We start from the raw sequence: 57,449 nt of genomic DNA on the forward strand, positions 1-57,449 counted from the left end.
TCTAAGATAATCGCTCAAGTGTTCTGTGGTTTTCCGCCATGTTCACTTGAGCTTTTTATTTTTCGAATTTTCGGGAGGCTGCCATGGAAAACAAACTGAGATTGTACGGCTTCAACAATCTGACCAAGTCTCTGAGCTTCAATATTTACGACGTGTGCTACGCGAAGACCGAACGCGCCCAAAAGGACTACGTGGCGTACATCGGCGAGCAGTACAATTCCGAACGATTGACAAATATATTGTTCCACCTGACGGAAATGATCGGCGCCACGGTTTTAAACGTCTCCAAGCAGGACTACGAGCCCCAGGGCGCCAGCGTCACCTTTCTGATCGCCGAGCCCTCCCAATTGTCCCAGACCAGCGGCGAGACAGTGGTGGCGCATCTGGATAAAAGCCATGTGACGGTGCACACCTACCCGGAATACCACCCGGACAACGCCATCGCCACCTTCCGCGTGGACATCGACGTGACGACCTGCGGCGCCATCACGCCGCTGTCAACGCTGGACTATCTGATCGGCAGCTTTGACAGCGACATCATCACCATGGACTACCGCGTCCGGGGCTTTACGCGCAACATCGACGGCAAAAAGCTGTTCATCGACCACACCATCACCTCCATCCAGGACTACATCAACAGCGAAACGTTGGAGAAATACGACACCATCGACATCAACATGTATCAGGCCAACATCTTCCATACCAAAATGCTCATTAAGGAGATCGACCTGCAGAATTACCTGTTCAACGCCGACGTTTACGAGCTGCCGCCCAAGACGCGCCTGCAGATCAACAGCCTTTTGCGCAAAGAGATGATCGAAATCTTCAGCGCCATGAACGTATACTAAGGAGAACCATTGGAAAGAACCCTGGACCAGAACAAAACACCGATTCTCGAGGCGCTGAACAACGTCAAAAACATGCGCATCGTGCCCTTTGACGTGCCCGGCCACAAGCGTGGCCGGGGCAGCCCGGAGCTGACCGCCTTCCTCGGCGAGAAATGCATGAACGTGGACGTCAACTCCATGAAGCCGCTGGACAACCTATGCCATCCCGTCTCCGTCATCCGGGACGCCGAGGCGCTGGCCGCCGAAGCCTTCGGCGCCGCGCACGCGTTTTTCATGGTGGGCGGGACCACCTCGGCCTGCCAGGCGATGGTCATGACGGCCTGCAAAAAGGGCGACAAGCTGATTCTCCCCCGCAATGTGCACATTTCCGTCATCAATGCCCTCATTATCTGCGGGGCCGTGCCCGTCTACATCAATCCCCAGATCGACAAAAGGCTCGGCATCTCCCTGGGGATGTCGGTGCGCGATGTGGAAAAGGCCCTGGCCGAGCACAGCGACGCCAAGGCCGTCCTGCTCAACAACCCCACCTACTACGGCATCTGCTCGGACCTGAAAAAAATCACCGAGCTGGCCCACGCGCGCGGGATGCAGGTCCTCGTGGACGAGGCCCACGGGACGCACTTTTATTTTGGCGGGGACATGCCCGTCTCCGCCATGGCCGCGGGCGCCGACATGGCCTCCGTCAGCATGCACAAGTCCGGAGGCTCCCTGACCCAGAGCTCCCTCCTCCTGACCGGCAAAAACGTCAACGCTCATTACGTCCGCCAGATCATCAACCTGACCCAGACCACCAGCGGATCGTACCTGCTCCTCTCCAGCCTCGACATTTCCCGCAAGAACCTGGCCCTGAACGGCCGGGAAATTTTCCGCCACGTGACGGACCTTGCCCGGTACGCCAGGGACGAGATCAACAAAATCGGCGACTACTACGCCTACTCCAAGGAGCTCAAGAACGGCGACACGATCTATGACTTCGACGCCACAAAGCTCTCCGTCAACACCCTGGGCGTGGGTCTGGCCGGCATCGAGGTCTACGATATCCTGCGGGACGAGTACGACATCCAGGTGGAGTTTGGGGACATCGGCAACTTTCTGGCGTACATCTCCGTGGGCGACACGGATAAGAACATCGAGCGCCTTGTCAGCGCCCTGTCGGATATCCGCCGGCTGTACAAAAAAGACCGCTCCGGCCTGCTGGAATACGAATATATTTCGCCCACCGTCGTCACGACGCCCCAGGAGGCGTTTTACGCCGAGAAGACGTCCGTCCCGCTTCAGGAGTGCCTGGGCGGGATCTGCGCGGAAAACGTCATGAGCTATCCGCCGGGCATCCCGATATTGTCCCCCGGCGAGCGGATCACCGGGAAGATCATCGATTACATCGAGTACGCCAAGGCCAAGGGCTGTTTTCTGACGGGGACGGAGGACCTCGCCGTCAACCGGCTCAACATCTTGAAAGGGGGTATCTAGCGTGGAACTGTGGTTTTCCGAGCGCCACACAAAAAATGTGCAGTTTTCCATCAGGACCGACAAGCAGCTTTTCTCGGCCCAGAGCCCGTTTCAGCGGGTGGACATCTTTGAATCCGTTGAGTTCGGCCGGTTTCTGACCCTGGACGGGTACATGATGCTGACGGAAAAGGACGAGTTCATCTATCACGAGATGATCGTCCATCCAGCCATGGCGGTAAACCCCGATATTGAAAATGTGCTCGTCATCGGCGCCGGAGACGGCGGTGTGGCCCGGGAGCTGACCCGCTACGCATCGGTCAAAACCATCGACGTGGTGGAAATCGACGAGATGGTCATCGACGTGTGCAAAAAATATCTCCCGCAGACGGCCCGCGGCTTCGATGATCCGCGCGTCAGCGTTCTGATCCAGGACGGACTCAAGTATATCCGAAGCGTGGAGGACAGGTACGACCTCATCATCGTCGACTCCACCGACCCCTTCGGCCCCGGGGAGGGCCTGTTTACGAAGGAGTTCTACGGCAACTGCTTCAAGGCGCTCAAAGACGACGGCATTATGGTCAACCAGCATGAGAGCCCGTTTTACGAGAACGACGCCATTGCCATGCAGCGGGCCCACAAGCGCATCGTCAAATGCTTCCCCATCAGCCGCGTCTATCAGGCGCACATTCCGACGTATCCCTCCGGCCACTGGCTGTTCGGGTTTGCCTCCAAGCGCTATCATCCCGTGGGCGACCTGGACGAGGCCAAATGGAATGGGCTGAAGCTTTCGACAAAATACTATAATACAAAGCTGCACGCCGGGGCCTTTGCCCTGCCCAACTACGTCTGGGCGCTTTTAAAAGACGTAGAATAGGCGCTCCTATGCCTCCCTCGGACGAGGTGGCACGGCGGTACGCCGTGACGGAAGGAGAGATACGCCGCAGCTGCAGATGCGCGGTATCTCCTCCCTCAGCCGTCTGCGGACGGCAGCTCCCTCGTCTGAGGGAGCCATTAATAGTGCTTCCTTCAGGGGAAGCCTTAAACTGAACACTAATGGAGAACTACCAGGAGGAAACAACATGGGAAGAGCACTTATCATCGGCTGCGGCGGCGTGGCCAGCGTTGCCATCCACAAATGCTGCCAGAACAGCGATGCTTTTGAAGAAATCATGATCGCCAGCCGCACCAAAAGCAAATGCGACGCACTGAAGGACAAGCTTTCCGGCGGCAAAACGAAGGTCCGCACCGCGCAGGTGGATGCGGACAACGTCGCGGAGCTCGTCGCGCTCATCAGCGGCTTCAAGCCCGACGTCGTTTTGAACCTGGCGCTGCCGTATCAGGACCTCACCATCATGGACGCCTGTCTTGCCACGAAGACCCACTACGTGGACACAGCCAACTACGAGCCGCTGGACACGGCGAAATTCGAGTACAAATGGCAGTGGGCGTACAAGGAGCGGTTTGAAAAGGCCGGCATCACGGCGCTTTTGGGTAGCGGCTTCGACCCCGGCGTCACCGGCGTTTTCTCCGCCTACGCCCAAAAGCACCAGTTTGACGAGATCAATTATATCGATATCCTGGACGCCAACGCCGGCGACCACGGCTATCCGTTCGCCACGAACTTCAACCCCGAGATCAACATCCGCGAGGTCACGGCCAGGGGCAGCTATTGGGAAAACGGCCGTTGGGTGGAAACGGCGCCGATGGAGATCAAACGTGTCTACAACTTCCCCGAGATCGGCCCGAAGGACATGTACCTGCTGCACCACGAGGAGCTGGAATCCCTGGCCCTCAACATTAAAGGCATCAAACGCATCCGCTTTTTCATGACGTTCGGCCAAAGCTATCTGACGCATCTGAAGTGCCTTGAGGACGTGGGCATGACCTCCATCGAGCCGATTGAGTTTGACGGCAGGATGATCGTCCCGCTCCAGTTTTTAAAGGCCGTCCTGCCCGACCCGGCCTCCCTGGGCCCCCGGACAAAGGGCAAGACAAACATCGGCTGCATCTTCACCGGCAAAAAGGACGGCAAGGACAAGACGTATTACCTGTACAACGTGTGCGACCACGAGGCCAGCTATCGGGAGGTCGGCTCCCAGGCCATCTCGTATACCACGGGCGTCCCGGCCATGATCGGCACGATGCTCGTCATGAACGGCACCTGGCGGAAGCCCGGCGTCTTCAATATCGAGCAGTTCGATCCCGACCCGTTCATGGACGGGCTGAATAAGTGGGGCCTGCCGTGGCAGGAGAGCTTCACCCCGGAGCTTGTGGACTGATGGCGGCACCCGGCTTCGATGTCAACGCCGTCCGGACCCCGTATTATATCGTCGACGAGAGTCTTGTCGTCAAAAACCTTGAAATTTTAAAAAGCGTCATGGACAGGACGGGCTGCAAAATCCTCCTGGCCCAAAAGGCCTTTTCCATGTTCGCGCTGTACCCGCTCATCGGCCGATACCTGAGCGGGGCAACGGCCAGCGGCCTGCATGAGGCGCGGCTGGGCCGGGAGGCGCTGGGGAAGGAAAATCATGTCTTTTCCGCCGCCTATCGCGACGACGAATTTGACGAAATCGTCGAGCTGTGCGATCACATCGTCTTCAATTCCTTCGCGCAGCTGGCGCGCTTTAAGGACAGGGCGCTGTCGAAGGGCAAAAAAATCGGCGTCCGCGTCAACCCCGAGTGCTCCACCCAGGGGCACGGCATCTACGATCCCTGCGCCAAGGGCTCCCGCCTGGGCGTGACGGCGGACAATTTCCGCCCGGAGCTCCTGGGCGGCGTTTCAGGCCTCCACTTTCACACCCTCTGCGAGCAGAACGCCGACGCCCTCATCGTGACGCTGGATGCCTTTGAGCGTAAATTCGGCCAATATCTCAATGGGATGGAATGGGTCAACTTCGGCGGCGGGCATCACATCACCCGGGAGGATTATAATATTGAGGCCCTGGTGAGGACCGTTAACGACTTCAAGGCCAGATACGGCGTGCAGGTCTATCTGGAGCCTGGCGAGGCCGTGGCGCTGAACGCCGGCTATCTCGTCAGCACCGTCCTGGATATCGTGGATAACGGGCTCAAAATCGCCATCCTGGACGCCTCCGCCGCCTGCCACATGCCGGACGTTCTGGAGATGCCCTACCGGCCCGCCGTGCTGGGCGCCGGATTTCCCGGCGAAAAGCGCTGTAATTACCGCCTGGGGGGGCCCACATGCCTGGCCGGTGACGTCATCGGGGACTACAGCTTCCCGGAGCCCCTGTCCGTGGGCGACAAGCTCGTTTTCTGCGACATGGCCATCTATTCCATGGTCAAAAACAACACCTTCAACGGCATGAACCTGCCCGCCATCGCGGTCAAAAAGCAGGACGGCACTGTAAGAACAATCAAATCCTTCGGTTACGAGGATTTCAAAGGGCGATTGTCATAAAATAAGGACGCTTTTAAGTATGGTGAGCAGCTTATATTGCTCGCCATCTTTTCGTTATGCTGCAGGGCGGGATGCCCATATCGCCCCATTAGCCTTGTTCGCCCCTCTTTTGTAGCCCAAAAGCAAAAAGCACCCGCTTCCAGCGTATAATACTGACGTTGTTCCGGTTGCGGTTTTTACGGCAATTATGGTAATATGACTTGACTGGGGGAGTTTTACATGCTCAAAATCAACCACCTGACAAAAACATTCGGCAATAAACGCGCCGTTGACGACCTGACGCTGCATATCACGCCCGGCGAAATTTACGGCTTTATCGGTCACAACGGTGCCGGCAAAACAACGACGATCAAATCGGTCTGCGGTATTCTGCAGTTTGACAGCGGCGAGATTTTCGTCGACGGCAAATCCGTCAGGGCCGACCCGCTGGGCTGCAAGCGGAGCCTTGCGTATATTCCCGACAATCCGGACCTGTACGAATTTCTGTCGGGCATCCGATATCTTAATTTCATCGCCGACGTCTTCGGCGTTCCGGCAAGCGTCCGGCAGGAGCGCATCCATAAATATGCCGGCATCTTCGATCTGACGGGCGACCTGGCCCAGCCGATTTCCGCCTATTCCCACGGCATGAAGCAGAAGCTGGCCATCATCTCCGCGCTCATCCACGAGCCCCGGCTCATGATCATGGACGAGCCTTTTGTGGGGCTCGACCCCGTGGCCTCCCATCAGCTCAAAAAAATCATGCGCGACATGTGCAACGCCGGCGGCGCCATCTTTTTCTCCACCCACGTGCTGGAGGTGGCCGAAAAGCTGTGCGACAAGGTCGCCATCATCAAAAACGGCAAGCTGGTCGTCTCGGGGACGATGGAGGAGGTCAAGGGCAACTCGTCGCTGGAGTCCGTCTTCCTGGAGCTGGAGGAGCAGAAATGACCCGAAAGCTGATTGCCCTCAACATCCGGGCGCTCTTTTCCAGGATGTTTATACGAAACAGAAATCAAAAAAGGAAGAACCCGGTCATCCTGGTTCTTATCGCGCTCCTCGTTATTTATATCATCGGGGCGTTCATGGGCGTGTCGGCGGTGACGTTTTTTCAGCTCAGCGGGCCGCTCTTTTCAATGGGCCTCGGCTGGTTTTATTTTTCACTTATGGGCATCGGCATTTTTGCCCTATGCTTTGTGGGCAGCATATTTGCCGCCCAGTCGCAGCTGTTTACCGCCAAGGACAACGAGCTGCTGCTCTCCCTGCCGGTGAAGCCGTCCGCCATCCTGACGGGCCGGCTGGCCTCCCTTCTCATTCTGGAATACCTGTTTGACGCGTTTGTCGCCCTGCCGGCGTTTATCGTCTGGGTCATATCCCAGCCGGTCACAGCGGCCGGGATTCTGTTTTTCTTCATCGCCGTGCTCGCGCTGCCGCTGGCCTCTCTGGCCTTCGCCAGCTTTTTTGCCTGGCTCATCGCGCTGCTGACCTCGAGATTGCGCAACAAAAACATGGTGACGATGGTGCTGACCCTCGCTTTCTTTGTGGCGTATTTCAAGATTTTTTCCAACATTACGGGCCACCTCAACCAGCTGATACAGAATGTGGGGCAGCTCTCCGAGACCGCCCGGACATCGCTTTTTCCGATATACCACCTGGGTATCGCCATCGAGCAGGGCAATCTGCTGAGCCTTTTGCTCTTCCTCCTCTGCGTCCTGGCGCCGTTCGTCATCATGATGCTCATCCTGTCGGCAAACTTTATAAAGCTCGCCACCACAAACCGCGGCGCCGCAAAGGTCAAATACAAGGAGAGAGCGCTGAAGGTCTCCGGCGTGCGCACCGCGTTTGCCAATAAGGAGCTGCGCCACTTCTGGTCGAATCCGATGTATATCCTGAACTCGGCGCTGGGCGGGGCGTTCATGCTCGTGGGCGCGGTCGCGCTCGTCATCAACCGCGGCGCGGTGCTGGATTTGCTGGATACCTTCAACAAATCGGGGCTGCCGCTCTCTGCCGCCACGCTCGTCATCACGGCGCTCTGTGTCCTTTCGTCGCTGAATTCCGCCTCCGCCCCGTCGGTGTCACTGGAGGGCAAGAGTCTGTGGATCGCCAAGAGCCTGCCCGTTCTGCCGCTGGACGTTCTGATGGCAAAGGTCCGGATGCACCTGACTGTCAGCGGCATCCCGGCCGTCGTATCAGGACTTATCTGCGCCATTGCCTTGCAGGTCAATCCGCTGGAATTCTTCCTGATCCTTGTGGTGCCGGCCCTGCTGACGCTCCTGGTCGCCCTGTTCGGCGTGGTGATCAATCTCCAGTTCCCAAGGTTCGACTGGCTCAACGAGCTGCAGCCGATCAAGCAGGGCGTCAGCGTGCTGATCACCATGTTCGGCTCCATGGCGTTCATGGCGGCGCTGATTCTCCTGTATGTCTTTGTCTTTTCCGGCGTCCTGACCATCGAGCTGTATCTGACCGCCTGCGCCGCGCTGTTCGCGGTCTTATCGGGCGTGCTGTACGGCTACCTCAAAAATGGCGGCAGCCGCCGCTTCGAAGCGCTGACCAATTGATTTTATATAATCTTGCAACGATACTGAAGGGAGCATCGCTATGAACTACGCCCATGAAGTAGAACAGATGACCTGCGTCGCCAAAGGCGCAAACCACGGGCCCGCCCCCATCCCCGAGGAGGGGAAATGGGTCAAGGCCAAAAAGATCGAGGACATTTCCGGCCTGACCCACGGCGTCGGCGGCTGCGCGCCGCAGCAGGGCGCCTGCAAGCTGACGCTGAACGTCAAGGACGGCGTCATCCAGGAGGCGCTGGTGGAGACGGTGGGCTGCAGCGGCATGACCCACTCGGCGGCGATGGCGGCCGAAATCCTCCCGGGCAAGACGATCCTGGAAGCGCTGAACACCGACCTTGTGTGCGACGCCATCAACGTGGCCATGCGCGAGCTCTTCCTCCAGATCGTTTACGGCCGGACACAGACGGCCTTCTCCGAGGGCGGGCTGCCCATCGGCGCCAGCCTGGAGGACCTGGGCAAGGGTATGCGCGGCCAGTTGGCCACCACATTCGGCACGCTCAAAAAAGGCCCCCGCTATCTGGAGATCGCCGAGGGCTATATTAGTCGCATGGCGCTGGATAAGGACGATCTGATCATCGGCTACGAGTTCATCCACCTGGGCAAGATGATGGACTTTATCAAAAAGGGAATGGACGCCAACGAGGCGCTGAAAAAAGCCACGGGCACGTACGGCCGCTTTGACGAGGCGGCCCGCTGCATAGACCCGCGGCAGGAATAAGGAGGCGTTATTATGGAACTGTTTGAAAGCTATCAGCGCAGGATCAAAAAGATTAACGCCGCCCTGTCCGAGCACGGCGTCAGGAATATCGAGGAAGCCAAAGCGATCTGTGAAAGGTACGGCCTTGACCCCTACGCCACCGCCAGGGAAGTTCAGCCCATCTGCTTTGAGGACGCCGGCTGGGCGTACACTGCCGGCTCGGCCATCGCCCTGACTCAGGGCTGCGCCTCCGCCGCCGACGCGGCAAAGGCCATCGGCCTCGGTCTCCAGGCCTTTTGCGTGCCCGGGTCCGTGGCCGAGGACAGAAAGGTCGGCCTCGGCCACGGCAATCTCGCCGCCATGCTCCTCTCCGATGAAACCGAGTGCTTCGCCTTTCTGGCCGGGCATGAGTCCTTTGCCGCGGCGGAGGGCGCCATCGGCATCGCCAGGAGCGCCAACACCGTCCGTACAAAGCCGCTCCGCGTCATCTTAAACGGCCTGGGCAAGGACGCCGCGCAGATCATCTCCCGCATCAACGGCTTTACATACTGCAAGACGGCCTTTGACTATTACACGGGCGCGCTCAAAATCACGGAGGAGCTCGCCTACTCAAAGGGCGAACGCGCCGCCGTGCGCTGCTACGGGGCCGACGACGTCCGCGAGGGCGTGGCCATCATGCACCACGAGAATGTGGACATCTCCATCACCGGCAATTCCACAAACCCCACGCGCTTTCAGCATCCCGTGGCCGGCACGTATAAAAAAGAGCGCCAGGAGCTGGGCAGGAAATATTTTTCCGTGGCCTCCGGCGGCGGCACGGGCCGCACGCTGCACCCCGACAACATGGCCGCCGGTCCCGCCTCCTACGGCATGACGGATACGATGGGCCGGATGCATTCGGACGCCCAGTTTGCCGGCTCCTCCTCCGTCCCGGCCCACGTGGAGATGATGGGCTTCATCGGCATGGGCAACAACCCCATGGTGGGCGCCACAGTGGCCTGCGCGGTGGCCGTTGCCAAAGCTCTGAGCAAATAGGCAAGGAGAGATTTTTATGATCTTTTATTTTTCCGCCACAGGGAACTCCCAGTACGCCGCGGAGAAAATCGCCGCCGCCACGGGCGATAGGCTCGTCTCCATCGGCGCTGCCCTGCGGGACGGGCGCTTTGATTTTGACATTTCACAAGACGGCTGCCTCGGCTTCGTCGTCCCGACGTTTGCCTGGACGCTGCCGGGCGCCGTCGCAAAATTCATCGAGCAGCTGAAGCTGACGGGCTATGCCGGGCAGTTTGTCTACGGCGTGTTCACCTGCGGAGAGAGCTCCGGGAGCGAGTCGGCGGCGCTGAACGCGCTGCTGAACGCCAAGGGGATCACTTTCAGCGGCTCCTTCGATCTCGTCATGCCGGATAACTTCATCATCTGGTCCGACGTGCCCTCCCCGGCGCGGCTGGACAGCATGCTGAAGAACGCCGACAGGACGCTGGAGCGCATTATCGCCGCCGTCATCGCGAAAAAGCCGGGCGCCGTCGATACCGGGACGCCCAAGGACCTTTACATGCCGATGGAGACGATCAGCTCGGCGAAGAAGACAAGCAAGCTCACCGCCGACGAAAAGTGCACCGCCTGCGGCCTTTGCATGTCCCTCTGCCCCATGCGCTGCATCCAGGCGGACGAGAACGGCCGCCCCCTATGGGAAGGCACCTGCACCATGTGCCTGGCCTGCCTCCACCGCTGCCCCGCCGGGGCTGTGCAATATGGGGAGGACACTCAGAATAAAGGCCGCTATGTGAACCCCAACGCCAAACCGCCGGCGGGAAACACCTACGACTAGAAAAAGAGACAGGCCGCGCGGCCAATGTCATTAAGTTAATGGCAGAGGATACGAAGCAATTCCTGAATAGTTTAGGATAGCTACTATGTACATATGCCATTTGCTGGGATCTTGACTGTCATCATACACCGAATCCGGCCGTTTTGGCCCGTTTTCTCCGATTTCGAGGTATACATAACAACTATCCCCAAAAAGAAAAACGACCGAAAAGCATTACAATTTCAGCACTTTTCGGTCATTTGCTTTTTGTGTCATTAGTACAATATAGCTGCAATCATAGCGGCGGCAAAACAAACTGCATCTTACAAAGTGCAGCGCCCAGATAAGGTTAAAGCCCAAGTCGTATATTTCTACAATAAAGATGTGTTTTTCCATTCTTTTTTTAAAATAGCATACTGATATGTATTCTCATAATGCGGAGTTCCATCGGGGTTGTTTATAAAGGATATAAACTCAAGAAACAGACCCTCTTTTCTCATTCCCAACCGTTCACAAAGTTTTTGCGATGGGATATTATCATCCTCTGCATAGGCATAAATTCTTCTGGCATCTTTTTCAAAGAGGTAGTTGAACAGTGCTTCGGCCGCTTCTGTTGCATATCCCTTTCCACTATAATTCAGATTAAAGTTCCATCCCACGCTATAAGTATCAGAACCCTCTTTTTTTGCAAACACTTCACCAATAATAAAGTTTGAGTCGCACAAACAAACTGCATAACAATTGCCGAAAAATCCCACCTTTTGTCTTTCTTTTAGTTTTATTGCAGCCTCATCATAAGAATTTACTTTTTCACTATAAAAGCAGTTTACAGGTGGTGCAGCAAGATATTCATACAATCCTGCCGTATCCCTTTCTTCAAAATTTCGGATGATAATTCTGGCGGTTTCAATATACATGTCCTTTTTCTCCTGTTAATTTTAAATCATTTAAAACGTACAATGCTTTTCATATTTCCGGGCTGATTGTAATCATGCTGACTATGGAAGCATTTGGTGCCGTCAACCTAAATTCTATCGGAATAGAGACTTGGCGCATTGGGCTAAAAACAAAAAAGTGGGAGAAGACTTTTTCAAGCCTTATCCCACTTAAATAACCAGTAATGATTACAAGTCCTCTGACAAGCAAAGTTATTTTATCAGGTTTTAATAAATAAATCAACTAGAAGCTGATTTTCCACATTGCAAGATGATAGAACAGATTCACTTACGTAAGAATGGAAGATAAGAATCATTTACTTAAACATGAAAAAAGCTACACAGTCATTGGTTTATACTTTTCAGCTTCTCTCCCGGTCAAAGCCCAGGTATCGCGTTCCTTGAAAGGTGAGCTTTCCCCGGTCGCCTTCCGCCAGCATTCCATACTCGGAATCGCGGACTCTGAGCTCCATGCGGCCCCCGCTGGGGACCTCAAACGTCGCGTAATACGTCGTGGACGAGGAAAATGTCGTCATGTTGTCCGTCCCGGTATTCTGATAATGCTGCACGTCCGCCCGCTTTGTGATCACCGCGGCGTCGACCGTCAGGACGGGAGAATCGTTATTTCTCTTCCACTGCGCTGCGCCCTGTACCGCGCGGACGATGAGCATCACAAGGACGACGACAAAAATGAGGACGACGAGGGTCGGTATGATGCTGAACAGCCCAAATCCGCTGAAGGGCAGAAATCCCATAATATCACTCCCACTTTATATAAATCCCGTAACCATGATATCATCGGCCGCCGGCGAAGTCCATTATTTCCCACGAGCGGAGGTGCCCGGCTATTTGTTTTTGTTGCCGATAAAGTCCATGACGGCCCTGACAGTCTGTGCCTGCTGGTCCTCCCGGGTGATGGTGGCCGTGCCGTCGCCGAATTGGTCGCCGTAATTGCCGAAGCCGGCGCTGTTGCCGCCCATGATCTCCACCACGTTCTTGACGCCCTCCAGCTTTTTCTTTTCAAGCTTTACGTCCTCGCTGCCGTACACGGCGAGGGTTGGGAGGCTGGAGGAGGTAAACGGATACGCCCCGAGGAGGACGAGCCCCCTGACGTGCGTCGAGTCCTTCCAGACGTAGCTGCTGGCCATCACGCCGCCCAGCGCGTGCCCGCCGATGTACCAGTTTTTGATTTCCGGCAGGAGCTCGTAAACACGGTCCGCGGCGCTTAGATTAAAAAACGCCAGGTTGAACGGCATCTTGACGAGGACGCAGGTGAGGCCCTCCCGGGTCAGCTGCTCCAGCAGAGGGGCGTACGCGATGTACTCCACCTTGCCCCCGGGATAAAAGATCAGCGCCGTGCTCAGGTCCTTATCAGGGCTCGGGCGAAAGATGATATCGTTCCCCCGCCTGTCGATCATCACGTCCGCCGCCGTCATGGATGCGACCGCTGTGCTGTCGGCCCGATAATAGCTCAGGGTATAGATATAGAACCCGCCGATGAGCACGATGAGAAAGGCCAGAACGCAGACCAGCGCGATTTTGAGCTTTATGTTCTTTTTCGTCTCCATGGCATCCTCCATCCCGAAAGCACAAGGGACTGGCGCGTTATACCTGGGCGAAGACCTCTCCGATCTTTTCCGAAATCAGGAGATTGGCGCGGGAGTCGTATCCCGTGGCGCCCTTGTTGATCAGCACAAGCTTGCTGCCCCGGTAATAATTGATAAGCCCAGCCGCAGGGTAGACGACGAGGGACGTCCCGCCGACGATCAGCACGTCGGCTTTTTGGATAAAATACACGGCGTCGCTCATCACGTCGTCATCAAGCCCTTCCTCATAGAGGACGACGTCGGGGCGGATGATGCCGCCGCAGGCGCACCGGGGCACGCCGTCCGTATCGGCGACCGCCTCATACCCGTAGGCCTTTCCGCAGCTCATGCAGTAGTTCCGATGGGTCGAGCCGTGCAGCTCCAGGACCTTTTTGCTCCCGGCCAGCTGGTGCAGCCCGTCGATATTCTGGGTGACGATGGCGCGCAGCTTGCCCTCTTTTTCCAGCTCGGCAAGGCGCGTGTGCGCCCTGTTGGGCTTCACGTCCCTGTAAATCAGCTTGTCGTGATAGAACCTGTAAAACTCCTCGGGCTCGGCCATGAAAAACGAGTGGCTGATGATGGTCTCCGGGGGGTACTTGTATTTCTGGCTGTACAGCCCGTCCACGCTGCGGAAATCGGGAATCCCGCTCTCCGTCGACACGCCGGCGCCCCCAAAGAACACAATGTTGTCGCTCTCGTCGATCCACTTTTTCAGCGTTTGGATTTTGTCGTCCATAATAGACCCTCCTCAATAGCCCGCCCAACAAAGATATGGGAGCCGCGCCCCATGCCCCGTTTCGGGCGATCACAAATCGCCCCTGCGGGTATTTGCGGTTTGGCGCAGGGGCGAGCTTTGTCCGCCAGTCGTTTTCTATCCTTCTACTTTATTTATACAACGCCGGGCCGGCGGGGGCAAGACCCGCCGGATATTTTTGGCCGGAATATTTCAGGGGCGGCCGGCGGCCGCCCCTGACGATTATTTTGAATTCACCGTATTTTCTTTCAGCAGGACGTCGTGGGCGCCGCCTTCGACGATGGAGGTGGCGGAGACGAGGGTGATTTTTGCTTTCTCCTGCAGCTCGGGGATGCTGACGGCGCCGCAGTTGCACATGGTGGAGCGGACCTTGCTGAGCGTGAGGCCCACGTTGTCCTTCAGGCTGCCGGCGTAGGGCACGTAGGAATCGACGCCCTCCTCAAAGGAGAGCTTCTGGGCGCCGCCCAGGTCGTAGCGCTGCCAGTTCCTCGCCCGGGCCGAGCCCTCGCCCCAGTACTCCTTCATATAACTGCCGCCGACGCTGACCTTGCTGGTGGGGCTCTCGTCGAACCGGGCAAAATACCGGCCCAGCATCAGGAAGTCCGCGCCCATGGCCAAAGCCAGAGTGAAGTGGTAGTCGTAGACGATGCCGCCGTCGGAGCAGAGCGGGATGTACACGCCGGTCTCTTTAAAATATTCCTCCCGGGCCTGGGCCACGTCGATGAGCGCCGTCGCCTGGCCGCGGCCGATGCCCTTTTGCTCCCGGGTGATGCAGATGGAGCCGCCGCCGATGCCGACCTTGATAAAGTCCGCGCCGCACTCGGCCAGGAAGCGGAAGCCCTCGCCGTCCACCACGTTGCCGGCGCCGATCTTTACCGTGTCGCCATATTTATCGCGCACCCACCGGAGCGTCTGCTTCTGCCACTCGGAGAAGCCTTCGGAGGAGTCGATGCAGAAAACGTCGGCGCCCGCCTCGAGGAGGGCTGGGATGCGCTCTTCATAATCGCGGGTATTGACGCCGGCCCCGACCACGTATTTCTTGTGGCTGTCCAGGAGCTCCAGCGGATTTTCCTTATGGGAATCGTAGTCCTTGCGGAAGACCATGTGCACAAGGCGCCCGCCCGCGTCGATGACCGGCAGGGCGTTGAGCTTGTGGTCCCAGATGATGTCGTTGGCCTCCCGGAGAGACGTCCCGGCGGGGGCCGTGACGAGCTTTTCAATGGGCGTCATGAAGCTGCCCACCAGCTCGTCCCCCGTCATGCGGCTGACGCGGTAATCGCGGCTGGTGACGATGCCGACGAGGCGGCCGGAGGGCGTCCCGTCCTCCGTGACGGCCACTGTGGAGTGGCCCGTTTTCTGTTTCAGCTCCAGAATGTCCCGGAGTGTGGCGTCCGGCCGGATGTTGGAGTCGCTGACGACAAAGCCGGCCTTATAGGACTTGACCCGGGCCACCATGGCCGCCTGGCTCTCGATGGACTGGGAACAGAAGATAAAAGAAACGCCGCCCTCCTTTGCAAGCGCGACGGCCATCTTATCGTCCGACACCGCCTGCATGATCGCGGACGTCATCGGTATATTCATACGGAGCGCCGGGGTCTCTCCTTTGCGGAACTTGACAAGCGGCGTCCGCAGGCTCACATTATCCGGGATGCAGTTTGCATCCGAATATCCCGGAACGAGCAGGTACTCGCTGAATGTGTGCGACGGTTCGTTAAATATAAAGGCCATACCGACCACTCCTCCTTATACGGTTGATTTTTGGGGCTTTTGCCTATTATAAGCACCGGTTTGGGCGTTGTCAACAGAAAAAGTTGTCTTGCCGGGCCGGAAGCCGGCCCCGTCATTATGCCGTATTTTTTCTCCGACCTGTCCCGCAGCGCCTGTAGTGGAACATGTACTGCTGGGCGATGCCGGCCCAGGGGCTGAAAACGGCGGGGTCCAGACCCTGGGGATACTGCTCGCCAAGCGCCTTTTTCATCCAGGTGTCCACCGGAAACGCGTCCAGCATGTGGAGCCCGAAAAGCATGACGCAGCTGGCGACCTTGTCGCCGACGCGGCTGAGCTTTTTCAGCGCCGCGGCGGCTTCCTCCGGCGTACCCCGCGAGAGCTTTTCAAGATCGACAGTCCCCTCCGCCACTGCCCGGGCGGCCTCCAGCAGAGAGGACGCGCGAAAGCCGCAGCGGATCGGCGACAGGTCTTCCTCCCGAAGCGCGGCTGTCGCCGCCGCCGTGGGGAAGGTGTAATATGTACCCCCCTCAAATAAAACCGGCGTGCCGTAAAGCGCGCAGAATTTTTCGACGATCGATTTGATGCGGGGAATGTTGTTGCACTGGGACAGGATAAAGGAGCACAGCGCCTCCCACTTGTCCTGCTCTAAAATGCGGATGCCCGCGCCGTAGCGGACGGCATCGGCCATATAATCGTCGATGCTGAGGGCGCGCCCGATGGCCCCATAGTCCCGGTCCAGATCGAAATAGCCGCGCCAGACTGTCTCGAAGTCTTCCAGCGTCCCGGAAATAAGGATGCTGCCGCCCGATTTCCGGACCCGGGAGGCCTTCCCCATGGCGACGCCGGTATAGGCACCGCTCTCGTCGGCGTTCCAGCGGAAGCACTGGCCGCATTCGAATATCTTTTCCGGCTCAAAATCGCCGATATCGGCGATTTCTACCTCGTTTTCGCGTTGAAAATACTTCATATCGATACCTTTTGGGCCGTTTTGACTGTGTTTTGACCTTGGTTTGTTACAAAAGTGTTAATAACTGAGGAGTCCTATAAGCTGCAAATCGTTGCAATTACTGGATTCTAATCTTCGGGGCGGGCAAATGCGCGTATATTTATATATATTTTTTTGCTGAGTTCCGGGATCGCGTATTCGGGGTTAAGCTCATTATAACATACGATTGCCGGAAATCCGCAGACAAAAAGCCGTCTCACAGCCGCATCATCAGGGGGCGAGGAAACGGCGGGCGCTTCGTGAAGCGCCCCTACATTCGACCTTGCTTTGTACAGCAGGACACAGAGGGCGGCGTCTCCCTCGCCTGAGAGCGCCAAAGAAACGCCTGAATTGGCCAGAAAAGCTATCTTGTTAAAGGTTGGGCCGGACCGGTTGAAGGACGACACGCTGAAGCTCACCCAAACAGCGCCGCCGCGCCGACAGGCGCGGCGGGAGCAAGCCCCCGCCCTACGGGTCGATGCGCAAACCATAGGGGCCGCGGAGAACGGGCGGCGGACACCGAGCGCCCCGACGCGGCATATCTCGCCGTAGGGGCGAACTGTGTTCGCCTTCGCTTGTCCTCTTAATAGATAAAGCCGCGCTTGGGGTCGGAGTATTCCTTCAGGCGCAGTTCGTAGGAGTCCATGGCGGCCTGTTCGTAGGCCAGAGGGCGGTCGCCGGCGCCCAGGAGCTCCAGGAGGTATTTTGTAAAGGGCGGGTTCATGATGAGGAGCGGCCCCAGGACGTAGGTGGCCATAAAATTGTTTTTGCGGAGGCCCTCGGGCTTCGCCTCGGGGTTCCTGCCGGCGCCGCGGACCGTTTCAAAGAGGGCGTCCCCGCCGTCGCCGTAGGCGTGGGCGAACTGGCTCTTGAGGCCCACGATGTCGATATCCCCGAATTTGCCGAGATACAGGGCGTTGTACCGGTCCAGCATCCGGCGTTTTGCCGTGAGGTCAAACAGGCCCAGGGCCTCGAGCTTGCTGCCGTCCTCGTTTTCGATGTCTTTGATGAAAATCTCCAGGGCGTTGCCGGTGGCGAGGAATACGGTGCCGCTATCGATAAGCTCGATGATTTTCTCCCTGTGCGGCCGCAGGGCCTCGATCACCAGCTCCTGGGCCCGCTCCGTCATGGAGCAGAGACAGATCATGTCCACATCGCCGCTCAGGAACGCCGGCGGCGTTTTCAGCGACGTGCGGACGAGCTCGGCCTCGGGGAGGCAGCGGTGAAGATACTCCACGTTCATAAGGTCGCCGTACAGATAGCAGATTTCCGGATATAAAATTTCAATTTTCATCGGCCCGATGCCTCCTGCGCCAGCGCCTTGATTTTGCCCTGCACCCTGTAAACGAGGTCCAGGGCGTCCGTCCCGTAAAAGAGGCAGACGGATTCGCCGGCATTGTATTCAAGGAGCGCCGGCGCGTCCATTTCGCTGAGCGTACAGCGGATTTTCTCCTCCGGGACGCCGGCGAAGAGGAGGCGCAGGTAATAATCCTTCGCCCGGGGGCCCGTGGCCACGATGCGGGTAATATTCTCGTTGTTCAAAAACTCAAAATCGCAGTCGTACAGCCAGGTGACGTTTTCCGACCAGTGCTGCTGGTCGTGGATGCAGTTCATCATGAGGATGAGCTCTTTTTTCCCCGGCAGGCCGCTGATGTAATCGAAGGCCCTGGAGCCGGCCAGCGCGTTTTTGTCCTTGGACATCTGCATGACGACGGTGACGTCTCCGGCCTTCTGGGCGTTGAAGCGGGTTTCCACGATTTTTGTCTTGTCCAGCCCGGCTTTGATCTCCTCGTGGGTGAGCCCCAGCTCCCGGAGCGCCGCAACGGCTGTCAATACGTTATAGATGTTAAAGATGCTGTCGCTCAAAAGCCGGTAGGACATGCCGCCGTCCTTGTCCGTGATGGTCATTGTCATGGCCTCGGTATCCACGTCGGTGGCGAAATAGTCGCTTTCCGGGGACTTGAAGCCGCAGTCCGTGCAGTGGGCCTTGCCGATGTGGTGGTACCGGCGGTAGTCGTATTCCAGCTCGCCGCAGCAGACGGGGCAGATCTGGACGTCGTTGATGAGGTTGACGCATTTGGTGACGTCCGTCTTCATCCTGTCGATGCCGAAGTAGACGCGGGGGTTTTCGGGGCAGATGCCGCTGGAAATGAGGTCGTCGGCGTTTAATATAAGGCGTGTCGCGGCCGGCACGGTGCCCTCGATGAACGAGGCGATGTACTGCGGGTGGGCGTTGCGCATGGGCGAGTCGCGAAAGAGATTCGTGATGATGAGGTAATCGGGCTTCACATACGGATAAATCCGCTTGGAGGAACGCTCGTCCACCTCAAGGACGGCCATATCGTATTTTGTTTTTCCGAAAAGCGTGCAGCCGGAGAGCAGGCTCGTGGCGATGCCCGCGGCCACGTTGGAGCCCAGCTGGTTGTTAAGGACACGGTGGCCTCGCCCTGTCAGCACGTCGTTTAACAGATTCGACACCGTCGTTTTCCCGTTGGAGCCGGTGACGGCGACGATCTTTTTCGGCTTGCCCACGTACCTGAGGAAATTCGGGCACAGCTTCAGCGCCAGGAAACCGGGGAAATACGTGGCGTTGCGGCGCAGAAGCTTCAGCGCCAGGCGCGCGCACTTGGCCCCCCACAATGCAATCAGAAATCTTACTCTTCCCATGACTCCGCCTTCTTTAATCTATACTCTTATCCTTAAGTCTCGCCACGCAGCGGTTTATTGAAACGCCCTGGGCGCAGAACTTTGCCTCATAGTCCGTCATGACGCCCACGGGGCCGTCCCGGTGCAGATCCCGGGTGACCTCCATAAGCTCGAAGCCGCCCCGGGTCAGCTCCCCGATGGAAAACTCAAACAGGCCCCTGTTGTCGGTCTTGAAGTGAATTTCGCCGCCGGGGGCAAGGACCTCCCTGTAGAGCCGCAGAAAGTTTTCGTGGGTCAGCCGCCGCTTCTTATGGCCGTTGTTCGGCCACGGGTCGCAGAAATTGATATAGATGCGCGAAACCTCCCCGGGGGCGAAAAGCTCCGGGAGCCTCGACGCGTCTGATTCGATAAAACGGACATTCGGTATCTCGTCACGGACAACGCGCTCCATGGCGATGATGAGCGCCTCCGGCACCCGCTCCACGGCAATAAGCAGCGTATCCGGCAGCGACAAGGCCGTCTCCGCCGTAAACTTCCCCTTGCCGCACCCGATCTCCAGGTGCACCTGCCGGTATCCGGGGAGCTTTTTTAGCCACTGCCCCCGGTACGCCTCCGGGGCCGTGATATGTACGGCGGCGCACCTTTCGGTGCGCTGGGGCATATTGGGCTTTTTTCTCATCCGCATATAAAGAATCACCTTGCAGTATTTTAGCATAAGCGCCGCATCAGCGCAAACAAAAAGGCGGGGCTGCCGAATACATTACCCCGAATCCGTTGGTAAGCTTCAGCAGCCCCTGATGCATTTTTATATTCTGTATTTGGAAAAACACAGTATGCCGCTTATCGGATGCGGCGCGTACGCTACTCGGCCTGTACGGCCTGTACTTTCGGCTTTACAAAGAAAGCCAGGATACCGCCAAGCAGCAACAGCCAGGTGAACGCCAGAGACATCGGCGAAAAGAACGCGGGGACAATGCCTGCCGCTAATATAATGACGGCGGAAATCTTCCCTAACTTCCCCATCAGGAATACCGCCGCCAGGGCAACGATTCCGCCGGCAAGCAGCACATAGGCGCAATTCTTCAGGGTCACCACATCTTTCATGGCCTTTGCGATTTCCGGGTCTGAGCTGATTTCCTCCGACAATTCACTGACGGCGGCGATTTCGGCTTTGTAAGCGCTGAAATCCGACAGCCATTTGATGCCAAGTATAAAAGAAGCCGCCGCGCCAAGAATCACTAAAATAAGTACTGCGATCCTCATAAATCCTCCTCTAATAAAACCTTTAAGAATTATTGCTCAAGCATCTCGTTGAGATTGCCTGTAATGCCGTTCAGGAAGGTGTCGTCATCCACGATGACCCACATTTTCTTTCCCTTGTCCTTATTCAGCGTCACGGTAAGATCGTTTGTCTGAACGGGCGCGTCGGACTTGGACATGCTTTCCTCCAGATATTTCATTGTCATTTCCTGCGATTGCTCGTCCGTGATTTCCTCGCCGCTGAAGGCGGCTTCCGTCATCTGATCGATAAGGTCCGTCATCATCGCTTCAAATATCGCCGACATATCCAGGCTCGTCACCTTGATTTTGACGGTCGCTTTGTCTCCGTTTTCCTCCGAGGAGACGAGCTCATAGCCCGTTTTGGCAAGCATCAGCTGCGCAATTTTTTCTTCCTCCGAATCCGAAAAATCGAACTGGCCGGAGGCTGAACCGGAAGCGGTGTACGTTTCCGCGGTTTTCAGGTCGGATTTGCTCAACGCGTCAAAAAAGCCCTTGACGCTTTCCTCCGGCTTGGGATAATTCGGCTCCGAGCAGGCCGAAACGGAGATCATCAGCACGAAAACGATCAGAAGGGACAAGTATCTAGACGAGTGAAAGAGCTTCTTCATGGGTATGTACCACCTTAACAAAATTTCTGACTAAATCGTTTACAGATGTTATCCCATATTATTTATCCGTGCCGAAAATTGTCGAAACTTATATGTTTTCTCGTAGTAAACCAAGATTCACAGACGGCAGAATCGGTTTCGGAAATCGGGTTGTCCTTAACAAAAAAACTCCTTTCCGGTTAAGCCCGAGGCTCTTAACCAAAAAAGGAGCGTTTCCGGCACATATGAAGCTTCAGGACCAGCTCAAACGAACAGCATCAGGCTTGCCGAAAAAAGGTTATCCGTGTGCTCGATTTCGAGGGTTCCGTCGTATTTTTCCAGGACTGTTCTTACATTATTCAGCCCGATCCCATGGTCCTCCGTGTCGGGGTGCAGCGTGACCAGCTTATTATTTTCGTATTTGATTTCACCATTGAAAGGGTTGTCGATTTTAATGAGCAGCCGACCTTTATCATATCTTATTTTCAGGTCGATGAATTTATCTTTTTGCAGCTTTTTCGCGGCGTTGATGGCGTTGTCTAAAATATTCCCCAATATCGTGGTCATATCAAAGGAATTGACCTGGAGATTTTCCGGAATACTCAGGCCCACGTTGATCTTGATGTCGTGCTGCGCCGCTTCCTGCGTTTTATAATTAAGAATACTGTCGATAACCAAATTACCGGAGTTATGAGGCTCCCTGACACTTTTATAGACATCTATGATCTTGTCTATATAGCCTGCTGCTTCCTCCTGTTCATTTTTCTGCATCAGCGCCGAAATCACGGATAAATGGTTCTTGAAATCATGCTTTTCCGCGTTTCTGAGCTTTATGGATTCATTCATGAGCTCGAACTGATGGACATAGTATTCGTTTTGCTTTTTTATGATCAGATGCTGGTATTTATCCGCATACTCCGCGGATATTTCAACATATAAAAGGAGCACGGCAATATTGATGATCAATATAATCATAATGAGAACGATGGTTTTTTGTACGCCGATATTAAAATGCAGGAAAATGATGATGGCGCACAGCGAAACGATTGGAACGAGAGTTATCCTGAACCGCAATAAGCTCGGCAGGTATACGTCATTTCTTTTGTTTAAAAAAATGGCTAAAATATAAGCCGCGATATACTCCGTCAGCTTGACGACGACGGCCTGCCAGACAGCCCCCTCCGAAAAGGATCTGGCACGTACCGACGACGTGTGCGCGAAAATCATGAAATATGCAAATTCGATGCATGTCAGTATCAGACAATATAAAACGGAGGCTAAAATTCTCTTTGTGAAACAGGCGCGGTACAAAAAAGTTATTCCGGTACAAATGACGATGTTGTACGCTATTAAAACAAGCGGAATATTGAAAAATAAATAAAGAACGGATAATACCAGATAATAGCCCGTATAAGACAGCAGCGTTATTCCCTTGCGCACATAAGGGGCGCCGAACAGATACGTCATATATTTATAATATACATAAGTATCCGGGATCATCAGCAGAAGAACCCCAAATTGAATATTCGATAATTGCATCTTATCTTTCCTTTTCAATTTTAATCTGCAGGTCCCTTACTTCTTTCCGCTTTGACTGGCTGATCGGCAGCACGGTTTTATCCGACATCACCAAATGATCATAGCTGAACTCAATAACATGGTTATAGTTAATCAGGTACGACTTGTGTATATAAAAAAAACGGCATGCCTGCAGCTGAGAAAATATGGCTGACAGCGAGCCGTAAAAAACGACCGCCTCCGCCGACGCCGTCATCTTCACCTGCCTGTTGATGCTTTCAAAGTACAGGATATCCTCAATCAGTTTTTTCTTTGTGACATGGCCTTGCTTATAAGTAAAGTACTTACATTTCTTTGCGGACAGCTCCATCCCTTTTTTAAGCACATTGATGACTTTATCGGACTCAAGGGGCTTTATCAGAAAATTCAGGGGCCTGATGTTAAACAATTCTATCGCGTAGCTCTGGTTTCCGGATATATACACGATCTGCATGGTTTCATTGCCAAGCTCGTTGCGTATTTTTTCGCCTATCTCAACACCGTTCAGCTGTTTGAATTCGATATCCAGAAATAAAATATCGTATTCGGCGCCGGAACGCAGAAATTTACACAATTCTTCTCCGGAGCAGTATACATCGATTTCCATTTCCTCGGATATTGATTTGCCGTAATCCATAATCATCCGCTCGACCTGCGCGCAGATCGTCATTTCATCATCGCATATAGCGACGCGATACATTTTGTGTCACCCTTTTCAATATTTTCTAAAAACCCTCATTCTATTAATCGACACAAAAGGGCGGCATCTGCAATGCCGCCCTTTTTTATAGCATTATTAATCTGCGGGGCACAGGGGCTTGGCGGATCAGTTCGCCGGTTCCGCCGAGCTTCTTCCTTCCCGCTCCTTCCGGGACCGGTAAAGCGTCGTGCCCACGAGGACGACGCCGAAGAAAAGGGACACAATGCCGACGAATTCATAGCGGAAGCTCGTCGAATCTCCGCCTAGGGCCGTCGTCAGCGTTGTAAACACGCCGGGCGAGAAGAAGCTGCCGAGGCCGGGGAAAATCGTGTTGACGATGGCCGTAGCCGCGGCGGAATTGGCGGCGTTGACGCGGCTGGAGGTGGAGAACAGCGTTTGCGGGACGATGATGCTGATGGCCGTGCCGGTGATGAAGATGCCGATGAAATCCAGGGCCAGATAGCGCTGCCCGAGATTGATGATCGTATACCCCACGAAGACGATAACAAATGCCAGGGCGAGAGAATAGTCCCTGAGCTTTGCCGAGACCTTGTTGAACAGAAGGCCCATACAGACGCCGCCCGCCATCTGGACGCCTATGGCGATGCCGGCCGTGGCGGTATTGCCGACGTTGGCGGCCTGCAGGTGGCTGGAAATGTTTGTGCCGCAGACCGTGTAAATCATCAGGAAGATAAACGTGATGACGGCGTAATAAAAGATATCGAGCGGAATGGCCGCCCCACGGCGCTTTCTCCCGCTCTGGCCCGCCGGGTCAGCGGCAGGGGCCGCCGCTTTTTCTTTTTTGTCGTTGGGGATACCGATAAAGCAGAAGATCACGATCGGCACGCCGATCAGCAGCATCAGATAGCCGCCAAACCACACGAGACTGGCAAGCATCCCGCCGCCGACACTCATGATGATACCGCCCAGATTGATGAACGACGACTGGGCGCCGACGCTCATCCGGCACTCTTCCTCGTTGAAGTTGTCGAACATGATGCTCGCAGAGGTCGGGATGTAAAAGCCCATGCCCGTGCCGATCAGGATGCTGTACATGCACAGATGCCAGAACTGGGTGTGAAAGAGCATCGCCACCAAGCTCGTGACGGTGATGAACCCGAGGCCGATGACGACGCAGGCTTTTTTGGATACCCACCCTTTTCCGGTGATGAACGATGAAACAAGGGAAAACACAATGGAAAACAGGCTTGGGAGCGTCAGCGCCGTCTGGATGACGGACAGGGGGTACTGGGGAAAGACCTCCGTCTGTATCCGCGCGATGCCGGGCGTCAGCGCGAACTGCACCATCTGCATGAGCGCCGCGGCCATCACCGTTAAAAAAATGGTCCTGTTGCGCCTGGACATTTTTGCCATGAAGGCCCTCCTCAAAAAAACGGGCACAGCCCTCCGCTCCGCGCATCGTCGCTGTGCCTGCCGCAGCCTTATGGCTGCTTTGTTACAATCCAATTGGCCTTATTATATATGACAGGGTCATAAAAATCCATAGGTGATTCATAAAAAAACGGCAGGGGCTGCCTGCCGTTTTTTTGCCGTGCTCTTATTCTTTGGCCGACAGCGGCGACGAGTGCGCGCGTTTCTCCAGGCGCATCGTGTTCAGCGCGATGGCGACGCCCACCACCAGGGCCGCAATGGCGACAAACTGATATCTGAAATTCGTGGACGCGCCGCCCAGCCACATCGTCAGGTTGGTGAACACCACCGGCGACAGGAACGCGCCGGCGCCCGGAGCGATGCAGGAGACGATCGTCGTGGCCGCCGAGGAGTTCGACGGGTCCACGCACCGGGAGACGGCGAACATGCACTGGGGCACCATCATACTCAGCGACGAGCCGACGATAAACATGCCGACAAAGACGGCTGTCAGCGAGGCGTGGCCGAGATTAAGGACCGTCAGCCCGACGAAGATGGCGAGAAACGCGAAAAGGATCGTGTAATCCCGGAACTTTGCCGAGAGCTTGCTGAAGACGAGGCCCGAGGCGACGCCGCCGGCCATCTGGACCGCGGAGGCCAGCCCGGCCGTGGCCGCGTTGCCGATGCTGTTTTCCGCCAGATGCGTCGACGCGTTATTGCCGCAGACGTTGTAAATCATCATGAAAAGGAACAGCAGCACGCCGTAATACGCGACCTCGCCCGGCAGCTTTGATCTTTTGCGCGGCACGCCGTTATCGTCCCCCGCCGCGGTTTTCTTGCCGGGCAGCGTGACGGCCGCCAGGACCGCCACCGGGATCATCAGCAGAAACGCCAGATAACCGCCATACCAGACAAGCGTCGTCAAAACGCCGCCGACGGCGCTCATCACGATGCCGCCGATATTGGTAAAGGACGTCTGGTATCCGGTGACCTTTTGCAGCTCCTCCTCATTGAGCGCGTCGAACATGATGCTTGCCGTGGCGGGGATGAAAAAGCCCATGGACAGCCCGAGCATGACGGAAAACGCGCACAGGTGCCAGAACTGCGTGTGCAGTAAAATGGCCGCGACGCTTGTGAGGATCGCTATGACCAGGCCGGAGAGGACGGCTGTCTTCTTGGAGATCAGCCGGCGGCCGATCAAAACCGCCGAGAGCAGCGACGAAACCATGGAGATCAGGCTTGACAGCGAAACCGCCGTCTGGATTTCGGAAAGAGACCGGTCTGAAAAGACCTGCGCCATACCGGCGATCGCCGGCATCAGCGCCATGAAAGGCATCTGGATCACCGAGATGCAGAGAATGGTGATAACCAGCAGCTTTTTTTGCTTGGACATGTTGGCCATGCGCGTGCCTCCTAAAAAATAGACACAGCCACGCGACCGATTCTTTCGTGGCTGTGTGCTCGGCGAAAAGAACTATGCGGATTCGACTTAATACGATATTTCTCTATATTTTATTATAATGACTCTACCGCACGCCATCTATGCACTATTTACACAATTATATGACGTGTTTTGTCTATTTTTCTGGGGCCCTTGTGACATACGGCGGATAGGTTGATTTTTACAGGGGCGCGGCGTTACAATATCGGAAAACAAACAAAAGGACGGCGACGACAGTGGCGCAGATGACATTAGGAAAAACAGGCATCACGGTAAACAAAAACGGCTTCGGGGCGCTGCCTATCCAACGGATCGGCAGGGACGAGGCGGCACGGCTCCTGCATAAAGCCTTTGACAACGGCATCACCTTTTTCGATACGGCGCGTTTTTACACCGACAGCGAGGAAAAAATCGGATACGCCCTCAGCGGCGTCCGGGACAGGATTTTCATCGCCACGAAGACGATGTCGGCGAAGGTCGAGGAGTTCTGGTCGCAGCTGCACACTTCTCTGAAGCTTTTGAAGACGGACTATATCGACGTCTACCAGTTCCACAACCCCGCCTTCTGCCCAAAGCCGGGCGACGGGACGGGGTTTTACGAGGCGATGCTGGAGGCGAAGGCCCAGGGCAAGATCCGCCGCATCGGCATCACCAACCACCGGCTGGCTCTGGCCAGGGAGGCCGCCGAGTCCGGGCTGTATGAAACGATCCAGTATCCCTTCTCCTTCCTCGCCACCGACGAGGAGATCGCTTTTGTAAACCGATGCCGGGAGCTGGGTATCGGGCTCATCGCCATGAAGGCGCTTTCCGGCGGACTTATCACAAACTCCGCCGCCGCATACGCCTTTTTGAACCAGTTCGACAACGTCCTGCCGATTTGGGGCATCCAGCGGGAGCGCGAGCTGGACGAATTCCTCGCCTACGACAAAAACCCGCCCGCCCTGGACGAGAAGATGCGCGCGGTGATCGCGCAGGACAAGGCGGCGCTGGGGAGCTCCTTCTGCCGGGGCTGCGGCTATTGCCTGCCCTGCCCGAAGAATATCGAAATCCCCACCTGCGCCCGCATGTCGCTCCTGATCCGCCGGGCGCCGGCGGCCGCTTATCTCAGCGAGGAATGGCAGGGAAACATGCGGCGCATCGAGGAGTGCGTCCACTGCGACCACTGCAAAAACCACTGCCCCTACGGCCTCGACACCCCCGCTCTCCTGGCCGAAAACCTGAAGGATTACAGGACGTTTATCACAAAATAACGTATGGACACAGAAAGCCGGGCCGCAAATGCGGCCCGGCTTTTTACGGTTTAAATTCGTGCTATTGTGCCGGCTTAGCCGGCCAGCGCTTTTCCCGACGGCGGGTGTTGAAGAGGTAGATAACGCCGGCCATGAGGGCGACGAGGCCCACAAACTGATAGCGGAACGAGGTGGAGTCCCGGACGAGAGCCTGGGTGATGTTCGTGAAGACGACGGGCGACAGAAAGCCGCCGGAGCCGGGCGCGACGCAGGACAAAAAGGTTGCCGCCAGGGCGGAGTTCGTGGGGTCGACGACATTGGAGGACGAGAAGATGCACTGCGGCAGGCAGAGGCTCGACGATATGCCGATCAGAAAGACGGCGACGAAAATGACGGGCAGCGAGGCATCGAAGAGGTTCAGCATCGTAAAGCCGGCAAACAGGAGGAGGAACGCGGCGGGGATCATATAGTCGCGCAGCCGCGCGGAGAGCCGGTCAAAGAAGATGCCGGAAAAAACGCCGCCCGCCATGGTGGCGGCGATGGCGACCCCGGCCGTGCCGGCGTTGCCCAGGTGATGGGACTCCAGATGGGTGGGCAGGTTGCTCATGGTCACATTGAACATCAGCGTGAACAGGAACAGCGTAACCGAATAGTAAAAGACGTCCGCCGGGAGCTTTGAGCGCCGCGCCGTTTCGGCCCGGCGGCCGCCGTTTGATAAGCCCTTATCCCGCGGCAGCGCGACGATCGACAGGACGGCCACGGGCAGCATGACCAGCAGCATGATATAGCCGCCGTACCAGACGAGGGTGATGAGGAGGCCGCCGGCAACGCTCATCAGGATGCCGCCGAAATTGATGAACGAGAACTGCAGGCCGCTGACGAGCTGGCGCTCCTTTTCGTCAAAGCTGTCAAGCATGATGCTCTGGGAGGCCGGGACGAAAAAACCAAGGCCAAGGCCGATGAAAACGCTGAACAGGATCAGCTGCCAGAACTGCGTGTGTAGGACCAGGGCAAGGAGCCCCGTGACGGCAACGATGAAGAGGCCGGTCACGGCGAGGCTCTTTTTTGTCGCCAGCCTGCCGCCCACGAGGATGGAGGACAGGACGCCGGCCACAACGCTCAAAAGATTCGGCAGCGATATGACGGTCTGGATGGCGGAGAGCGACCGGTCGGTAAAGACATGCTTCTGGATCGTGTCGATGCCAGAGGAGAGCGCGAAATGGGGCATCTGGAACATGAAAATCAAAAATAAGGTCCACATGAGAAGGCGCTTGCTTTTGGCGACGGATTTAAACATGAATTACCCCCTGGCTTGTATTCGGCGCGCCGGGCGCCGCTTATTTTACATGCTGCGGGCCCGGACTTATTTTGACGCCGCCGGGGCGGTTTTCGCCCGGCGCATGGTTAAAAACACGATAACGAGCCCGAAGACGAGCACCGTGGCCGCCACGAAGCCGTATCTGTAAACGGTCAGGTCGCCGAAGAGCGCGATGGTCAGCCGGGTAAAGACCTGGGGCGATAAAAAGCCGCCCAGGCTCGGCGCCACGCTCAGGGCGATCACGGTAGCCCAGGCCGAGGTGGATTTGTCCACAAGGGTGGACACGGCGAAGGTGCACCGGGGCAGCATCATGCTCAGGGACATGCCCGCCACGAAAACGCCGATAAGGATCATCACCAGCGACGACGCGAACAGGCTCACGATCAAAAACCCGGCAAACAGGGCGAAGCAGGCCACGGCCATGATTTTATCCCCGAGCCTTGCCGAGAGCTTGCCGAAGAACAGCCCGGAGATGACGCCGCCGCCCATCTGGACCGCCACGGCGATGCCGGCCATGGCCGCGTCGTCCACGTTCGGGATATTCTGGCGGATATGGGTGGAGATGTTGTTGCCGCCCACGCCGTAGATCGCCATGAAAATGCAGGCCAGCACCGCGTAGTAAATGACGCCCGGGTCCAGGCGGGACTTTTCCGTGCTCTCCCCCGAGCTTTTCGCCGAGGGCGACTTGTAGTTCGGCACCGTGAAAAGGGCGAGGATGGCCACCGGCAGGCCGATGAGGAGAATAAGATAGCCGCCGTACCACATCGCCGTGGCCAGCACGCCGCCCAGCAGGCCCATGGAGATGCCGCCGGCATTGATGCAGGAGGTCTGATAGCCGGCGATGGTTTGGCGCTGGTCGTCGGTAAAATTATCGAACAGGAGGCCAAAGGCGTTCGTCATGAACAGGCCGGTGGCGATGCCCAGGGTCACGCTCAGCAGGTAGAGGTTCCAGAACGCCGTATGCAGGAGCACGGCCAGAAGGCCCGTGAGCGAGAGCGTCAGGAGCCCCACCACCACGACGCCCTTTTTTGTGAAAACGCCCCGGTTGATGAGCACCGCCGCCAGGATCGACACCACGGGAGAGATCAGATTTGTCGACGCCAGCGCCGTCTGTACGTCGGCCAGCGTCCTGTCCGGGAACGCCTTTGTCTGAATGAGGTTGATGGCCGGCGTCAGCGCCAGGGCCGGCATCTGAACGAGCGCGATGATCAGGATGGTCCACATGAGCAGGGTTTTCTTTTTATCGAGTTTCAACGATTCGTCCTCCCCGGGTTCCAGGTCATTTAGGTAGCAGACGACCTATTTTAATACATCAATTGTATGTGATCCCGGCCGTGATTGCAATCGAACGGCGTTTGGAAAAGGCGACAAAAAAAGCCCGCCTTTCCGGCGGACTTTATATAGTATTGCCCAATTTTCTCAGGACTTCCGTAAAATAGGCCGGCAGCGCGGTTTGCAGCGCGATCTGTTCTCCCGTCCCGGGATGGATGAATTTGAGTTCTCTGGCATGCAGGCACTGGCCGGCAAGCCCCTTTTCCGGCTTTTTGCGCCCGTAGACGAGGTCGCCCAGCACGGGATGGCCGATGTGGGCCATGTGGACGCGGATCTGGTGCGTCCGGCCTGTCTCCAGGCGGCAGCGGACGTGGGTATAGCCGCTATAGCGGGCGATGACCTCATAGTGCGTGACGGCGCTGCGGCCTTTGGCCGTGACCGTCTGGCGCTTCCTGTCGGTGGGGTGGCGGCCGATGGGGGCGTCCACGGTGCCGGCGTCGTCTTTGACCGCGCCGATAACGACCGCCTCGTAAACGCGGGACAGGCTGCGGTTTTTAAGCTGCGCCGAAAGGGACAGATGCGCCGCGTCGTTTTTGGCGGCGATGACGAGGCCGGAGGTGTCCTTGTCGATGCGGTGCACGATGCCGGGGCGGAGCGCGCCGCCGATACCGGACAGGCTGTCCCCGCAGTGGTGCAGCAGGGCGTTGACCAGCGTGCCGTCCAGGTGCCCCGGCGCGGGGTGAACGACCATGCCGCGGGGCTTGTTGACGGCGATGACATCGCCGTCCTCGTAGACCACGTCCAGGGGAATTTCCTGCGCCGCCGTTTCCGTCGGGACAGGCGCCGGCAGTGAGACCTCAAAAACCTCGCCCGGCTCCACCTTGTGATTTTTTCGCACCGGCGCGCCCTTATACGTGACGAGCCCGCGCTCGAGGAGCCTTTGGACGCCGCTGCGGCTGAGCGCGGGCAGCTTTCCGGCGAGGAAAACGTCGATCCGGGCGCCGCTTAAATCGGCTTCAAGTGTGATCGGCACCGCCGCTGCCCTCCGGCGTGACGCTATCCTGCGCCCCGTCCCGCTCCGCCGCGTCCCTGGGGCCGGCCTTTTTATCCCGGCCTTTACCGAGCATGAACTCCTCCCGCAGGCCGCCGCCCTTTGAGCCCTTGAACAGGTACCACAGGCAGAACACGACGCCGCCGACGGTGATGAAGATGTCGGCCACGTTGAAAACGGCGAAGCGGACGAATTCAAACTCGAAGAAATCCGCCACGTAGCCGAAAATGGCGCGGTCAAAGAGGTTGGAAAGCGCGCCGCCGAGGATGAACCCCAGGCCCAGCTTGCCAACCCAGTCGATCCTGTTTCTGTACCGGATGAGCCCGGCGGCAATCAGCAGGATGACGACCGACGAGACGGCGATCAGAAGCCAGGGCACGTTCTGCAGGAAGCTGAAGGCCGCGCCCGTATTCTGCACATAGATCATATGCACAAGGCCGGGCAGCAGCGCCGCGACGCCGCCGCCGGACAATTTGATCGTCAGAAAATATTTGGACACCTGGTCCAAAAGGACGATGAGCGCCGCGATGATGAAATAAATCAAAATTTATCTCTCCTTTACCGCCTTTCGGCACCTCGGACAGAGCTCGGGATGGTCGGCGCTCTCGCCGACCCTGTCGTCATGGGTCCAGCAGCGGACGCACCTGGGCGCCTGGCTGGCCCGCACTTCCACGCGGGCGCCTTTGAATTCCTGGGTCTCATAGCCGGTGCCGGCGCCGAACGCCACATCCACCTTTGATACGATGAAAATATCTTTCAGGCTCTCGTTTTTGATCTCCTCGAAGGCGGCCCGGCCGGTCTCGTCGAGATACAGCGTGATCTCGGCGTCCAGCGGCTTGCCCACCACCTTGCCGGCCCGGGCGACCTCCAGGGCCTTGTTGACGTCGGCGCGGAGCGCCAGCAGCTTGTCCCATTTGGACTCCTGGCCCGGCGCGTAGTCGTACGCCGGATTCGGCCGGGGCATGTCGTTATACAAAACGCTTTCCGCCACGTCGTTTTTCCGGTGGGGCATGGCCGCCCAAATCTCCTCGGCCGTGAAGGCGAGGATCGGCGCGATGAGCCGGACGATGCCGTCCAGGATCAGGTAGACGGCCGACTGGGCGCTCTTGCGGGAGAGGCTGGCGGTTCCGTCGCAGTAGAGCCGGTCCTTAATGATGTCGAGATAGATGTTGGACATCTCCACGGCGCAGAAATTGTGGACGCCGTGGTAAATGGTGTGGTATTCGTATTTGTCAAAGGACGCGCGGACGCGCTCTATGAGCCTGTTGAACCGGATGACGGCCCATTTGTCCAGCTCCGGCATCTCCTCAAAGGGGACGGCGTCGTCCGGGTCGAAGCCGTCCAGGTTGCCGAGGATGAAACGGGCGGTGTTCCTGATTTTCAGATAGATATCGGACAGCTGCTTGAGGATATCCTTGGAGATGCGCATGTCGGCCCTGTAGTCGGTGGACGCGACCCAGAGGCGCAGGATATCCGCGCCGTAGTCCTTGATGACCTCGTCGGGCGAGACAGCGTTGCCCAGGGACTTGTGCATGGCCTTGCCCTCGCCGTCCACCGTCCAGCCGTGGGTGATGATCTGCTTGTAGGGCGCCGCGCCCTTGACGGCGATGCTGGTGAGCATGGAGGACTGGAACCAGCCGCGGTACTGGTCGCCCCCCTCCAGGTACACGTCGGCGGGGGACCTGAGGCCGGGAACCTTGTCCAGCACGGCGGCGTGGGTGGAGCCGGAGTCGAACCAGCCGTCCAGCGTGTCCGTCTCTTTTGTAAAATGCGTCCCGCCGCAGTGGGGGCATTTATAGCCGGCGGGCAGAATTTCGACCGCTTCGGCCTCAAACCAGACATTCGACCCTTTTTCGGCGAAGAGACCCGCCACGGCGTCGATCGTCTCGCTTGTGCAGACAGGTTTTTTGCAGTCGCCGCAGTAGAAGACCGGGATAGGCAGGCCCCAGTGGCGCTGACGCGAGATGCACCAGTCGTTCCGCTCGCGGATCATGGCGATCATGCGCTCCTTGCCCCACTCGGGGTTCCATTTGATGTCCTCGCAGGCCGCCACCGCCGTCTCCTTGATGGCGTCCACCGAGGCAAACCACTGCTCGGTGGCCCGGAAGATGATCGGGTTTTTGCAGCGCCAGCAGTGGGGATAGGAGTGGACGATCTTTTCCTCGGCAAAGAGGGCGCCGCTTTTTTTGAGGTCTTCCAGAATGACCTCGTTGGCCTTGGTATAGTGGATGCCCGCGTACTGCAGCGCCTCCTCCGTCATGACGCCGCGGCCGTTTACGGGCGCGACAAAGGGGATCTGCGGGTAATTCCGGCAGACATTGAAGTCGTCCACGCCGAAGCCGGGCGCTGTGTGGACGCAGCCGGTACCGGTGTCGATGGTCACGTGGTCGCCCACGATGACCAGAGACTCCCTGTCATAGAAGGGGTGCTGCGCCACGGCGAGCTCCAGGCTCCGGCCGGGGATTTTTTTGAGGATCGTATAGTCTGTCACGCCGCCCTTTTTCATGACGTCGTCGACCAGGTCGGCGGCGACGATGTAACAGGCCTCGCCCGCTTTGACGACGGCATACTCGAAATCCGGCCCCAGACTGATGGCGAGGTTCCCCGGCAGCGTCCAGGTCGTTGTGGTCCAGATAATGAAATATGTCTTTTCGGGGTCGCAGACGCCTTTGAGAACGCCCTTGTCGTCCTTGACGCGGAACTTGACGTAGATGGAGGTACAGGGATCGTCGGCGTACTCGATTTCGGCCTCGGCCAGGGCCGTCTCGTCGGAGGGGCACCAGTATACGGGCTTGAGGCCCTTGTAGATATAGCCGGCCTCGTACATCTTGCCGAAAACGCGGATCTCCCTGGCCTCAAAGGCCGGGTCCATGGTGCGGTAGGGCCGGTCCCAGTCGCCGATGACGCCCAGGCGCTTGAACTGCGTCCTCTGGCGGCCGACGAAATCCTCCGCGAAGGCGCGGCAGGCGTCCCTGAACTGCGGGATGGACATGTTTTTCCGGTCGAGCTTGTTCTTTTTGATGATGGCGCTCTCGATGGGCATGCCGTGGTTGTCCCAGCCGGGGACGTAAGGAGACTTAAAGCCCGTCATGTTCTTGTACCGGACGATAAAATCCTTCAAAATCTTGTTCATTGCCGTACCGATGTGGATATCGCCGTTACTGAACGGCGGGCCGTCGTGAAGAATAAAGAGGGGCTTCCCCTCGTTTTTTTCCATCAGATGCCCGTAGATGTCCTTTTTATAAAATTCCGCCAGCATTTCCGGCTCCCGCTTGGGCAGGCCGGCGCGCATGGGGAAATCGGTCTTCGGCAGATTTATCGTGGCGTTGTAGTCGGTAGGCATGACGCTGTCTCCTCTTTATCTCTTCTCAGTTTTTCTTCTTAAATGCGGGGAAACGGGCCGCCGTAACAGCCGACCCGTTTTATACGCGTTATCAAGCGGCAAATCTCAATCCCCAGAATAGTTTGACCCAAATTTGAGGTTGTTAAAATCGAATTTGGGCCGCGGGGACGTTGGTTCGTCGTCATCGGGCGCGTCGCCCTCCTGCCTTGGCCTGAACAGCTTTGTCGTCTCCTCGTTCTGGAAGAGCGGCGCGAAGGGGTCCCCCTCAGTCTCGGCCAGGTTGGAAACCGCGTCGTCGATCTGCCGGGCCGCGGCGGTGACCTCGTCCTCCGGTGCCGGTGCCGGTGCCGCCGGGGAGGGTGCCGGTGCCGGCGCAGGCGCCGCTTCCTGAACGGGCGCGGGCGCCGGCGCGGACTCCTCGGAGGCCCCCGGTTCCTGCTTGTTCAGTTCCTCCAGCTTATTGAGAAACAGCGAGTGCTGCCGGATGATCTCCTGCGAGATGGCGATGAACTTCCGCGTCTCTTCCTTGACGGACTTGAGCCGGGTGTCCTCGTCGGCAAACTTGTTCTTCATCTCCAGAAGTCTTTCCCGGATGTCCGCCTCCGTCTTGTTCAGCAGTTCCTCGCTCTTGCGCTTGGCTTCCGCCGTGATCTCGTCGCCCAGCTTCTGGGCGGTCAGGAGCGCCATACGCATCGCGTCGTCCGTGGAGCGGTACTCCTCGACCTTCTCCACGAGAACCTTTATTTTGCTTTTCAGGATGGCGTTTTCCTTAAAGAGCGCCGTGTAATCGGCTGTGAGCGTCTCAAGAAAATCGTCGACCACCGACATGTCGTAGCCGCCGAAAACAGCCTTGACAAATTCCTTGCCGGAGATTTCCTGCGGAGTAAGCATTACCTTCAACCCTTTCGCGAATAATCCGGTGACGTCACCGAATTTATTCATTAGTCTGTATAATCCAACCTGCCGGCAGTTTTCACGCCGGCAGCGTCATATTCCGATTCTCAAAAGTAGAGGCCGTTGTTTTCCAGCTCGTCAATCAGGTCCCCAAGCAGGTCGACGTTATACGGGGTGATGATGTATGTATTCACCGCGACCTTTTTGATCTTGCCCTCCTGGGCATAGGCAACGCCGCTGAGAAAATCGATGAGGCGGCGGGCGATGTCCTTGTTGGTCTGCTCGAGGTTTAATACGACCGTGCGTTTTTCCCGCAGGTGATCGGCGACCTCGGCCGCGTTTTCAAAGCGCTCGGGTTTCACGAGCACGACCTGGAGCTGGGCGGTGGCGTGGATGTTGACCACCTTGTTGCTGTCGCGGCGCTCCTCGAAGCCGCCGTAGGAGCTTCTCGCCTGGGCCGGCGTTTTCGGGGCGATGGGAATCTCATCGACGGCCTTCGGCTTGAAATCCTCAAACTCATCGTCGTCGTCATCGTAAGGCCTCGTCAGCTTTTTAAGTTCATTAAAAAATCCCATGAGAGTTTCCCCCTGTGTGAATAAAAAATCAAATAATCGTCAGTAGTGCCGCGCACCAAATATAGCCGAACCGATGCGAACCATGTTCGCGCCGGCTTCAATCGCGTCGATATAGCTGTCGCTCATGCCCATTGACAGAAAATGCATAGAGATATTATCGTATTTTTTTGCTGTTATGTCAACATAAAGCTTGTACATTTCGTCGAAATAATTAGGTTTTTTCCCGTTATTTCCAGTAATCGGGGGAATTGCCATGAGCCCCCGGACGCGAATTCCGGGGGTCTGGGCGGCATATTCCAGAAGTTTATCGAGATTTTCCCGCAGGACGCCGGATTTATTTTCCTCCCTGCCGATGTTCACCTCCAGCAGAATATCCTGCGTGAGGCCAAGGGCCGACGCCCTTTTGCCGATCTCCGCCACAAGCGTTTCGGAGTCCACCGACTCGATGAGGTCGCACACGCCCACCACCTGGCGCACCTTGTTGGACTGCAGGTGCCCGATAAAGTGGAGCGGCTTTCCCTCATAGGCGCCGAGGCCGTGCTTTTCCAGCATTTCCTGGACCCTGTTTTCGCCCACGGCGTCAACGCCGCCCAAAATGGCCTCGCGCACGCGCTCGGCCGGATTCATCTTTGACGCCGCCACAAGCGTGATGTCCTCCGGTTTCCGCCCGGACTTTACTGCGGCGACGGCGATTTTTTCCCGGAGCATCCGGATGTTTTCCGCGATTGTCATCGTCCCACCACCTTGCCGTTGTACAGATCCTTGGCCTTGACGATGATATCGCAGCCCTCCCGCAGGACCGTATTGTTTTCGGCGCCGTCCTGGACGACGTAGCTGTCGCCGTTTTCGGCAAGGATCGTCACGTCTACCCTTTCTGCCTGGAGCCCCGTCAGGAGGTAGACGTACGCTTTGTCGCCGTCGTCGCTCTCTTCGGTATAGACGGCCTCCTTCGGGACAAGCAGCCCGGAGCAGGAATCGAACAGCACCTGCGCCGTCAGCTTGCGCAGCGCCGTGGTGTCGGACAGATTCGCTTTAGAGGAAAAGACGACGACGCTTTTGCCGTTTTCGTCCGCCCCGACGCTCTCGATCTTCATGGTCAGCTTGGCGTTGTATGTCTTTGTGAACTGCAGGTCCGCAGCGGCGGCCTTTTTGTCGGCGGCGGCCTGGTCCACGATGGCCCGGAGCTTTTCGGCGGTGCTCTGGTCCACGATGGCCGCGTAGTACCAGGCGATGTTTGTGATGAGCTTGCCCAGAACATCCTCGGCCGGCTTCGGCTCCGGCGGGAAGAGCGCCTCCAGCGAGGACGGCGTCAGGTTTTGCAGCGCGTCCGGCCCGACGGACTCATAGCCGTCCACGACGGCGGAAAATATCCCGCTCACGGGCGCCGGGATCGTCCGCGTATCCGTATTCTGGGCCAGCAGGCCGTTCAGCTCGTCCTTCAGCGCGTTCAGGTCGATATCCGGGGCCTTGACGCTTTGGGTGAAAATCAGATTTTCGATGTTGTACGTCAGCGAAGGCAGCGCTTCAAGGCTGCCGTGCTGCACGGCGCTGGAAAGCGCCAGCACACTGTCGTCGGCGCTCACGGCCTTCTTCTCCGCCGTGGCGTTGTCGGCATCGGCCTCCGCCGCGCTGATCTGCAGCTGCAGCGCGCGGATCTGGCTGGCCCGCTGGAGCGCCGCGTCGCCCTCGTAGGACACGGCCAGGGCTTGTCCCGTCGCCAGCTTCTCGCCCTCGGACGCCATAAGCGTGACGGTGGCGCCGTCCCCGTCCAGGACGTCCTCAGTCCTGATGATGTACCCGTCGGCATCGCCGCTCTCCTCTGCCGTATAGCGCACGGCAACCGTCGTTTTCAGGGGATTCTCCGTTTTGTCATAAATATAGACGGCGATATAAACGACGATCCCCACAAGCAGGATGACCGACATCAGCTTCATCAAAAAATCGCTGCGCCGCATGGCCCCCAGCCCCCTTTTCCGCGCCTTGTCCCTCAGGCGTTATCTCTAACAAACAATGATTGGTCTGGCAAACCGGCATTTTCCGCGCTGGCTCACGGGCCGGTATTTTCCCCATTCGGCATGAGACTGATCGCCCGCGCCGGAATAATCGTTGAAATGGCGTGCTTGTAAATAAGCTGCTGCTTTCCGTCGGTATCCAGCACGACGGTGAAGCTGTCGAAGCCTGTCACTATGCCCCGGAGCTGAAAGCCGTTGACCAGGAAAACCGTGACCTGCTGCTTATTCGTCCTTGCCTGATTGAGGAAAATATCCTGCAGATTCTGTATCTTTGCCATGTTTGCCGTCCTTTCTTTCTGACGGCGGGACTATCGTACCACATTCCGCCGCCTCTTTCAATTTTGTTTAGACGGCTCTATTGTAAACATATTTTTCCAAATACTCTGTCGAAATTTGAAGTCCGTTAGCAAAATCGGGCTCCTTGTCCCACAATATCCAGTGGGCGTTTTGATCCCGCCGGAGCCAGGAAAGCTGCCTTTTGGCGTAGCGCCTGGACTCCATTTTGATGCGCGCCACGGCCTCGTCCAGCGCCTCCCGGCCCAGGAGCACGCCGGTCAGCTCCTTGTAGCCGATGGCCTGCATCGCCGTGTGTTCCGGCGTGAGTCCCATGTCCAGGAGCGCCCGCACTTCCCGCAGCAGGCCCATTTCCAGCATCGCGTCCACCCGGGCGTTGATGCGCCGGTACAGATCCTCCCGGTCCCGGTAGGACAGGGCGATAACGCAGGCGTCATAACGCGGCGCCAGGGCCCGGGTGCGCGCGTCGTGCTCGGTGATCGTCACGCCCGTGGCCTTAAAGACCTCCAGAGCGCGGACGAGGCGCTTTTTGTCGTTGGGGTGCAGCCGCGCGGCGCTCATCGGGTCGACGGCGCGGAGCTCCGCTAAAAGGACTTCGCCGCCCAGCGCGTCGTACCGCGCCGACAGCGCCCCGCGCACGTCCGCGTCGGCCTCGGCGGAAAAGTCGTGGCCGGCCACAAGCGCGCCGATATACAAGCCGGTGCCGCCCACCACGACGGGCAGCTTTCCCCGCCGGAGAATGTCGTCGACGCAGCCGGACGCCTCGGCGGCGTACCGCGCTACGGAATAATTTTCAGACGGCGGGACGATGCCGATCATATGGTGCGGCACGCGGGCCAGCTCTTCCGGCGTGGGCTTGGCCGTCCCGATATCCATGTGCTGATAAAGCTGCATCGAGTCGGCGGAGACGATCTCCCCGCCGGTTTTTTCGGCCAGCGCGATGCCCAGCGCCGTTTTCCCCGTCGCCGTCGGCCCGGTGATGACCAGGATTTTAGGTGTCATTGTTATTCCCCGGCATTTCCTGTTGTTTCCTATTATCCCCTGTCATTCCCGCGAAGGCGGGAATCCGCGTCCTTACGTCCTTTTGAATGTCCTGTCCAGCGCCGCCTTTGTCAGCTCGGTGGCTACGGGCCGCCCGTGGGGGCAATAGCGCACCTCGCCGGTGAGGACCTTGTCCACCAGCGCTTCCAGCTCCAGGGGCTCGGAGCGGCGGCCGGCCTTGATGGCCGCCTTGCACGCCACCGAGTGGCGCAGCTCGTCCAGGACGGCGCCCTCGTCGGGGCTGCCGCCGCGGCGCAGGATATCCGCCAGCTCCCCGAGCAGGCCCTCCGTCTCCGCCGCGTCGATATCGGCGGGGAGCTCGCGCACCGCCACGGCCGCGTCGCCAAAGGCGTCCAGCTGAAAGCCGAGGCGGGAAAGAAGCGCGGCTTTTTCCACCAGCAGCGCCGTATCCTCGCTGCCCAGGTTGCAGACGACGGGGTCCAGGAGCGTTTGTGACATGGTCACTTGCTTTTCGCTTTTCAGTCTGTCAAAATGGATGCGTTCATGGGCGGCGTGCTTATCGATGAGCCAGAGGCTGTCGCCCTGCTCGGCCAGGATGTACGTGTCCAGCGCTTCGCCCACGACCCTCCAGCGCTTTGCCGGCGGCATCTCGGCGATCTCCTCCGGCCGGCTCATGTCGATTTCCGTCTGCGCGGGCTCTTCTCCCGCCGGCTCCCCGACGCGTTCCCAGGCCGCGGGCGTTTTTGGTCCGGCCTCGGCGGCCGGCGGGATTTTGTCCGCCGCCGTTTTGTAAGAAAGCGCCGTCTCGTCACGCACGGGCGCATATGTCTTGAATTCCCGCACCGACGGGACGCGGCTTATAAAGCCCCCGCCGCCGTACGGGCTTTGCGTCCGGGCCGGCGCACCGCCGGAGGGCCGTTCCGCCGGGGCTTCCGCGGCCTCCGTCTGAAAGAGACTTTTGGTGCTTTCGGAAATCCGGAACGCGTCCTTCCGGCCCTCGCTCTCCAGCGCCGAAAGCGCGGCGTAATAGACGCCGTCAAAGACCTGATGCTCGTTTAAGAATTTGACCTCCGTCTTCGTCGGATGGACGTTGACGTCCACCTGGCTGGGACTGAGCGTGATATACAGGACACAGGAGGGGAACCTCCCGGTAAACAGCGAATTTTTATAGGCCTGCTCCAGCGCGGCCTGCAGCGTTTTGGATTTGACGATGCGCCCGTTGACGAAGAAGAACTGATAGCTCCTGTTGCCCCGGGCGCTCACGGGCGTGGAGACGAAGCCGGAGACGGTGACGGCGTCGTCGCTGGTGGCGGCCTTTAACAGGCCGCCGGCGAATTCGCGGCCGAAAAGGCTGTAGATGCAGGAGTCGATGCGCCCGTCGCCGGGGGTATGGCACTCCTCTTTCCCGTCCTTTATGTACCGAACCGAAACCTCCGGGTGGGACAGCGCGCTGGAAATGACCTGCGCCGACACGCCCGCGCCCTCGGCCCTGTCCGTTTTCATGAATTTGAGCCGGGCCGGCGTGTTGTAAAACAGGTCGCGGACGATCATCGTGGTGCCCTCCGGGCAGCCGGCCAGCTCCCGCGCCTTTACAGCGCCGCCCTCCACGGAGAGGCTTGTCCCGGTCTCCGCGCCCGTTTCGCGGGTCAAAAGCTCCACGCGGGACACGGCGGCGATGGCCGCCAGGGCCTCGCCCCGGAACCCGAGGGTCATGATCGCCTCCAGGCCCTTTTCATCCCGGAGCTTGCTGGTGGCGTGGCGCAGGAAGGCGGTCTCCGTGTCCTCCGGCGCGATGCCGCAGCCGTTGTCCGTGACGCGCATGTACGTCATGCCGCCGCCCTTGATCTCCACGGTGACCATCGTCGCCCCGGAGTCTATTGAGTTTTCTATGAGCTCCTTGATTACGGACGCGGGCCGTTCCACGACCTCGCCGGCCGCGATCAGGTCGGCCACATGCGCGTCCAGCTGCAGTATTTTAGCCAAAGATCACCATTCCTTCATAAAAGCCTCGCAGAGTTTGCCGCCGGAGCGGCAAATAAATTCATCATTTGTCACGCAGGAGGACATGCGCCTCCGGAGTGAGCTTCTCATACAGCGCGCGGCTGAGCGCGCTGTATGCACCCCCTTGTCGGATAAAGCCCAAAGGGCTTTATCGACAGCCTGGGCAAAGCCCTTCGGGTTTTGCCCATTATAGATACATGATCGGCAGGCCCTTGACGTTGACCGGGTCCACGTCCAGGATGACCGAATCGCCCACGGCGCATTCGATATGCGTCACGTCGATGATTGTGTGCAGCAGGCCCACCTCGCCCAGGACATGGGCGCGCTGGCCGCCGATTTTGACGAAAAGCTTCCGGCGACGTCGCCGGAGCAGCTCGAGGATATTGTGCTCGCCCAGGTGGCGGTCCACACCGAAGCCGTGGTAATAGCCCACCGACAAAACGGCGATTTTGGTGGGCTTCTTCGTCACCAGGCCGTGATCGCCGCCGATGCGGTGCCCCTTCGGGAACCAGCCCACTTCCTCGATGCCGGCCTCGATATAGCCCACGCGGCTGAGCCCCTGGACGCTCTTCCCCGGCATGCGGCCCGACAGGGCCGTATCGACGCGCACGGCGTCCATCCGGCCGAACTCGTACCGGAACAGCGCCGCCGAGTCGCAGATGTGCGCCACGCCCGTTTCAAAGCCCAGCTCCGTCAGCCTGTCAAGCACCTTGTTGAATTCCTCGTACTGCTGCAGCGTCAGCTTTTTGCTGCGCCAGGAGCCGGCGTATGTGGAAAACATGCCGATGATGGCAAGGCTGGACATATATTTGAAGATGGACGCCATTTTGTCCGTCTCCTCCGGCAGAAAACCGTAGCGCCCGAGGCCGGTGTCCACCTTGAGCTGCACCTCGGCCACCGTCTTGCGGGATTCCGCGATGCCGTTGATGGCCACGGCGGCGTCATAGGACCCCACGGTGCAGATGACGTTCAGGTCGATGAGCTCGGAGAGCTCTTCGGGGTCGGCGGTGGAGCGGAGCATCATGAGCCTTTCGTCCGTAAAGCCGTTGGAGCGGAGGAAGGCGGCATCCTTCGGGTCCGAGACCGCGTAGGCGTGGATGCCGTCGTCCCGCAGGAGCTTGGCGATCTCGAGAAGGCCCATCCCACAGGCGTTGGCGCTGAGGTCGGCGTAAATGGCGGCGCCGTCGGCCCGTTCCTTGATCGCCTTAAGGTTATTCCGCACAACGCGCCTGTCTATCACGAGATATTTCATAATGGCCCTCCCTATCCCAAAACCGCGGCATTTTTTATTTGTCAATATTTTGCCACGGTGTGATTATACATTATTTACATTGTAAATTCTATAACAAAATGTTAAAATGAAAGCCGGTTGCAGCCTTTTACGGCGCTGCTCCGAATTTTTTCACGGAGGATCACGTGAAGCTGAAACGCGCAGAAATCTCACAGGAAGATATCGACAGGCAAAAAGCGATCATGGAGCGGCTCAGGGCGCATAACGCCGGCTCGGGCGCCGCCCCGCGCGCTTTTATCGACACCTACGGCTGCCAGCAGAACGAGTCCGACAGCGAAAAGCTGCGCGGCATGCTGGGCCGGATGGGATATAGCTTTACCGACAAGGAAGCGGACGCGGACGTCATCGTCATCAACACGTGCGCCGTCCGCGAGCACGCGGAAATGCGCGTGTACGGGAACGTGGGCGCGCTGGTGCACACCAAGCGGAACAAGCCCGGGCAGATCATCGCCCTGTGCGGCTGCATGGTGCAGCAGCCCAGTGTGGCCGACAAGATCAGGCGCTCCTTCCGGCATGTGGACCTGGTGTTCGGCCCTCAGGCGCTCTGGCGGTTTCCGGAGTATCTGGAGCGCATTTTGACCGAGCGCGGCCGGATATTTTCCATCGAGGACGACCCCGGCACCATCGCGGAGGGCCTGCCCGTCGTCCGCGACGGGACGGTGAAGGCGTGGCTGTCGATCATGTACGGCTGCAACAATTTCTGCTCCTACTGCATCGTTCCCTACGTCCGGGGGCGGGAACGGAGCCGCGCGCCCGAGCTCATCCTCTCCGAGGCGAAGGAGCTCATCGCGGCCGGCTACAAGGACATCACCCTTTTGGGGCAGAACGTCAATTCCTACGGCAAGGACCTGGAATCCCCCATCGATTTTTCCGAGCTGCTCCGGCGCCTCAACGCGCTGGACGGCGAGTTCCTGCTTCGGTTCATGACGAGCCACCCGAAGGACGCCGGCGAGCGGCTGTTTAAAACGCTGGCCCAGTGCGAAAAGGTGGCCCACCATCTCCACCTGCCCTTTCAGGCGGGGAACGACCGTGTCCTGCGGGCGATGAACCGCGGCTATACGAGGACGCAGTATCTGGAGCTCGTGGACATGGCCCGGCAGTACATCCCCGACATCGTCCTGACCAGCGATGTCATCGTGGGCTTCCCCGGCGAAACGGAGGAGGAGTTTAACGACACGCTGGCCGTCATCGAAAAGGCGCGCTTTGACGCGCTGTTCACCTTTATCTATTCGAAAAGGGAGGGGACGCCGGCCTGCCGGCTGGACGATCCCGAGCCGAAGGACGCCAAGCAGCGCCGTTTCGACGCGCTTTTAAAGCTGCAAAACTCTATTTCCGAGGAAAAGCACCGGGAATATGTCGGGAAAACGCTCCGCGTCCTTGTGGACGGGGAATCCGGCGACCTGCGGTACCCTCTCACCGCCAGGACAAATGGCGGCCGCCTTGTCCGCCTGTCCGGCAACGCCGCGCCCGGCGCCTTTGGCAACGCGCGCATCACGGACTGTAATACCTGGGCTCTTTTCGGGGAGCTTATATAAAATACAACCGCAAATCGAATTTCAAAGGAGTTGTGACGATGTCCCCTGTCCTTAAAATCTATCGCGGCGGCAAACTGATCCACACTGCCGAAGCCGTACCGGGCGAGACGCTTTACGAGCGGATCATCGCCTCCGATATCTATCTTGAGGCCCCGTGCGGCGGCAGGGGCAAATGCGGCAAATGCCTTGTGCAGCTGTCGCCCGACGGGCCAAAGGTCCGTGCCTGCCAGACCCAGGTCTCCGGCGACATGGACGTGTACCTGCCGGAGGAAATGCACATGAAAATCGCCGGCGACGACGCGAAAAGCAAGACCGTCACATATACCGGCCCGCTGGGCATCGCCGTTGACATCGGCACGACGACGGTGGTGGCGCACCTGACGGACATCCCCAACTGCACGCGCCTGGCCACCGCCAGCGGCGTTAACGCCCAGCGGACATACGGCGCGGACGTTATCAGCCGCATCCAGTACTGCGCCGAAAACGGCCACGAGGTGCTCACGCGCGTCATCCGCGCCCAGCTCGCCGGCCTCATTTCGAAGGCATGCAAGTCCGTGGGGGCCAATCCCAAGGACATCCACTACATCTCCATCGCCGGCAATACTATCATGCAGCATCTGGCGGCGGGTTATTCCCCCGTGGCGATGGGCGTGGCGCCCTTCACGCCTGTAGAGCTGTTCGGCAACGAGCGTCCCGCCGGCAAGGACTTGCCTGTGGCGGATGACGCCGTCCTCTACTTTGCCCCCTGCGTTTACTCTTATGTGGGCGGGGATATCACCGCCGGCATGCTGGCATCCGATCTGGAAAATATCAAGGGCAACTGCGTCTATATCGATATCGGCACCAACGGCGAGCTCGTTTTGAAGGCGGACGACAGGTATTACTGCTGCGCCACGGCCGCCGGGCCGGCCTTTGAGGGGGCGGAGATCGCCAAAGGCATGGCGGCCATTCAGGGCGCCATCAGCCACGTCAAATGGAGCGCCGAAAAGGGCCTGGAGCTGACCGTGATCGGCGACGCGGCGCCGGAGGGCCTCTGCGGCTCGGGACTGATGGACGCGCTGGCGGTGATGGTATCCACGAGCGCCGTGGATGAAACGGGCCGGCTTGTGGACGCCGGGGAGCTGGAACACCATCCCATCTCCAGGTATCTCGGCAAGCGCGAGGGCAAAAACGTCTTCTGGCTGTCGAAGGAGCACGACGTGTATATGATCCCCGGCGACGTGCGAAAGCTGCAGCTGGCGAAGGCGGCCATCGCCGCCGGCATCCAAACGCTTTTGCACACGGCCGGCAAGACGAATAAAGACATTTCGGGCTTTCTCCTGGCCGGCGGCTTCGGGAGCTTTTTAGACCAGCACAGCGCGGCCACCATCGGCCTGTTCCCCAAGGACTTTCTGCCCTTTGCCCGCACCATGGGCAACACGGCCGGCGAGGGCGCGGCACTGGCGCTCTGCACCCAGGCCGCCCGCGATACGCTTAAAAACATGATGGACAATTTCGAGGTCGTCGAGCTGTCGACGAGCAAAATATTCAACGAACAGTTCATCGACCAGATGATGTTCGAGGGCTGAAAAGGAGAGCTTATCATGCTCAATTATGAGGAACTGATCCATAAGGCAAAGGACTGCGGCTTTACCGAGGCCGGGCCGCTGGACGTGGGAACGCTGGAGTTTCTGCCGGAGGTCCGCGACATGTGCGCCGCCGACCGATGTCATGCCTACGGCAAGAACTGGGCCTGCCCTCCCGCCTGCGGCACGCTGGACGACATGCGCGAAAAGGTCAAGGGCTACCACCGCGGCATCCTGGTGCAGACCGTGGGCCAGCTGGAGGACAACATGGACTGGGAGAACATGCAGAAGGCGGCGGACGATCAGACAAAGAATTTTGAATGCCTGTGGACGGAGCTCGAAAAGGATTACCCGCAGCTTTTGGCCATGGGCGCCGGCACCTGCACCAAATGCGCGCAATGTACTTACCTCGAGGGCAAGCCCTGCCGCTTCCCGAAGCGGCTGATGCACTCCATGGAGGCCTGCGGCCTCTTTGTCAGCAAGGTGTGCACCGACAACCACTTAAAGTATAATTATGGCCCCAACACAGTGGCTTATACCGGCTGCTTCCTGCTGGAGTAAGGGCGGATGACCATCAGGCTGCTGACGCCGGAGGATTACGCGCTCGTCCGCGACCTTTGGACGAATACGCCCGGCGTCGGCCTGAACAGCGTCGACGACTCTGAGGAGGGGTTTCGGAAATACCTTCTGCGCAATCCATCCACATGCTTTGCGGCGGTGGAGGACGGCGGGATCATCGGCGTCATCATGAGCGGCCACGACGGCCGGCGGGGCTTCATCTATCACACGGCCGTACGGGAGGACCGGCGCGGCCGGGGCATCGGCACCGCCCTCGTCCAGGCGGCGTCGGACGCCCTGAAACGGGAAGGCATCACCAAGGCCGCCCTCGTGGCGTTTGCCGCAAACGGCGCCGGCAACGCGTTCTGGGAAACCCAGGGCTTTATCCGCCGCGACGACCTCGTCTATCGAAACAAGAGTCTCATATAACAAAGAGTCCGCCGATTGGCGGGCTCTTCGTTTATATGCCCGGCCGCTCCTCAGGCTCAGGCACAGCTGCCGTCCGGCGCGGGTGTCACGCGTTTTCGGCCGATGGAGTCATAGGTGATGCCGGCCTCGGCGGCGGCGCGGAGGTCGAAGCAGTTGCGGCCGTCGAGGATGAGCGGGGTTTTCATCAGGTGCTTGAACTTTTTGAGGTCGAAATTTTTGATCTCCTCCCACTCGGTCAAAACCAGGCACGCGTCGGTCCCTTCAACGGCGCGCTCAATCGTATCCGCATAGCCGACCTGGTCGCCGAACATCGCTTTGACGCGCGGCACGGCGACAGGGTCCCAGACGGTGACGGCGGCGCCTTCCTCCAAAAGGATGTTGATGTTCATGACCGAGGGCGCCTCGCGGAGATCGTCGGTGCCCGGCTTGAATGTGAGGCCCAAGACGGCGACCCGCAGGCCCTCGACGCTTTTGTGATACTTCCGGAGCTTTTTGATGAGGCGTATCCTCTGGTTTTCATTGACCTCAATGGCCGCTTTGACGGTTTTGAGCTCGTAGTCGTGGTATTTCGCCAGCCAGTGCAGGGCCAGCGTGTCCTTTGGAAAGCAGGAGCCGCCGTAGCCGATGCCGGCCCGCAAAAACTTTTCCCCGATTCTCTTGTCCAGCCCCATCCCGTAGGACACCGTGTCCACGTCGGCGCCCACGAGCTCGCAGATATTGGCGATCTCGTTGATAAACGAGATTTTCAGGGCGAGAAAATTATTGGAGGCGTATTTGATCATCTCCGCCGTCTGCGGGTCGGTGACGATCACGGGCTTCGTGAAGCCCGCGTACACCGCCCGGAGGACCTTTTCGGCCGACGCGCTCCGAACGCCGAACACGAGCCGCTGCTCGTTCAGAAAATCGCGGACCGCCGTCCCCTGGGACAAAAACTCGGGGTTGGACGCCACGTCGATGCGGACGTTTTCCCCGGCGTGACAGGCGAAGAATTTCTCCAGCTTTTCGCACGTCCCCATGGGCACCGTGGATTTCATGACGACGGTGCAGCCGCTTTCGGCGGAGGCGGCGATCTGTTCGGCGGCGTCGTAGACGTATTTCAGGTTGGCGTAGCCGTCGCCGCGCTCCGGCGTGCCGACGCTGATGAAGATCACCTCGGCGTTTTTATAGGCGCCGGCGTAATCATCGGTAAATGTCAGGTTAGCGGCGCTTTCCGCCATCAGCGCCCTAAGGCCCGGCTCAAAAATCGGGGGCTCCCCGGCACGGAGCGCGGCCAGCTTCTGCCGGTCCGTCTCCACACAGGTCACCTTATGGCCGCGGCTGGCCAGGCAAACGCCGGTCACGAGCCCTACGTATCCCGTCCCCGCTACTGATATATCCATGTGCGATCCTTTCTTTATCCCGGCGCTTTGGCGGCCCGGGAATTAAACCGCCAGCCTTCGGGCGGGATGATTTTTGCCGAGGGCGTTTTCGTATCCGGCGACGAGGCGGTCGAAGATCGTGTCCCAATCCCGCGCCCGGGCCGTCTCCAGCGCGCCAGCGCGGATTTTGTTCCGGAGGTTTTGGTCCAGCATGGCCGTCATGGCCTCCGCCAGCGCGCCGGGGTCGTTATATTTGCAGACATAGGCGTTTTTGCCGTGCTCGGTAAAGTCGGTGACGCCGCCGGCGTCCACGCAGATGCCGGGCAGGCCGCTGGCCATGGCCTCCAAAAGCACATTCCCGAAGGTCTCGCTGCCGGAGGGGAAAACAAACACGTCGCCGCTGGCGTAAATCTGCGCCAGCTTCCGGCCCGTCTGAGGCCCTGTGAACACCGCGTTGGGAATCTCCATCGCCTTAAGCGCGTCCAGATACGGGCCGTCGCCGGTGAAGACAAAGATACCGTCGTCCCGGTGGGACGCGTTGACAATGCCGATGCTCTCGGCGAGGACGTCCAGCCCCTTCTCCCGGGCGATGCGGCCTACGTACAGAAAGACCGTTTTGCCCGCGCCGCCTATTTCGTGCCGGACCGCCGGGGAACGGTGCTCTGGGCTGAAGCGCTGCATGTCGATGCCCCGGGTCCAGATGTCGAGATTTTTGAAGCCGCGCCTGTCAAGCTCCGCCGCGGTGCTCACCGAGGGGCAGAGATTCAGCGCCGCGAAATTGTGAAACCAGCGGACGTAGGCCCAGATGGGCCGGCTCAGGTAGCCGAGGTTATAAAAATCCAGGTACTTGTCGTAATTCGTGTGGTAGGACATCACCAGCGGTATGCCGAGCTCCCTGGCCGCCTTCAGGCCGCTGTAGCCGATGCCCAGCTCGGTGACGACGTGGATGAGGTCGGGCCGGAAGTCGTGCAGCGCCTCGAGGATCTTCCCATAGGGCGGGAAGACGAGGCGGCATTCGGGATAGATCACGGGCCGAATACCCTTGAAGCGGAGCACCGCCGTATCCTGCGGTTCATCCGCCGCGTCGTAATCGGGGGCGAAAAATATATGGTCGATATCCCGCTGGGACAGGTATCGGCTGAGCTGATTCAAGGTGTTCGTCACGCCGTTGATCTGCGGCGAGAACGTGTCGGTAAAATAAGCGATTTTCAAATTGTCCTCCTCGTCCGCGGCCTCAGGCCGGAAACAGCAGTTCCCGCTCGCCGGGCTCTTCCGCCAGGACGGCGCCCGTGAGGAGCACCAGCGCCTCCGAGCAGGCCGCGATCGTCTTGGAAGCGTCGTTGAAAAACGACGGCTCTTCCGCCATGTAGCTGCTGTGGAGCGCCATAAAACGGTCAAATATCATATCGGCGGTGACGCCCTGCGGCAGGCAGACAGCCTCGCCGGCATCCATATCCTCCAGCGGCGCGCCGCGCAAAAACCTGTACAGCGCCTTTTCATACTGCACGTGGTCGGCGATGTCCCCCGTATAGGCGCTGCTGTGCGGAAAGCACAAAAAATCCGCATAATAGTGGCAGAGGATGCCGAGCTCCAGAGAGAAGCTTCTGCCAAAAAATGCGGATGCCTGCTTGTCATACGTCAGGAGATTTTCAATTTTTTTCAGGACGTGCCGGCGGTAATTCCGAAGGATGTGCGGCCTTACGAGAAAGGAAACGCCGATGTCGGGAAGGACGCTGCCGAGGAGAAAGCTCTCCCTGTCGAGAAAGACGCCGTGCCGCTCTTCCAGTCTCCGGCAGAGCAGCCGGCCGATCAGGATGTGCGATGATTTATTCAATGGACTCACCTCTCTTCCTCATTGTAATAAGGGCAGGGCGGGCGACTCTATCTTTGAAATGTTAAATCGCTGTCAAAAGTAATAGAAGCCGCCGCCAAATTTTGTGGAAAAAGGAGTCACGCCCCGGGGCAACGCCGGTCCCGGCGGCGGCGGGTATTCATAAAGCGCATCAGATTTAACACGGATAATTAACACGCATATAACAATCCCCTGTCGAAATTCACGGAATTTTGACAGGTCTTTTTTTGCCGGTATGCCTTTATTTGCGCTTTTTCATAAGTTTGCCTGCCCCGGCGCGCCCTTTTTGTGGATTATCGCGGGAGCATACCTCCGGAAATATAACGGAAGCTTTACTGTTCTTTGCTTTTTGATTCCCGCGCTGCCCCACTATAATGAGAGCCCAGGGGCAGCCATGCCCAGGGATCAGTAAAATCAAAAAAGATGAAGGAGAAAATGTATGAAAATAAGCAGCGTTTTCAAGACGGCTGCCAGTCTTGTCATGGTCGGGGCCACAGCGTTTTCGCTCGCCGCCTGCGGTTCCTCGACAAGCGGCACGTCACCCAGCCCCTCCGCCGGCACCGGCTCACCCGCCTCGTCTGCTCCGACCGCGTCCGCCGACAACACGAAATATTCCGACACGATCACCGTTGTCTGGTATCCCAACGAATCCGCCTCCGACTTTGACGGCGCCCGCAAGCACTACGAGGATCTGATCGCCCAGGCCACCGGCAAGAAAGTTATCGAGAAGACCACGACGGACTATAACATCGCCATTGAGGCTCTCGCCAGCGGACAGGCCCAGATCGGCGCGCTCATGGGCGCGCAGGGTTTCATCCAGGCGCAGCAGGAAAACGCGGCCGTCAAGCCCCTCGTCGTCAACTCCGGCGCTTCCGGTACGCTGGACGACGCCATCTACTACAGCTGGCTGAGCGTCAACAAGGGCGAGGAGCAGAACTACATGAAGGATGGCAAATATGCCATCGACAATATCCAGGGCAAGCGGATATCCTTCGTCTCCAACAGCTCCACCTCCGGCTTTAAAATTCCGACGACGAACATCATCAGTCACTTCAGCAAGCTGGACCAGTGGAAGGACCTCAACTCGGACGACCTGGCTGAAGGCGGTGCCAACAAGTTCTTCTCGGAAGTCCTGTTCGGCGGTTCGCATCAGGGCTCGGCCGTCAACCTCCTCACCGGCAAAGCCGACGTCGGGGCTTTCTGCGATACGGAGCTTGTGAACTATGCCGCTCCCGTTTCCGGCGACAATACGTCGGCCGGTTCCGTCTGGGAAGTCAAGAAGGACGCGACGGCCCCCTTCGATACGCTGACCGGCAAGCAGTTTGTCATCATCCAGGCCACGCCTGTGCTCAACGGCCCGTCCGCCTATAACGCCGAAACACTCAGCCCCGCGGACGTCAAGGCTATCCAGGATCTGATGACCTCCGACAAAATTGCCAACGATCCCCTGGTTTTCGTCCCGAAGGATTCCAGCGACAAGGGCTTCTATAAGAAGTCGGACAAAGAGCAGTTCGTCGTCGTCGAAGATTCCTGGTACGACCCGATCCGCGCTCTCCAGAACAACTAATATACCTGGAAACAGCGCTCTCCTTGCCGAACATGGCGTTTTAAAAACGCCATGTTCAAATGCAAGGCTTTCAGCGTTCATGGCTGAAGACTTTGCATTTGAATTTCCGGCTCTCAATCGAAATTTAAAGTATAAAGAGGTGAACGTCTTTGCCGCTTCTGCAAATCAAGAACGTCAGCAAAACGTATAACAATGTGACAAGGGCACTGCAAGATGTATCTTTCTCCGTGGAAGAGGGCGAGGTCGTTTCCGTCATCGGCCCCTCAGGCGCCGGAAAGTCCACATTGATGCGCTGCATCAACCGGCTGGTCGACACATCCGCGGGCTCCGTGATCTTTGACGGACAGGATATCACCGGTATCTCGAAGCGGGAGCTGCGCCATGTCCGAACAAAGACGGGCATGATTTTCCAGCACTACAACCTTGTCGACAGACTCAGCGTTATCGCCAACGTGCTCCACGGCCGGCTCGGCCAGAAGTCCACGCTCAGCGGCGTCGTCGGCTATTACTCCGAGCGGGAAAAGGAAAACGCTTTCAGGATCATTAACAAGCTCGGGCTGTCCGAGCAGGCCTACAAGCCGTGCAACGAGCTGTCCGGCGGGCAGAAGCAGCGCGTCGGCATCGCGCGGGCTCTCATGCAGGAGCCGAAGCTCCTGCTGTGCGACGAGCCGATCGCCTCCCTTGACCCCAGCTCCTCCAAGATCATTATGGATCATCTGATCGACATCAACGAGACGATGAATATCACGGTGATCCTGAATCTGCACCAGGTCGATGTGGCCGTCAAATACGCCCGGCGCGTTATCGGGATCACCGCGGGCCGCGTCGTCTACGACGGGCCGTCCGACGCGCTGGACAAAAAGACCATCCACGACATCTATCAGTCCGGAGAAGGCGACCTGATCACGGATTTCGAGAGGTAGCCCATGGAGAGCAGGATATCTGTTTTTAAAAAACGGAAGATGACATTTACGGCCGTGTTTCTGTGTGTCGCCGCGCTTTTTGTCGGCGCTTCGCTGATTACAGCATACGATCCCGTCGCGGGGATCGCCTCCATTCCGAAAGCGATCTCCTGGATTGCGGAGAAGCTCGTTCCGAATGAAAAATCGCTGCAGAGATTGCCGAACATTTTAAGCAAATTGTATGAAACCGCCTTTCTGTCGATCGCCGTCACCCTCACGTCGGGCATCTGCGCTTTCTTTTTTGCCCTGCTGGGGTCGAAAACAACACGCTTAAACGGCATTGTCAGCCGGATCGTGCGTATCGTGGCCGCTTTTTTCCGCAACGTGCCCGACGTCGTCTGGGCGATGCTGCTGATGTTTTCATTCGGGCAAAACGTGCTGACGGGTTTTCTGGCGCTGTTTTTCTACACCTTCGGCCTGCTTACGAGAACCTTTATCGAGACGATCGACGAGGTCAGCTCCGCCTGCGTGGAAGCGCTGACGGCAACGGGGGCGTCCTTCATGCAGATTGTCTTCCAGGGAATAATCCCGTCGGCCGTCGCGGAGATCATCACGTGGCTGCTGTACATGATCGAGACGAATATCCGCAGCTCGACGCTCATCGGCATCCTGACCGCAACCGGCATCGGGTACCTCTTCGACCTGTATTTCAAACGCCTGGACTATGCGTCGGCAAGCCTGGTCGTCATCGCGATCGTTGTGCTGGTTATCATCATAGAAACGATATCAAATAAAATCAGAAAGGTGATTTTGTAATGTACGATTCCGCGGCCGTCCAAAGCGGGGCGCTGGAGCCGGGCCTGCACCGGCACATGAGAAAAACGCCGTCGGGCAAAATCAAAATCAGCGCCAGAAATAAGAGCTCCCTGGTCGTCAAATATACGATGCTGGCGCTCATTGCACTAACCGTCGTGGGTTTTCTGACCTTCAACTATAAAAATATCGATTTCGCCGACGCGGTCAGCAGCACGCTCCACAATATCAAGGTCGTGTTTCTGGAGCCCAAGCTGTCGCACTCCACGATAACAAAGGCACTCTATGACCTGCTCGTCACCTTCTGCCTGGGTATCCTCGCCACGTTTTTCGGCGCGCTGATCGCCATATTTGCCTCCCTGCTGTGCGCCAAGAACATCGCCAGGCCCGCCATCGCCGCCGTTGCCAAGAGCGTTGTCGCTTTTGTGCGCGCCGTGCCGACGATCCTGTGGGTACTGATCTTTGCCGTGTCGGCGGGGCTGGGCAGCGTCGCGGCGGTAGCCGGCCTCACCTTCCACAGCGCGGGGTATCTGACCAAGGCGTACGCCGAATCGATCGAGGAGATGGACTATGGGACCATCGAAGCTCTGAAGGCCTGCGGCGCCAGCTATTGGCAGATCGTGTTCCAGGCAATCTGGCCCTCCTCCATCAGTTACATGCTCGCCTGGACGTTCATGCGGTTTGAAATCAACTTTGTCAACGCCATCGCCGTCGGCGCGGCGGCCGGCTCGGGCGGCATCGGATACAGCCTCTGGATGGCGGGCGCCTTTTACTTCGATCTGCATGAGATGGGCTTTATCACCTATATCGTGGTCGCCTCCGTCATCTTACTCGAAATTCTGGCGACAAAAATAAAATCCAAAGTCAAATGAAACGGAATTAAGAAATGGATAAAAAAAGACTGTCAAGAATCATGGCCAAGGCGGACCCGGCGGCCATCGCGGCGCTGGCCGGGACGATCCGCAAAGAACACGACATTGTTGTCATCAAGGCGCCGGGCAAGACGCTGGCCATGGTCAAAATGCGCGAGCCAGTCAAATCGAGCCAGTTTTACATCGGCGAGGTGATCGTCACGGAGGCGGTCGTGGGGCTGGACGGCGCCCGGGGCATCGCCGTTGTCATGGGGGACGATTTTGAGAAGACGCTGAACATGGCCATTATCGACGCGGCCTGCAACAGGGGCGTCTTTGCGGGCGAGGCGGCGCTTTTGGAGCTGGAGCGCGCACAGCTCGAGCTGGAGCAGAAGGAAAACGCGATGCATCTCAAAACGATGGTCCGCTTCAATTCCATGGATACGGAGGCGCAGAAATGAAGAAAATCCATGATTTTGACGAGGTTTTCGACGCGCAGAAAATGTTCCGCCTGGTCCTGACCGCCCTGTCAAGCCCGGGAAAAACGGTTGATATCGCGCGGTTTTCCGGGAAAATGTACGGCACGCGGCCGGCCTTTCTGGCTGTGGCGATGACGCTTTTGGACAATGAGGTCTCCTTCGACGCCGGCCCGGACGAGGCGCTGGCCGGCGAGATCGTCTCCCTGACGCTGGCAAAACGCGCGCCGCTGGACGGCGCCGACTTTATTTTTGTATCCGGCCCGGCAGACCTCCGGGCGGCGGTGGAAAACGCCAAATGCGGCACGCTGCGCGACCCACACACGTCCGCCACCATCGTCATGAACATCGACGACGGCAGGGATGCCATCCTCCGGCTGTCCGGCCCCGGCATCAGGGACGTTATTGAAATACGCACCTCGCCCGCCGTCCAGGCCGCGCTGGAGCTGCGGGACGCGCAATTTTACGAATATCCGCAGGGGATCGATTTTATTTTTGTCAGCGCCGCCGGCGGCCTTTTCGCCGTCCCGAGGCTGACACGGCGGGAGGGCTAAGTATGGGCTATGTGGCGGTTTCCGGCGGCAGCGAGGCCATTGAGGCAAGCATCCGCCTTTTGGATTATTATCGAAGCGGCACAGCCAAGGACCTGGAGCTGGAGGCGATCGAGCACAAGCTGTCGCTCCTTGTGGACCGGGTCATGGGCGAGGCCGGGCTCTACTCGAGGACGTACGCGGCCCTGGCGCTCAAGCAGTGCGAAGGCTCCGTGGAGGAGGCGGTGTTTCTCCTGCGGGCCTACCGCTCGACGCTGACGCGCAATTATTATTCCCTCCCAGCGGACACGGGCGCCATGCGCGTCGTGCGCCGGATCTCCTCGGCCTTCAAGGACATCGCCGGCGGACAGATTCTGGGCGCCACGTACGACTACACCCACCGGCTCATCAATTTCAGTATCGAAAGCGAAAATGCGGCGGCGCTCCGCACGGAGGCGCTGGCCCGGCTGGATCGGGAAACGCCGGAGGAGATCACCCCCTGCCCCCGGGTGTCGGACACGCTGAAGAAAGACGGGCTCGTCGACAGTTATCCGGAGGACGACACGCCGCCCTACGACGTTACGGCAAACCTGCTGGAATTCCCGGCCCCCCGCAGCGCCCGGCTGCAGACGCTCTCGCGGGCGGACACCGGGTATATCTCGGGCCTGGCTTACGCGGCGCTGCGCGGCTACAGCCTGTCGCACCCGACGGTCGGGGAGCTGCGCTGCGGCTACGCGGAGATTTGCGTGCCGTACCTGTTTGACGACGCGGAGTGCCTTTTTGTCGGGGAAATCCTGCTGACCGAGGCGGAGCTGCTGACGGAGGCGGACGACACGGACAAGCTGAAGCTTGCCGCCGGCTACGGCGCCGTCTTCGGCCGGAACGACTCGAAGGCCATCGCCATGGCGATCCTGGACCGGGAGCTGGACTCCGGCGGGCCGTATCCGCCGCAGCAGGAGGAATTCGTGCTCACCCATGGCGACAGCATGGAGATGAACGGCTTCATCTCGCATTTGAAGCTGCCGCATTATGTCACCTTCCAGTCCAAGCTGGACGCGGTGCGAAAGACAAGGGAGCAGTGCAATGAATAAGGACTATAACTTCGCCTTCCTGGACGAAGGCTCAAAAAGGGAGATTCGCCGGTCGATTCTGAAGGCCGTGGCAATCCCGGGCTATCAGGTGCCCTTCGGCTCGCGGGAGCTGCCCATCGGCCGCGGATGGGGAACGGGCGGCCTCCAGCTGACGCTCTCGCTCATCGGCCCCGACGACATTTTAAAGGTGATCGACCAGGGGAGCGACGAGTCTGTCAACGCCGTCAGCATCCGCAAATTCGTCACCATGTGCACGGACGTGGCCACCACCGCGAAGACCGGAGAGGCCACCCTCATACAGACGCGCCACAGAGTCCCGGAGGTCCCGCTCCGGGACGACCAGATCCTCGTTTTGCAGGTGCCGCTGCCGGAGCCGCTGCGGTTGGTGGAGCCCCGGGAGGAGGTCACAAAAATGATGCACGCGGAAAAGGATTACGCGCCTGTCTGGCTCCTTTTGTACGAGAGCCTGATCCGGTATAAAAAAATCACGCTGGCCGCCGATTACCCGGTGATGGCGGAGGACCGGTACGTCATGAACCCCAGCCCCATCCCCAAATTCGACAACCCGAAGCTCCACGACGCCGAGTGCCTGTATCTTTTCGGCGCCGGGCGGGAGAAAAAGATTTACGCCGTGCCGCCCCACACAAAGGTCGTATCGCTGGCCTTTGACGACGTCCCCTTCGAAAGGGAGAGCTTCAAGGGCAAGCGCTGCCGCCTCTGCGGGAGCACGGATACCTATCTGGACGAGCTCTTCGACGCGGACACCGGGGCGCGTGTCTGGCAGTGCTCCGACACCGCCTACTGCAAGGAGGTGCGCGCGCGATGCGTTTGACTGAAACGCCCGTTTTGACCGTGCGGGGCCTGACCGTCCGCTACGGGGACGGCTGCCCGGCCTGCGGGACAAGTCTGGAAAAGAACCGCTGCACCGCCTGCGGCACGGTCTGGGCGCTGAGAAACGTCTCTCTGGAGCTCTTTCCGGGGGAGGTGCTGGGCATCGTCGGCGAGAGCGGCTCGGGCAAATCCACGCTGATGAAATCCCTGTACTTTGACCTCACACCCACCGAGGGCACCGCGCGCCTGCGCGATTACAGGGACGGCGGGGCCAGCATCTGGGAGGCCAGCGGCGCGGAGCGGCGCATGATCAAAAACCTTTTGATGGGCATGGTCTATCAAAACCCGGTTTTGGGGCTGCGGATGGACTTTTCCGCCGCGTCGAACATCGCCGAGAAGCTCATCGCGGCGGAAAACAGAAACGCGGCGAAAATGACCGGTCGGGTCACGGAACTTTTGGACGCGGT

At 58.4% G+C, this 57,449-nt stretch carries 55 protein-coding genes (1 of these 55 only partly in view); 24 read left to right on the forward strand and 31 right to left on the reverse strand.

Features of this window, described 5'->3' with window-relative positions; translation table 11 throughout:
• The first annotated feature begins 83 nt into the window (after positions 1-83).
• The 10 genes from speD to BUB60_RS16460 all read left to right on the forward strand — a co-directional run bounded on the left by speD (position 84) and on the right by BUB60_RS16460 (position 10,792).
• Entirely contained in the window at positions 84-848 is a 765-nt protein-coding gene (speD, locus tag BUB60_RS16415; protein ID WP_073081423.1) for an adenosylmethionine decarboxylase, read from the forward strand.
• Positions 849-857: 9 nt separating this feature from the next.
• Positions 858-2,318 (forward strand): aminotransferase class I/II-fold pyridoxal phosphate-dependent enzyme, encoded by a 1,461-nt coding sequence (locus tag BUB60_RS16420; protein ID WP_073081426.1) that lies wholly within the window; start codon positions 858-860, stop codon positions 2,316-2,318.
• Between the two features lies 1 nt (position 2,319).
• The gene (gene speE, locus BUB60_RS16425; RefSeq protein WP_073081429.1) at positions 2,320-3,171 is read left to right on the forward strand and encodes a polyamine aminopropyltransferase; all 852 of its coding nucleotides are present in this window, start codon (positions 2,320-2,322) and stop codon (positions 3,169-3,171) included.
• Between the two features lie 205 nt (positions 3,172-3,376).
• Positions 3,377-4,576 carry a saccharopine dehydrogenase family protein gene (locus tag BUB60_RS16430; protein ID WP_073081432.1) on the forward strand — a complete coding sequence of 400 codons (1,200 nt, stop codon included), beginning with the start codon at positions 3,377-3,379 and terminating at the stop codon, positions 4,574-4,576.
• On the forward strand, positions 4,576-5,715 hold the full coding sequence (nspC, locus tag BUB60_RS16435; RefSeq protein WP_073081435.1) for a carboxynorspermidine decarboxylase: 1,140 nt from the start codon (positions 4,576-4,578) through the stop codon (positions 5,713-5,715). The genes BUB60_RS16430 and nspC overlap by 1 nt, the downstream gene beginning before the upstream one ends.
• 219 nt (positions 5,716-5,934) lie before the next feature.
• On the forward strand, positions 5,935-6,645 hold the full coding sequence (locus BUB60_RS16440; RefSeq protein ID WP_073081438.1) for an ABC transporter ATP-binding protein: 711 nt from the start codon (positions 5,935-5,937) through the stop codon (positions 6,643-6,645).
• Positions 6,642-8,252: an ABC transporter permease gene (locus BUB60_RS16445; RefSeq protein WP_073081441.1), complete on the forward strand. Its 1,611-nt coding sequence runs from the start codon at positions 6,642-6,644 to the stop codon at positions 8,250-8,252. The genes BUB60_RS16440 and BUB60_RS16445 overlap by 4 nt, the downstream gene beginning before the upstream one ends.
• Positions 8,253-8,292: 40 nt before the next feature.
• The gene (locus BUB60_RS16450; RefSeq protein ID WP_073081445.1) at positions 8,293-8,985 is read left to right on the forward strand and encodes an iron-sulfur cluster assembly scaffold protein; all 693 of its coding nucleotides are present in this window, start codon (positions 8,293-8,295) and stop codon (positions 8,983-8,985) included.
• A gap of 12 nt (positions 8,986-8,997) precedes the next feature.
• Complete coding sequence (locus BUB60_RS16455) at positions 8,998-9,999, forward strand: GGGtGRT protein (RefSeq protein WP_073081448.1); 1,002 nt, start codon at positions 8,998-9,000, stop codon at positions 9,997-9,999.
• A gap of 16 nt (positions 10,000-10,015) precedes the next feature.
• Positions 10,016-10,792 carry an EFR1 family ferrodoxin gene (locus BUB60_RS16460; RefSeq protein WP_073081451.1) on the forward strand — a complete coding sequence of 259 codons (777 nt, stop codon included), beginning with the start codon at positions 10,016-10,018 and terminating at the stop codon, positions 10,790-10,792.
• A 350-nt stretch (positions 10,793-11,142) separates the two neighbouring features.
• Here the strand turns inward: BUB60_RS16460 and BUB60_RS16465 are convergent, their stop codons facing one another.
• The 15 genes from BUB60_RS16465 to BUB60_RS16540 form a co-directional block, all read right to left on the reverse strand.
• Positions 11,143-11,688, reverse strand: coding sequence for a GNAT family N-acetyltransferase (locus tag BUB60_RS16465; protein WP_073081454.1), 546 nt, complete (start codon positions 11,686-11,688; stop codon positions 11,143-11,145).
• Positions 11,689-12,068: 380 nt separating this feature from the next.
• Entirely contained in the window at positions 12,069-12,461 is a 393-nt protein-coding gene (locus BUB60_RS16470; protein WP_073081458.1) for a DUF2500 domain-containing protein, read from the reverse strand.
• Positions 12,462-12,551: 90 nt separating this feature from the next.
• Positions 12,552-13,274: an alpha/beta hydrolase gene (locus BUB60_RS16475; RefSeq protein ID WP_073081461.1), complete on the reverse strand. Its 723-nt coding sequence runs from the start codon at positions 13,272-13,274 to the stop codon at positions 12,552-12,554.
• Positions 13,275-13,311: 37 nt separating this feature from the next.
• Positions 13,312-14,028 carry an NAD-dependent protein deacylase gene (locus tag BUB60_RS16480; RefSeq protein WP_073081464.1) on the reverse strand — a complete coding sequence of 239 codons (717 nt, stop codon included), beginning with the start codon at positions 14,026-14,028 and terminating at the stop codon, positions 13,312-13,314.
• 240 nt (positions 14,029-14,268) lie between these two features.
• Positions 14,269-15,774: an IMP dehydrogenase gene (locus tag BUB60_RS16485; protein ID WP_073081469.1), complete on the reverse strand. Its 1,506-nt coding sequence runs from the start codon at positions 15,772-15,774 to the stop codon at positions 14,269-14,271.
• A 115-nt stretch (positions 15,775-15,889) separates the two neighbouring features.
• Entirely contained in the window at positions 15,890-16,741 is an 852-nt protein-coding gene (locus BUB60_RS16490) for a DNA-3-methyladenine glycosylase family protein (protein WP_073081473.1), read from the reverse strand.
• A gap of 601 nt (positions 16,742-17,342) precedes the next feature.
• Positions 17,343-18,053, reverse strand: coding sequence for a hypothetical protein (locus BUB60_RS16500; protein ID WP_073081480.1), 711 nt, complete (start codon positions 18,051-18,053; stop codon positions 17,343-17,345).
• Positions 18,050-19,426: a Mur ligase family protein gene (locus BUB60_RS16505; RefSeq protein WP_073081483.1), complete on the reverse strand. Its 1,377-nt coding sequence runs from the start codon at positions 19,424-19,426 to the stop codon at positions 18,050-18,052. The genes BUB60_RS16500 and BUB60_RS16505 overlap by 4 nt, the downstream gene beginning before the upstream one ends.
• 13 nt (positions 19,427-19,439) lie before the next feature.
• Positions 19,440-20,090, reverse strand: coding sequence for a tRNA (guanosine(46)-N7)-methyltransferase TrmB (gene trmB / locus BUB60_RS16510; RefSeq protein WP_073081629.1), 651 nt, complete (start codon positions 20,088-20,090; stop codon positions 19,440-19,442).
• 176 nt (positions 20,091-20,266) lie between these two features.
• Complete coding sequence (locus BUB60_RS16515) at positions 20,267-20,668, reverse strand: hypothetical protein (RefSeq protein WP_143162392.1); 402 nt, start codon at positions 20,666-20,668, stop codon at positions 20,267-20,269.
• Between the two features lie 29 nt (positions 20,669-20,697).
• The gene (locus BUB60_RS16520) at positions 20,698-21,294 is read right to left on the reverse strand and encodes a DUF4878 domain-containing protein (RefSeq protein WP_073081486.1); all 597 of its coding nucleotides are present in this window, start codon (positions 21,292-21,294) and stop codon (positions 20,698-20,700) included.
• A gap of 243 nt (positions 21,295-21,537) precedes the next feature.
• Positions 21,538-22,500 (reverse strand): sensor histidine kinase, encoded by a 963-nt coding sequence (locus BUB60_RS16525; RefSeq protein WP_159435449.1) that lies wholly within the window; start codon positions 22,498-22,500, stop codon positions 21,538-21,540.
• A 313-nt stretch (positions 22,501-22,813) separates the two neighbouring features.
• Positions 22,814-23,530 carry a LytR/AlgR family response regulator transcription factor gene (locus tag BUB60_RS16530; RefSeq protein ID WP_073081491.1) on the reverse strand — a complete coding sequence of 239 codons (717 nt, stop codon included), beginning with the start codon at positions 23,528-23,530 and terminating at the stop codon, positions 22,814-22,816.
• A gap of 126 nt (positions 23,531-23,656) precedes the next feature.
• Positions 23,657-24,904 (reverse strand): MFS transporter, encoded by a 1,248-nt coding sequence (locus BUB60_RS16535; protein WP_073081493.1) that lies wholly within the window; start codon positions 24,902-24,904, stop codon positions 23,657-23,659.
• A gap of 184 nt (positions 24,905-25,088) precedes the next feature.
• On the reverse strand, positions 25,089-26,303 hold the full coding sequence (locus tag BUB60_RS16540) for an MFS transporter (RefSeq protein WP_073081495.1): 1,215 nt from the start codon (positions 26,301-26,303) through the stop codon (positions 25,089-25,091).
• A 275-nt stretch (positions 26,304-26,578) separates the two neighbouring features.
• Between BUB60_RS16540 and BUB60_RS16545 the strand changes: the two genes are divergently transcribed.
• Entirely contained in the window at positions 26,579-27,592 is a 1,014-nt protein-coding gene (locus BUB60_RS16545) for an aldo/keto reductase (RefSeq protein ID WP_073081497.1), read from the forward strand.
• Between the two features lie 61 nt (positions 27,593-27,653).
• Here the strand turns inward: BUB60_RS16545 and BUB60_RS16550 are convergent, their stop codons facing one another.
• From BUB60_RS16550 to BUB60_RS16610, 13 genes are all read right to left on the reverse strand, one after another.
• Positions 27,654-28,868: an MFS transporter gene (locus tag BUB60_RS16550; protein ID WP_073081499.1), complete on the reverse strand. Its 1,215-nt coding sequence runs from the start codon at positions 28,866-28,868 to the stop codon at positions 27,654-27,656.
• Positions 28,869-28,934: 66 nt separating this feature from the next.
• Positions 28,935-30,143 (reverse strand): MFS transporter, encoded by a 1,209-nt coding sequence (locus BUB60_RS16555; protein WP_073081502.1) that lies wholly within the window; start codon positions 30,141-30,143, stop codon positions 28,935-28,937.
• A gap of 142 nt (positions 30,144-30,285) precedes the next feature.
• Entirely contained in the window at positions 30,286-31,194 is a 909-nt protein-coding gene (locus BUB60_RS16560) for an RluA family pseudouridine synthase (RefSeq protein WP_073081506.1), read from the reverse strand.
• Complete coding sequence (gene lspA / locus BUB60_RS16565; RefSeq protein ID WP_073081509.1) at positions 31,178-31,756, reverse strand: signal peptidase II; 579 nt, start codon at positions 31,754-31,756, stop codon at positions 31,178-31,180. The genes BUB60_RS16560 and lspA overlap by 17 nt, the downstream gene beginning before the upstream one ends.
• A gap of 3 nt (positions 31,757-31,759) precedes the next feature.
• Positions 31,760-34,555: an isoleucine--tRNA ligase gene (gene ileS, locus BUB60_RS16570; protein WP_073081514.1), complete on the reverse strand. Its 2,796-nt coding sequence runs from the start codon at positions 34,553-34,555 to the stop codon at positions 31,760-31,762.
• A gap of 105 nt (positions 34,556-34,660) precedes the next feature.
• Positions 34,661-35,446 carry a DivIVA domain-containing protein gene (locus tag BUB60_RS16575; protein WP_073081632.1) on the reverse strand — a complete coding sequence of 262 codons (786 nt, stop codon included), beginning with the start codon at positions 35,444-35,446 and terminating at the stop codon, positions 34,661-34,663.
• A 110-nt stretch (positions 35,447-35,556) separates the two neighbouring features.
• Complete coding sequence (locus BUB60_RS16580; protein ID WP_073081520.1) at positions 35,557-36,024, reverse strand: cell division protein SepF; 468 nt, start codon at positions 36,022-36,024, stop codon at positions 35,557-35,559.
• Positions 36,025-36,063: 39 nt separating this feature from the next.
• On the reverse strand, positions 36,064-36,756 hold the full coding sequence (locus tag BUB60_RS16585) for a YggS family pyridoxal phosphate-dependent enzyme (protein ID WP_073081525.1): 693 nt from the start codon (positions 36,754-36,756) through the stop codon (positions 36,064-36,066).
• Positions 36,753-37,979 (reverse strand): biotin/lipoyl attachment domain-containing protein, encoded by a 1,227-nt coding sequence (locus tag BUB60_RS16590; RefSeq protein ID WP_073081526.1) that lies wholly within the window; start codon positions 37,977-37,979, stop codon positions 36,753-36,755. The genes BUB60_RS16585 and BUB60_RS16590 overlap by 4 nt, the downstream gene beginning before the upstream one ends.
• A gap of 92 nt (positions 37,980-38,071) precedes the next feature.
• Positions 38,072-38,314 (reverse strand): RNA chaperone Hfq, encoded by a 243-nt coding sequence (gene hfq, locus BUB60_RS16595; protein ID WP_073081527.1) that lies wholly within the window; start codon positions 38,312-38,314, stop codon positions 38,072-38,074.
• Positions 38,315-38,381: 67 nt separating this feature from the next.
• Complete coding sequence (miaA, locus tag BUB60_RS16600) at positions 38,382-39,332, reverse strand: tRNA (adenosine(37)-N6)-dimethylallyltransferase MiaA (RefSeq protein ID WP_073081528.1); 951 nt, start codon at positions 39,330-39,332, stop codon at positions 38,382-38,384.
• Positions 39,333-39,404: 72 nt separating this feature from the next.
• Complete coding sequence (mutL, locus tag BUB60_RS16605) at positions 39,405-41,315, reverse strand: DNA mismatch repair endonuclease MutL (RefSeq protein ID WP_073081529.1); 1,911 nt, start codon at positions 41,313-41,315, stop codon at positions 39,405-39,407.
• Between the two features lie 205 nt (positions 41,316-41,520).
• Positions 41,521-42,585, reverse strand: a complete 1,065-nt coding sequence (locus BUB60_RS16610) for an alanine racemase (protein WP_073081530.1) — start codon at positions 42,583-42,585, stop codon at positions 41,521-41,523.
• Positions 42,586-42,749: 164 nt separating this feature from the next.
• Here BUB60_RS16610 and miaB point away from each other — a divergent pair, with 164 nt between their 5' ends.
• Genes miaB through BUB60_RS16630 form a run of 4 tightly spaced genes read left to right on the forward strand, consistent with a single transcriptional unit; the run spans position 42,750 to position 46,711 of the window.
• Positions 42,750-44,159, forward strand: coding sequence for a tRNA (N6-isopentenyl adenosine(37)-C2)-methylthiotransferase MiaB (gene miaB / locus BUB60_RS16615; protein ID WP_073081531.1), 1,410 nt, complete (start codon positions 42,750-42,752; stop codon positions 44,157-44,159).
• 38 nt (positions 44,160-44,197) lie between these two features.
• The gene (locus BUB60_RS16620; protein WP_073081532.1) at positions 44,198-45,727 is read left to right on the forward strand and encodes an ASKHA domain-containing protein; all 1,530 of its coding nucleotides are present in this window, start codon (positions 44,198-44,200) and stop codon (positions 45,725-45,727) included.
• Between the two features lie 15 nt (positions 45,728-45,742).
• Entirely contained in the window at positions 45,743-46,285 is a 543-nt protein-coding gene (locus tag BUB60_RS16625) for a DUF2284 domain-containing protein (protein WP_073081534.1), read from the forward strand.
• Between the two features lie 6 nt (positions 46,286-46,291).
• Positions 46,292-46,711 (forward strand): GNAT family N-acetyltransferase, encoded by a 420-nt coding sequence (locus BUB60_RS16630; RefSeq protein WP_073081536.1) that lies wholly within the window; start codon positions 46,292-46,294, stop codon positions 46,709-46,711.
• Positions 46,712-46,767: 56 nt separating this feature from the next.
• On the opposite strand, the gene BUB60_RS16635 is transcribed toward BUB60_RS16630, so the two are convergent.
• The 3 genes from BUB60_RS16635 to BUB60_RS16645 are packed head-to-tail and all read right to left on the reverse strand — an operon-like array spanning position 46,768 to position 49,903.
• Positions 46,768-48,090, reverse strand: a complete 1,323-nt coding sequence (locus tag BUB60_RS16635) for a UDP-glucose dehydrogenase family protein (protein ID WP_073081538.1) — start codon at positions 48,088-48,090, stop codon at positions 46,768-46,770.
• Positions 48,091-48,132: 42 nt separating this feature from the next.
• A complete protein-coding gene (locus BUB60_RS16640) occupies positions 48,133-49,281 on the reverse strand; it encodes a glycosyltransferase family 4 protein (RefSeq protein ID WP_073081541.1) in 1,149 nt (382 codons plus the stop codon).
• A 22-nt stretch (positions 49,282-49,303) separates the two neighbouring features.
• Positions 49,304-49,903 (reverse strand): zinc dependent phospholipase C family protein, encoded by a 600-nt coding sequence (locus BUB60_RS16645; protein ID WP_073081544.1) that lies wholly within the window; start codon positions 49,901-49,903, stop codon positions 49,304-49,306.
• A 457-nt stretch (positions 49,904-50,360) separates the two neighbouring features.
• On the opposite strand from BUB60_RS16645, the gene BUB60_RS16650 reads away from it, so the two are divergent.
• The 9 genes from BUB60_RS16650 to BUB60_RS16690 all read left to right on the forward strand — a co-directional run.
• A complete protein-coding gene (locus tag BUB60_RS16650; RefSeq protein WP_073081547.1) occupies positions 50,361-51,488 on the forward strand; it encodes a PhnD/SsuA/transferrin family substrate-binding protein in 1,128 nt (375 codons plus the stop codon).
• Between the two features lie 149 nt (positions 51,489-51,637).
• Positions 51,638-52,411, forward strand: coding sequence for a phosphonate ABC transporter ATP-binding protein (gene phnC / locus BUB60_RS16655; protein WP_073081550.1), 774 nt, complete (start codon positions 51,638-51,640; stop codon positions 52,409-52,411).
• A 3-nt stretch (positions 52,412-52,414) separates the two neighbouring features.
• The gene (locus tag BUB60_RS16660) at positions 52,415-53,206 is read left to right on the forward strand and encodes a PhnE/PtxC family ABC transporter permease (protein WP_073081553.1); all 792 of its coding nucleotides are present in this window, start codon (positions 52,415-52,417) and stop codon (positions 53,204-53,206) included.
• On the forward strand, positions 53,206-54,075 hold the full coding sequence (locus tag BUB60_RS16665) for a PhnE/PtxC family ABC transporter permease (protein WP_073081556.1): 870 nt from the start codon (positions 53,206-53,208) through the stop codon (positions 54,073-54,075). Before BUB60_RS16660 ends, BUB60_RS16665 begins: the two co-directional genes overlap by 1 nt.
• Before the next feature lie 14 nt (positions 54,076-54,089).
• Positions 54,090-54,515: a phosphonate C-P lyase system protein PhnG gene (locus tag BUB60_RS16670; protein WP_073081559.1), complete on the forward strand. Its 426-nt coding sequence runs from the start codon at positions 54,090-54,092 to the stop codon at positions 54,513-54,515.
• Complete coding sequence (gene phnH, locus BUB60_RS16675; protein WP_073081562.1) at positions 54,512-55,084, forward strand: phosphonate C-P lyase system protein PhnH; 573 nt, start codon at positions 54,512-54,514, stop codon at positions 55,082-55,084. Before BUB60_RS16670 ends, phnH begins: the two co-directional genes overlap by 4 nt.
• A 2-nt stretch (positions 55,085-55,086) precedes the next feature.
• Entirely contained in the window at positions 55,087-56,151 is a 1,065-nt protein-coding gene (locus BUB60_RS16680; protein ID WP_073081565.1) for a carbon-phosphorus lyase complex subunit PhnI, read from the forward strand.
• Positions 56,144-56,983: an alpha-D-ribose 1-methylphosphonate 5-phosphate C-P-lyase PhnJ gene (locus BUB60_RS16685; protein WP_073081569.1), complete on the forward strand. Its 840-nt coding sequence runs from the start codon at positions 56,144-56,146 to the stop codon at positions 56,981-56,983. The genes BUB60_RS16680 and BUB60_RS16685 overlap by 8 nt, the downstream gene beginning before the upstream one ends.
• Positions 56,974-57,449: the 5' portion of an ATP-binding cassette domain-containing protein gene (locus tag BUB60_RS16690; RefSeq protein ID WP_073081574.1), read on the forward strand. It continues 358 nt past the right edge of the window; only the first 476 of its 834 coding nucleotides appear in the window; the start codon lies at positions 56,974-56,976; its stop codon lies beyond the right edge, outside the window. The genes BUB60_RS16685 and BUB60_RS16690 overlap by 10 nt, the downstream gene beginning before the upstream one ends.

It is taken from the genome of Sporobacter termitidis DSM 10068, assembly GCF_900130065.1.
Lineage (GTDB): Bacteria > Bacillota > Clostridia > Oscillospirales > Oscillospiraceae > Sporobacter > Sporobacter termitidis.

Excerpts from the sequence above, each read along its gene's own strand:
- speD (WP_073081423.1), top strand. The coding sequence starts at position 84 with ATGGAAAACAAACTGAGATTGTACGGCTTCAACAATCTGACCAAGTCT.
- BUB60_RS16430 (WP_073081432.1), top strand. The coding sequence starts at position 3,377 with ATGGGAAGAGCACTTATCATCGGCTGCGGCGGCGTGGCCAGCGTTGCC.
- nspC (WP_073081435.1), top strand. The coding sequence starts at position 4,576 with ATGGCGGCACCCGGCTTCGATGTCAACGCCGTCCGGACCCCGTATTAT.
- BUB60_RS16440 (WP_073081438.1), top strand. The coding sequence starts at position 5,935 with ATGCTCAAAATCAACCACCTGACAAAAACATTCGGCAATAAACGCGCC.
- BUB60_RS16445 (WP_073081441.1), top strand. The coding sequence starts at position 6,642 with ATGACCCGAAAGCTGATTGCCCTCAACATCCGGGCGCTCTTTTCCAGG.
- BUB60_RS16450 (WP_073081445.1), top strand. The coding sequence starts at position 8,293 with ATGAACTACGCCCATGAAGTAGAACAGATGACCTGCGTCGCCAAAGGC.
- BUB60_RS16455 (WP_073081448.1), top strand. The coding sequence starts at position 8,998 with ATGGAACTGTTTGAAAGCTATCAGCGCAGGATCAAAAAGATTAACGCC.
- BUB60_RS16460 (WP_073081451.1), top strand. The coding sequence starts at position 10,016 with ATGATCTTTTATTTTTCCGCCACAGGGAACTCCCAGTACGCCGCGGAG.
- BUB60_RS16465 (WP_073081454.1), bottom strand. The coding sequence starts at position 11,688 with ATGTATATTGAAACCGCCAGAATTATCATCCGAAATTTTGAAGAAAGG.
- BUB60_RS16470 (WP_073081458.1), bottom strand. The coding sequence starts at position 12,461 with ATGGGATTTCTGCCCTTCAGCGGATTTGGGCTGTTCAGCATCATACCG.
- BUB60_RS16475 (WP_073081461.1), bottom strand. The coding sequence starts at position 13,274 with ATGGAGACGAAAAAGAACATAAAGCTCAAAATCGCGCTGGTCTGCGTT.
- BUB60_RS16480 (WP_073081464.1), bottom strand. The coding sequence starts at position 14,028 with ATGGACGACAAAATCCAAACGCTGAAAAAGTGGATCGACGAGAGCGAC.
- BUB60_RS16485 (WP_073081469.1), bottom strand. The coding sequence starts at position 15,774 with ATGGCCTTTATATTTAACGAACCGTCGCACACATTCAGCGAGTACCTG.
- BUB60_RS16490 (WP_073081473.1), bottom strand. The coding sequence starts at position 16,741 with ATGAAGTATTTTCAACGCGAAAACGAGGTAGAAATCGCCGATATCGGC.
- BUB60_RS16500 (WP_073081480.1), bottom strand. The coding sequence starts at position 18,053 with ATGAAAATTGAAATTTTATATCCGGAAATCTGCTATCTGTACGGCGAC.
- BUB60_RS16505 (WP_073081483.1), bottom strand. The coding sequence starts at position 19,426 with ATGGGAAGAGTAAGATTTCTGATTGCATTGTGGGGGGCCAAGTGCGCG.
- trmB (WP_073081629.1), bottom strand. The coding sequence starts at position 20,090 with ATGCGGATGAGAAAAAAGCCCAATATGCCCCAGCGCACCGAAAGGTGC.
- BUB60_RS16515 (WP_143162392.1), bottom strand. The coding sequence starts at position 20,668 with ATGAGGATCGCAGTACTTATTTTAGTGATTCTTGGCGCGGCGGCTTCT.
- BUB60_RS16520 (WP_073081486.1), bottom strand. The coding sequence starts at position 21,294 with ATGAAGAAGCTCTTTCACTCGTCTAGATACTTGTCCCTTCTGATCGTT.
- BUB60_RS16525 (WP_159435449.1), bottom strand. The coding sequence starts at position 22,500 with ATGATTTTCGCGCACACGTCGTCGGTACGTGCCAGATCCTTTTCGGAG.
- BUB60_RS16530 (WP_073081491.1), bottom strand. The coding sequence starts at position 23,530 with ATGTATCGCGTCGCTATATGCGATGATGAAATGACGATCTGCGCGCAG.
- BUB60_RS16535 (WP_073081493.1), bottom strand. The coding sequence starts at position 24,904 with ATGGCAAAAATGTCCAGGCGCAACAGGACCATTTTTTTAACGGTGATG.
- BUB60_RS16540 (WP_073081495.1), bottom strand. The coding sequence starts at position 26,303 with ATGGCCAACATGTCCAAGCAAAAAAAGCTGCTGGTTATCACCATTCTC.
- BUB60_RS16550 (WP_073081499.1), bottom strand. The coding sequence starts at position 28,868 with ATGTTTAAATCCGTCGCCAAAAGCAAGCGCCTTCTCATGTGGACCTTA.
- ileS (WP_073081514.1), bottom strand. The coding sequence starts at position 34,555 with ATGCCTACCGACTACAACGCCACGATAAATCTGCCGAAGACCGATTTC.
- BUB60_RS16575 (WP_073081632.1), bottom strand. The coding sequence starts at position 35,446 with ATGCTTACTCCGCAGGAAATCTCCGGCAAGGAATTTGTCAAGGCTGTT.
- BUB60_RS16580 (WP_073081520.1), bottom strand. The coding sequence starts at position 36,024 with ATGGGATTTTTTAATGAACTTAAAAAGCTGACGAGGCCTTACGATGAC.
- BUB60_RS16585 (WP_073081525.1), bottom strand. The coding sequence starts at position 36,756 with ATGACAATCGCGGAAAACATCCGGATGCTCCGGGAAAAAATCGCCGTC.
- BUB60_RS16590 (WP_073081526.1), bottom strand. The coding sequence starts at position 37,979 with ATGCGGCGCAGCGATTTTTTGATGAAGCTGATGTCGGTCATCCTGCTT.
- hfq (WP_073081527.1), bottom strand. The coding sequence starts at position 38,314 with ATGGCAAAGATACAGAATCTGCAGGATATTTTCCTCAATCAGGCAAGG.
- miaA (WP_073081528.1), bottom strand. The coding sequence starts at position 39,332 with ATGACACCTAAAATCCTGGTCATCACCGGGCCGACGGCGACGGGGAAA.
- BUB60_RS16610 (WP_073081530.1), bottom strand. The coding sequence starts at position 42,585 with ATGAAATATCTCGTGATAGACAGGCGCGTTGTGCGGAATAACCTTAAG.
- BUB60_RS16620 (WP_073081532.1), top strand. The coding sequence starts at position 44,198 with ATGTCCCCTGTCCTTAAAATCTATCGCGGCGGCAAACTGATCCACACT.
- BUB60_RS16625 (WP_073081534.1), top strand. The coding sequence starts at position 45,743 with ATGCTCAATTATGAGGAACTGATCCATAAGGCAAAGGACTGCGGCTTT.
- BUB60_RS16630 (WP_073081536.1), top strand. The coding sequence starts at position 46,292 with ATGACCATCAGGCTGCTGACGCCGGAGGATTACGCGCTCGTCCGCGAC.
- BUB60_RS16635 (WP_073081538.1), bottom strand. The coding sequence starts at position 48,090 with ATGGATATATCAGTAGCGGGGACGGGATACGTAGGGCTCGTGACCGGC.
- BUB60_RS16650 (WP_073081547.1), top strand. The coding sequence starts at position 50,361 with ATGAAAATAAGCAGCGTTTTCAAGACGGCTGCCAGTCTTGTCATGGTC.
- BUB60_RS16660 (WP_073081553.1), top strand. The coding sequence starts at position 52,415 with ATGGAGAGCAGGATATCTGTTTTTAAAAAACGGAAGATGACATTTACG.
- BUB60_RS16665 (WP_073081556.1), top strand. The coding sequence starts at position 53,206 with ATGTACGATTCCGCGGCCGTCCAAAGCGGGGCGCTGGAGCCGGGCCTG.
- BUB60_RS16670 (WP_073081559.1), top strand. The coding sequence starts at position 54,090 with ATGGATAAAAAAAGACTGTCAAGAATCATGGCCAAGGCGGACCCGGCG.
- phnH (WP_073081562.1), top strand. The coding sequence starts at position 54,512 with ATGAAGAAAATCCATGATTTTGACGAGGTTTTCGACGCGCAGAAAATG.
- BUB60_RS16680 (WP_073081565.1), top strand. The coding sequence starts at position 55,087 with ATGGGCTATGTGGCGGTTTCCGGCGGCAGCGAGGCCATTGAGGCAAGC.
- BUB60_RS16685 (WP_073081569.1), top strand. The coding sequence starts at position 56,144 with ATGAATAAGGACTATAACTTCGCCTTCCTGGACGAAGGCTCAAAAAGG.